56 protein-coding genes and 1 riboswitch (2 of these 57 running past the window's edge) are annotated in these 55,879 nt (G+C 63.2%); of the genes, 36 read left to right on the plus strand and 20 right to left on the minus strand.

Features of this window, described 5'->3' with window-relative positions; genetic code table 11:
• The 3 genes in view from AC3WQS_RS16900 to AC3WQS_RS16910 are tightly spaced (at most 59 nt apart) and all read left to right on the plus strand, a layout consistent with a single transcriptional unit that may run on beyond the window.
• On the plus strand, positions 1-791 hold the 3' portion of the coding sequence (locus tag AC3WQS_RS16900) for an alpha-E domain-containing protein (protein ID WP_019749046.1). 181 nt of this gene lie to the left of the window's left edge; the window shows 791 of its 972 coding nt (coding positions 182-972); its start codon lies beyond the left edge, outside the window; it ends in the stop codon at positions 789-791.
• A gap of 8 nt (positions 792-799) precedes the next feature.
• A complete protein-coding gene (locus AC3WQS_RS16905) occupies positions 800-1,630 on the plus strand; it encodes a transglutaminase family protein (protein WP_007731033.1) in 831 nt (276 codons plus the stop codon).
• Between the two features lie 59 nt (positions 1,631-1,689).
• Positions 1,690-2,463, plus strand: coding sequence for an aquaporin (locus AC3WQS_RS16910; RefSeq protein ID WP_019749045.1), 774 nt, complete (start codon positions 1,690-1,692; stop codon positions 2,461-2,463).
• Positions 2,464-2,493: 30 nt separating this feature from the next.
• Here AC3WQS_RS16910 and AC3WQS_RS16915 read toward each other — a convergent pair whose 3' ends face one another.
• Positions 2,494-3,027, minus strand: coding sequence for a type II toxin-antitoxin system PemK/MazF family toxin (locus AC3WQS_RS16915; RefSeq protein ID WP_020969977.1), 534 nt, complete (start codon positions 3,025-3,027; stop codon positions 2,494-2,496).
• A 72-nt stretch (positions 3,028-3,099) separates the two neighbouring features.
• Here AC3WQS_RS16915 and lepA point away from each other — a divergent pair, with 72 nt between their 5' ends.
• The 3 genes from lepA (at position 3,100) to AC3WQS_RS16930 (ending at position 6,989) form a co-directional block, all read left to right on the plus strand.
• Positions 3,100-4,992 carry a translation elongation factor 4 gene (lepA, locus tag AC3WQS_RS16920; protein WP_003944564.1) on the plus strand — a complete coding sequence of 631 codons (1,893 nt, stop codon included), beginning with the start codon at positions 3,100-3,102 and terminating at the stop codon, positions 4,990-4,992.
• Positions 4,993-4,998: 6 nt separating this feature from the next.
• Positions 4,999-5,928, plus strand: coding sequence for an NAD(P)H-dependent flavin oxidoreductase (locus AC3WQS_RS16925; protein ID WP_020969976.1), 930 nt, complete (start codon positions 4,999-5,001; stop codon positions 5,926-5,928).
• Between the two features lie 80 nt (positions 5,929-6,008).
• Complete coding sequence (locus tag AC3WQS_RS16930) at positions 6,009-6,989, plus strand: ABC transporter substrate-binding protein (RefSeq protein ID WP_492711542.1); 981 nt, start codon at positions 6,009-6,011, stop codon at positions 6,987-6,989.
• Positions 6,990-7,046: 57 nt separating this feature from the next.
• On the opposite strand, the gene AC3WQS_RS16935 is transcribed toward AC3WQS_RS16930, so the two are convergent.
• Positions 7,047-9,005 carry a glycoside hydrolase family 15 protein gene (locus tag AC3WQS_RS16935; RefSeq protein WP_003944557.1) on the minus strand — a complete coding sequence of 653 codons (1,959 nt, stop codon included), beginning with the start codon at positions 9,003-9,005 and terminating at the stop codon, positions 7,047-7,049.
• Between the two features lie 82 nt (positions 9,006-9,087).
• Between AC3WQS_RS16935 and AC3WQS_RS16940 the strand changes: the two genes are divergently transcribed.
• The 6 genes from AC3WQS_RS16940 to AC3WQS_RS16965 all read left to right on the plus strand — a co-directional run bounded on the left by AC3WQS_RS16940 (position 9,088) and on the right by AC3WQS_RS16965 (position 13,440).
• Positions 9,088-9,294, plus strand: coding sequence for a hypothetical protein (locus AC3WQS_RS16940; RefSeq protein WP_003944489.1), 207 nt, complete (start codon positions 9,088-9,090; stop codon positions 9,292-9,294).
• 123 nt (positions 9,295-9,417) lie between these two features.
• Positions 9,418-9,507 carry an Ms4533A family Cys-rich leader peptide gene (locus AC3WQS_RS16945; protein WP_309599318.1) on the plus strand — a complete coding sequence of 30 codons (90 nt, stop codon included), beginning with the start codon at positions 9,418-9,420 and terminating at the stop codon, positions 9,505-9,507.
• 196 nt (positions 9,508-9,703) lie between these two features.
• Positions 9,704-10,735 (plus strand): sulfate ABC transporter substrate-binding protein, encoded by a 1,032-nt coding sequence (locus tag AC3WQS_RS16950; RefSeq protein ID WP_003944569.1) that lies wholly within the window; start codon positions 9,704-9,706, stop codon positions 10,733-10,735.
• A gap of 7 nt (positions 10,736-10,742) precedes the next feature.
• Positions 10,743-11,591: a sulfate ABC transporter permease subunit CysT gene (gene cysT / locus AC3WQS_RS16955; protein ID WP_428690093.1), complete on the plus strand. Its 849-nt coding sequence runs from the start codon at positions 10,743-10,745 to the stop codon at positions 11,589-11,591.
• Entirely contained in the window at positions 11,588-12,394 is an 807-nt protein-coding gene (gene cysW / locus AC3WQS_RS16960) for a sulfate ABC transporter permease subunit CysW (protein ID WP_003944503.1), read from the plus strand. Before cysT ends, cysW begins: the two co-directional genes overlap by 4 nt.
• A complete protein-coding gene (locus AC3WQS_RS16965; RefSeq protein ID WP_047888429.1) occupies positions 12,391-13,440 on the plus strand; it encodes a sulfate/molybdate ABC transporter ATP-binding protein in 1,050 nt (349 codons plus the stop codon). The genes cysW and AC3WQS_RS16965 overlap by 4 nt, the downstream gene beginning before the upstream one ends.
• Positions 13,441-13,565: 125 nt before the next feature.
• On the opposite strand, the gene AC3WQS_RS16970 is transcribed toward AC3WQS_RS16965, so the two are convergent.
• The 7 genes from AC3WQS_RS16970 to AC3WQS_RS17000 form a co-directional block, all read right to left on the minus strand.
• On the minus strand, positions 13,566-14,462 hold the full coding sequence (locus AC3WQS_RS16970) for a universal stress protein (RefSeq protein WP_019749037.1): 897 nt from the start codon (positions 14,460-14,462) through the stop codon (positions 13,566-13,568).
• 55 nt (positions 14,463-14,517) lie between these two features.
• Positions 14,518-15,294: a DUF998 domain-containing protein gene (locus AC3WQS_RS16975; protein WP_020908202.1), complete on the minus strand. Its 777-nt coding sequence runs from the start codon at positions 15,292-15,294 to the stop codon at positions 14,518-14,520.
• A 94-nt stretch (positions 15,295-15,388) separates the two neighbouring features.
• A complete protein-coding gene (locus tag AC3WQS_RS16980) occupies positions 15,389-16,144 on the minus strand; it encodes a sirohydrochlorin chelatase (RefSeq protein WP_020969974.1) in 756 nt (251 codons plus the stop codon).
• Between the two features lie 4 nt (positions 16,145-16,148).
• On the minus strand, positions 16,149-17,435 hold the full coding sequence (locus AC3WQS_RS16985; RefSeq protein ID WP_492711504.1) for a sulfate adenylyltransferase subunit 1: 1,287 nt from the start codon (positions 17,433-17,435) through the stop codon (positions 16,149-16,151).
• Entirely contained in the window at positions 17,435-18,370 is a 936-nt protein-coding gene (gene cysD, locus AC3WQS_RS16990; RefSeq protein ID WP_020908199.1) for a sulfate adenylyltransferase subunit CysD, read from the minus strand. Before cysD ends, AC3WQS_RS16985 begins: the two co-directional genes overlap by 1 nt.
• Positions 18,367-19,110 carry a phosphoadenylyl-sulfate reductase gene (locus AC3WQS_RS16995; protein ID WP_042952234.1) on the minus strand — a complete coding sequence of 248 codons (744 nt, stop codon included), beginning with the start codon at positions 19,108-19,110 and terminating at the stop codon, positions 18,367-18,369. Before AC3WQS_RS16995 ends, cysD begins: the two co-directional genes overlap by 4 nt.
• Positions 19,107-20,837, minus strand: a complete 1,731-nt coding sequence (locus AC3WQS_RS17000) for a nitrite/sulfite reductase (RefSeq protein WP_020908197.1) — start codon at positions 20,835-20,837, stop codon at positions 19,107-19,109. The genes AC3WQS_RS16995 and AC3WQS_RS17000 overlap by 4 nt, the downstream gene beginning before the upstream one ends.
• A gap of 503 nt (positions 20,838-21,340) precedes the next feature.
• On the opposite strand from AC3WQS_RS17000, the gene hemW reads away from it, so the two are divergent.
• Positions 21,341-22,567: a radical SAM family heme chaperone HemW gene (hemW, locus tag AC3WQS_RS17005; protein WP_029255651.1), complete on the plus strand. Its 1,227-nt coding sequence runs from the start codon at positions 21,341-21,343 to the stop codon at positions 22,565-22,567.
• Positions 22,568-22,602: 35 nt separating this feature from the next.
• A complete protein-coding gene (locus AC3WQS_RS17010) occupies positions 22,603-23,223 on the plus strand; it encodes a CG0192-related protein (protein ID WP_283567529.1) in 621 nt (206 codons plus the stop codon).
• A gap of 26 nt (positions 23,224-23,249) precedes the next feature.
• Here AC3WQS_RS17010 and AC3WQS_RS17015 read toward each other — a convergent pair whose 3' ends face one another.
• Positions 23,250-23,573 (minus strand): type II toxin-antitoxin system VapB family antitoxin, encoded by a 324-nt coding sequence (locus AC3WQS_RS17015; protein WP_003944521.1) that lies wholly within the window; start codon positions 23,571-23,573, stop codon positions 23,250-23,252.
• A 157-nt stretch (positions 23,574-23,730) separates the two neighbouring features.
• Between AC3WQS_RS17015 and hrcA the strand changes: the two genes are divergently transcribed.
• The 5 genes from hrcA to AC3WQS_RS17040 all read left to right on the plus strand — a co-directional run bounded on the left by hrcA (position 23,731) and on the right by AC3WQS_RS17040 (position 28,984).
• Positions 23,731-24,774, plus strand: a complete 1,044-nt coding sequence (gene hrcA / locus AC3WQS_RS17020; RefSeq protein ID WP_019749027.1) for a heat-inducible transcriptional repressor HrcA — start codon at positions 23,731-23,733, stop codon at positions 24,772-24,774.
• An 81-nt stretch (positions 24,775-24,855) separates the two neighbouring features.
• A complete protein-coding gene (gene dnaJ / locus AC3WQS_RS17025; RefSeq protein WP_019749026.1) occupies positions 24,856-26,007 on the plus strand; it encodes a molecular chaperone DnaJ in 1,152 nt (383 codons plus the stop codon).
• Between the two features lie 2 nt (positions 26,008-26,009).
• Positions 26,010-26,771, plus strand: a complete 762-nt coding sequence (locus AC3WQS_RS17030) for a 16S rRNA (uracil(1498)-N(3))-methyltransferase (RefSeq protein ID WP_021333396.1) — start codon at positions 26,010-26,012, stop codon at positions 26,769-26,771.
• A gap of 183 nt (positions 26,772-26,954) precedes the next feature.
• The gene (locus tag AC3WQS_RS17035; protein ID WP_492711500.1) at positions 26,955-28,193 is read left to right on the plus strand and encodes a L,D-transpeptidase; all 1,239 of its coding nucleotides are present in this window, start codon (positions 26,955-26,957) and stop codon (positions 28,191-28,193) included.
• 14 nt (positions 28,194-28,207) lie between these two features.
• Positions 28,208-28,984 carry an alpha/beta hydrolase family protein gene (locus AC3WQS_RS17040; protein WP_021333395.1) on the plus strand — a complete coding sequence of 259 codons (777 nt, stop codon included), beginning with the start codon at positions 28,208-28,210 and terminating at the stop codon, positions 28,982-28,984.
• Here the strand turns inward: AC3WQS_RS17040 and AC3WQS_RS17045 are convergent.
• On the minus strand, positions 28,976-30,580 hold the full coding sequence (locus AC3WQS_RS17045; RefSeq protein ID WP_133727543.1) for an MFS transporter: 1,605 nt from the start codon (positions 30,578-30,580) through the stop codon (positions 28,976-28,978). The two genes, AC3WQS_RS17040 and AC3WQS_RS17045, sit on opposite strands and share 9 nt — an antisense overlap.
• A gap of 128 nt (positions 30,581-30,708) precedes the next feature.
• Here AC3WQS_RS17045 and AC3WQS_RS17050 point away from each other — a divergent pair, with 128 nt between their 5' ends.
• The 5 genes from AC3WQS_RS17050 (at position 30,709) to era (ending at position 35,464) form a co-directional block, all read left to right on the plus strand.
• Positions 30,709-31,404 carry a TetR/AcrR family transcriptional regulator gene (locus AC3WQS_RS17050; protein ID WP_019749021.1) on the plus strand — a complete coding sequence of 232 codons (696 nt, stop codon included), beginning with the start codon at positions 30,709-30,711 and terminating at the stop codon, positions 31,402-31,404.
• Positions 31,405-31,516: 112 nt separating this feature from the next.
• Positions 31,517-32,605 (plus strand): PhoH family protein, encoded by a 1,089-nt coding sequence (locus AC3WQS_RS17055; RefSeq protein WP_019749020.1) that lies wholly within the window; start codon positions 31,517-31,519, stop codon positions 32,603-32,605.
• Positions 32,606-32,653: 48 nt separating this feature from the next.
• On the plus strand, positions 32,654-33,196 hold the full coding sequence (gene ybeY, locus AC3WQS_RS17060; protein WP_003944525.1) for an rRNA maturation RNase YbeY: 543 nt from the start codon (positions 32,654-32,656) through the stop codon (positions 33,194-33,196).
• Between the two features lie 21 nt (positions 33,197-33,217).
• Positions 33,218-34,522: a hemolysin family protein gene (locus tag AC3WQS_RS17065; protein WP_069146810.1), complete on the plus strand. Its 1,305-nt coding sequence runs from the start codon at positions 33,218-33,220 to the stop codon at positions 34,520-34,522.
• 24 nt (positions 34,523-34,546) lie between these two features.
• Positions 34,547-35,464 carry a GTPase Era gene (era, locus tag AC3WQS_RS17070; RefSeq protein ID WP_019749018.1) on the plus strand — a complete coding sequence of 306 codons (918 nt, stop codon included), beginning with the start codon at positions 34,547-34,549 and terminating at the stop codon, positions 35,462-35,464.
• A 49-nt stretch (positions 35,465-35,513) separates the two neighbouring features.
• On the opposite strand, the gene AC3WQS_RS17075 is transcribed toward era, so the two are convergent.
• Complete coding sequence (locus AC3WQS_RS17075) at positions 35,514-36,068, minus strand: TetR/AcrR family transcriptional regulator (protein ID WP_019749017.1); 555 nt, start codon at positions 36,066-36,068, stop codon at positions 35,514-35,516.
• Positions 36,069-36,072: 4 nt separating this feature from the next.
• Positions 36,073-37,491, minus strand: a complete 1,419-nt coding sequence (locus tag AC3WQS_RS17080) for an amidase (RefSeq protein WP_416315471.1) — start codon at positions 37,489-37,491, stop codon at positions 36,073-36,075.
• Between the two features lie 329 nt (positions 37,492-37,820).
• On the opposite strand from AC3WQS_RS17080, the gene kdpF reads away from it, so the two are divergent.
• Genes kdpF through AC3WQS_RS17110 form a run of 6 tightly spaced genes read left to right on the plus strand, consistent with a single transcriptional unit; the run spans position 37,821 to position 45,588 of the window.
• A complete protein-coding gene (kdpF, locus tag AC3WQS_RS17085; RefSeq protein WP_007731078.1) occupies positions 37,821-37,919 on the plus strand; it encodes a K(+)-transporting ATPase subunit F in 99 nt (32 codons plus the stop codon).
• A complete protein-coding gene (kdpA, locus tag AC3WQS_RS17090) occupies positions 37,919-39,604 on the plus strand; it encodes a potassium-transporting ATPase subunit KdpA (protein ID WP_264613000.1) in 1,686 nt (561 codons plus the stop codon). Before kdpF ends, kdpA begins: the two co-directional genes overlap by 1 nt.
• The gene (gene kdpB, locus AC3WQS_RS17095; protein WP_020908185.1) at positions 39,601-41,706 is read left to right on the plus strand and encodes a potassium-transporting ATPase subunit KdpB; all 2,106 of its coding nucleotides are present in this window, start codon (positions 39,601-39,603) and stop codon (positions 41,704-41,706) included. Before kdpA ends, kdpB begins: the two co-directional genes overlap by 4 nt.
• A gap of 6 nt (positions 41,707-41,712) precedes the next feature.
• Positions 41,713-42,363 carry a potassium-transporting ATPase subunit C gene (locus AC3WQS_RS17100; RefSeq protein WP_069146813.1) on the plus strand — a complete coding sequence of 217 codons (651 nt, stop codon included), beginning with the start codon at positions 41,713-41,715 and terminating at the stop codon, positions 42,361-42,363.
• A gap of 7 nt (positions 42,364-42,370) precedes the next feature.
• A complete protein-coding gene (locus tag AC3WQS_RS17105) occupies positions 42,371-44,911 on the plus strand; it encodes a sensor histidine kinase (RefSeq protein ID WP_020908184.1) in 2,541 nt (846 codons plus the stop codon).
• Complete coding sequence (locus AC3WQS_RS17110; RefSeq protein ID WP_019749011.1) at positions 44,908-45,588, plus strand: response regulator; 681 nt, start codon at positions 44,908-44,910, stop codon at positions 45,586-45,588. The genes AC3WQS_RS17105 and AC3WQS_RS17110 overlap by 4 nt, the downstream gene beginning before the upstream one ends.
• A gap of 9 nt (positions 45,589-45,597) precedes the next feature.
• Here the strand turns inward: AC3WQS_RS17110 and AC3WQS_RS17115 are convergent, their stop codons facing one another.
• Together AC3WQS_RS17115 and AC3WQS_RS17120 are read right to left on the minus strand one after the other, a co-directional pair.
• Positions 45,598-46,578, minus strand: a complete 981-nt coding sequence (locus AC3WQS_RS17115) for a zinc-binding alcohol dehydrogenase family protein (protein ID WP_492711498.1) — start codon at positions 46,576-46,578, stop codon at positions 45,598-45,600.
• Positions 46,575-47,036: a MarR family winged helix-turn-helix transcriptional regulator gene (locus AC3WQS_RS17120; protein WP_047887960.1), complete on the minus strand. Its 462-nt coding sequence runs from the start codon at positions 47,034-47,036 to the stop codon at positions 46,575-46,577. The genes AC3WQS_RS17115 and AC3WQS_RS17120 overlap by 4 nt, the downstream gene beginning before the upstream one ends.
• Before the next feature lie 121 nt (positions 47,037-47,157).
• Between AC3WQS_RS17120 and dinB the strand changes: the two genes are divergently transcribed.
• Positions 47,158-48,456: a DNA polymerase IV gene (dinB, locus tag AC3WQS_RS17125; RefSeq protein WP_257237252.1), complete on the plus strand. Its 1,299-nt coding sequence runs from the start codon at positions 47,158-47,160 to the stop codon at positions 48,454-48,456.
• Here the strand turns inward: dinB and AC3WQS_RS17130 are convergent.
• Positions 48,453-49,733: an LLM class flavin-dependent oxidoreductase gene (locus AC3WQS_RS17130; RefSeq protein WP_492711497.1), complete on the minus strand. Its 1,281-nt coding sequence runs from the start codon at positions 49,731-49,733 to the stop codon at positions 48,453-48,455. The two genes, dinB and AC3WQS_RS17130, sit on opposite strands and share 4 nt — an antisense overlap.
• The gene (locus tag AC3WQS_RS17135) at positions 49,733-50,497 is read right to left on the minus strand and encodes a 3-oxoacyl-ACP reductase (protein ID WP_029538325.1); all 765 of its coding nucleotides are present in this window, start codon (positions 50,495-50,497) and stop codon (positions 49,733-49,735) included. Before AC3WQS_RS17135 ends, AC3WQS_RS17130 begins: the two co-directional genes overlap by 1 nt.
• Before the next feature lie 17 nt (positions 50,498-50,514).
• Positions 50,515-50,608, minus strand: a riboswitch (TPP riboswitch).
• Positions 50,609-50,746: 138 nt separating this feature from the next.
• Between AC3WQS_RS17135 and AC3WQS_RS17140 the strand changes: the two genes are divergently transcribed.
• Positions 50,747-51,187, plus strand: coding sequence for a DoxX family protein (locus AC3WQS_RS17140; RefSeq protein WP_020908179.1), 441 nt, complete (start codon positions 50,747-50,749; stop codon positions 51,185-51,187).
• Between the two features lie 104 nt (positions 51,188-51,291).
• Positions 51,292-52,281: an AurF N-oxygenase family protein gene (locus AC3WQS_RS17145; protein WP_019749004.1), complete on the plus strand. Its 990-nt coding sequence runs from the start codon at positions 51,292-51,294 to the stop codon at positions 52,279-52,281.
• Here the strand turns inward: AC3WQS_RS17145 and AC3WQS_RS17150 are convergent.
• Entirely contained in the window at positions 52,278-53,027 is a 750-nt protein-coding gene (locus AC3WQS_RS17150; RefSeq protein WP_007731095.1) for a TetR/AcrR family transcriptional regulator, read from the minus strand. The two genes, AC3WQS_RS17145 and AC3WQS_RS17150, sit on opposite strands and share 4 nt — an antisense overlap.
• Positions 53,028-53,123: 96 nt before the next feature.
• Between AC3WQS_RS17150 and recO the strand changes: the two genes are divergently transcribed.
• The 3 genes from recO to AC3WQS_RS17165 are packed head-to-tail and all read left to right on the plus strand — an operon-like array spanning position 53,124 to position 55,133.
• Positions 53,124-53,939 carry a DNA repair protein RecO gene (gene recO, locus AC3WQS_RS17155; protein WP_029255636.1) on the plus strand — a complete coding sequence of 272 codons (816 nt, stop codon included), beginning with the start codon at positions 53,124-53,126 and terminating at the stop codon, positions 53,937-53,939.
• Positions 53,896-54,714: an isoprenyl transferase gene (locus tag AC3WQS_RS17160; RefSeq protein WP_019749001.1), complete on the plus strand. Its 819-nt coding sequence runs from the start codon at positions 53,896-53,898 to the stop codon at positions 54,712-54,714. Before recO ends, AC3WQS_RS17160 begins: the two co-directional genes overlap by 44 nt.
• On the plus strand, positions 54,711-55,133 hold the full coding sequence (locus AC3WQS_RS17165) for a YbjN domain-containing protein (protein WP_019749000.1): 423 nt from the start codon (positions 54,711-54,713) through the stop codon (positions 55,131-55,133). Before AC3WQS_RS17160 ends, AC3WQS_RS17165 begins: the two co-directional genes overlap by 4 nt.
• Positions 55,134-55,138: 5 nt before the next feature.
• Here the strand turns inward: AC3WQS_RS17165 and AC3WQS_RS17170 are convergent, their stop codons facing one another.
• Together AC3WQS_RS17170 and AC3WQS_RS17175 are read right to left on the minus strand one after the other, a co-directional pair.
• Positions 55,139-55,570, minus strand: coding sequence for a Fur family transcriptional regulator (locus tag AC3WQS_RS17170; RefSeq protein WP_020908177.1), 432 nt, complete (start codon positions 55,568-55,570; stop codon positions 55,139-55,141).
• 11 nt (positions 55,571-55,581) lie between these two features.
• A protein-coding gene (locus AC3WQS_RS17175; RefSeq protein WP_003944457.1) for an ArsR/SmtB family transcription factor crosses the window boundary here: on the minus strand, positions 55,582-55,879 show its 3' portion. 86 nt of this gene lie beyond the right edge of the window; the window shows 298 of its 384 coding nt (coding positions 87-384); the start codon falls outside the window, past its right edge; the stop codon is at positions 55,582-55,584.

Consider the following 55,879-nt stretch of genomic DNA (forward strand, 5'->3'; position numbering starts at 1 on the left):
TCGACGTACGCTCGCTCACCGACCTGGTTGCGTTCAGCCGCAATCAGGTTGGATCGATCGTGGACTCGCTGGCAAGTGCCCGTGAGAATGCTCGCGGAGCACGTGAGGTCACGTCGAGTGAGATGTGGGAGTGCCTGAACACCACGTACAACGGACTGGCGGAGCGTGAACGCGCGTCACGCAGGCTGGGGCCACACGAGTTCTTCCGTTATGTGGAGGAACGCGCAGCGATGTTCGCGGGGCTGGCGGATTCCACGCTCAGCCGCGACGACGGTTACCGGTTCCTTCTGCTGGGCAGGTCGATCGAACGTGTCGACATGATTGTGCGGATGCTCCTGGCGCGCGCCGGTGACCGCCCGTCGTCGCCGGCGTGGGTCAGTGTTCTTCGCTCGGCAGGCGCACATGACACGTATCTGCGTACGTATCGCGGAGCGCTCGACGCCAACCGCGTCGTCGAGTTCATCTTGTTGGACAGACTCTTTCCGCGCTCGGTGTTCCATTCGATCAGGCAGGCCGAGAAGTGCCTGCAGGAACTCGACCCGCAGCCGGGCAGTCGCGTCGGAATCCGGGCGGAGGCGCCGCGGCTTCTCGGCCGCGCACGCAGCGAACTGGAGTTTCTGCCGCAGGGCGTGTTGCTCGAAGATCTGCAAGGACGGTTGCTCGGTTGGCAGGAGACCTGTCGCGAACTGGGTGAGGCGATTGCATTGCAGTACTTCCACGCTGCGCCGTGGGTCGCGTGGACGGATGCCGGCGCCGCGTATGCGGAGTCGACGGTGGAGGGAGAGCTGTGAGCTGGCGAATGAGGGTCGTGCACACCACGGGATATGCGTACGACGCCCCGGTGACGTCGTCGTACAACGAAGCGCGATTGACACCCCGCGGCGACACCAGGCAGACGGTGATCCTCACGCGCGTCGAAACCCAGCCGGCAACGCGTTCCTATCGGTACACCGATTACTGGGGCACCGCGGTGACCGCCTTCGACTTGCACGCCCCGCATACGGAGCTGGAAGTGACCGGACTGTCGGTGGTGGAGACGGAACCGTTTGTTCAACCCGAGGAAACCGTCGACTGGGATGAATTGTCGGGAAACGCGATTAAAGATCGATTCAACGAGCAACTGAGTTTCACGAGATATGTTCCGCGTGATCGTAAGCTGGCGACAATTGCCAAGGAATTGCGCAAAGATAAATCACCTGAAGATGCAGTAGTGGCTGCGTCGCAATGGGTTTACGGTGAAATGTCATATGTTCCGGGTACGACCGGAGTGCATACGTCGGCGGTCGAGGCCTGGTCGGCCAGGAAAGGCGTCTGCCAGGATTATGCGCATCTGACCTTGGTGTTGCTTCGAACGATGGGCATTCCCTGTCGGTACGTTTCCGGCTATCTCCACCCCAAACGTGATGCGGCAGTCGGGGACACGGTGGTCGGGGAATCGCACGCGTGGATCGAAGCGTGGACTGGCGCGTGGTGGGGATATGACCCGACCAATGCGATAGCTGTGAATGAACAGCATGTCTCGGTCGGAATAGGAAGGGACTATTCGGATGTGCCGCCTTTGAAGGGAATCTTTTCCGGTGGACGCTCCACAGATCTCGAAGTTGTTGTGGAGATCACCAGGCTTGCGTAAAGTCCGGCAAATCTAGGCGCGTGAGCATTACTACCGTTCGATGAGAAGAAGGTGGGAATATGTCTCCAACTGCACAGGAATTGACTGAGATCGAACCGATCTCGGATGTGAAGAAGTATGCGGCCGAAGCGGTGGGGACATTTGTGCTCGTGTTCTCCGCGGTCGGAACTGCCGTCTTCGCAGGTGCGAAAGTCGGCAATCTCGGAGTTGCCTTCGCATTCGGCTTGACCCTGCTGTTCCTCGTATATGCGATCGGACCGATTTCCGGTTGCCACGTCAACCCAGCCGTGACTCTCGGCCAATTCGTGATCGGGCGCATCTCGGCCGTCAATGCGGCGATTTACGTTGTCGCGCAAGTGATCGGCGGCTTGGTCGCCGGCGTCGTGATCTACACGGTGGCCAACAGTCTCCCGGCGTACAACCGGGCCGCAGACGGACTCGGCGCAAACGGTTGGGGCGCACACAGTCCGTCAGCCGAGAAGAATCTTCTCGGACAGGTGGTTTCCGACGGTTACGGCATCGGTGCCGCGATGATCATCGAGATTCTCCTGACCGCTCTGCTCGTGTTCGTCGTTCTCGCGTCGACCGACCAGATCTCCGACGTGCCGCTCGCCGGGGTGTCCATCGGCTTCACCCTGGCCGTCATTCACCTGATCTCGATCCCGATCGACAACACCTCCGTCAACCCCGCTCGAAGTCTCGCTGTCGCGCCGTTCCAGGACGGTGCACTCGGTCAGGTGTGGTTGTTCATCGTGTTCCCGCTGATCGGCGGTGCGCTCGGTGCACTCATCTATCGAGCACTCTTCGGACGGTTCAACCGTCTGGACAGCTGATCGATACTGTTTCCATCGTTCGGGTCGGCTTCAGCTCCAGCTGAAGTCGGCCCGAAGTTTTGCCGCGACGGCGTCGAACTTCTTGTGATCCATGACGGCGCCCTCGCGCCGAATCCCGCTCTCGGGAACGTCGAGCACCCGGTCGAGCCGGACCCAGCTGGGCCTTCCCTCGCCGTCCCACGGGCCCGAACCGATTGCGAGCCAATCACGCTCGCCTTCGCGTTTGCTCTGCGAGGACAGCATCAAACCGAGCAGCGTGTTGCCGTCACGGCCGACAACCAGCACCGGGCGGTCTTTGCCCTGGGTCGGATCCTCCTCGTAGGCAACCCAGGTCCAGACGATCTCGCCCGGATCGGCCTTGCCGTCGAGGTCGGGGGAGTACTCGACCTTGCGGGCGCGATGTGCGGTCGGAGACGTCCGCGCGGCGATCGGCCGGCCGGACGGACCCGGCTTCGAGGCAGACGACTGAGACGTGGACGACTGCAACTGGCGCAGCAACGCAGGGCCCTTCTCCACCGCGAGGGCGCCGAGGGTTCTGCCGATCTGCTTCCACATGCTTGCCATAGCGTTCGAGCATAATCACCCACCCGTGGGAACCCCTGGTACGGCGGCGCCGAGACTTGGATATCCTGAGGGTTGACAGTGGCCCGGATCCGGGCCGGTGCCGGTCCGACTAAGGGGTCTCCCATCAGCAGCTTCGCCGACAAGACGTTCACGGATCCTGCGCAGATCCGGAACTTCTGCATCATCGCGCACATCGACCACGGTAAGTCGACGCTGGCAGATCGCATGCTTCAGCTCACCGGCGTGGTCGAAGAGCGGGCGATGCGTGCGCAGTACCTGGACCGCATGGACATCGAGCGTGAACGCGGCATCACCATCAAGGCCCAGAACGTTCGTCTGCCCTGGACCGTCGACGGCGAAGAGTTCGTCCTCCACCTCATCGACACACCCGGCCACGTCGACTTCACGTACGAGGTCTCCCGCGCGCTCGAAGCATGTGAGGGTGCAATTCTGCTGGTCGACGCAGCTCAGGGCATCGAAGCTCAGACGCTGGCCAATCTGTACCTGGCGATGGAGAAGGATCTCAAGATCATTCCCGTCCTCAACAAGATCGACCTCCCGGCCGCGGATCCCGACCGCTATGCCGAAGAGATTGCGCACATCACCGGCTGCGAGCCAGGCGATGTCCTGCGCGTCTCGGGCAAGACCGGCATGGGCGTCAAGGAACTGCTCGACGAGGTGATCAAGCAGGTACCTGCACCCGTCGGCGATGCAGACGGCCCCGCCCGCGCGATGATCTTCGACTCCGTTTACGACGCGTACCGCGGCGTGGTCACCTACGTGCGTGTGGTCGACGGTCGGATCCGTCCCCGCGAGAAGATCACGATGATGTCCACGGGCACCACACACGAACTGCTCGAGGTCGGCATCATCTCGCCCGAGCCGAAGGCCAGTATCGGTCTGGGCGTCGGCGAGGTGGGCTACCTCATCACAGGTGTGAAGGACGTCCGCCAGTCGCGCGTCGGTGACACCGTCACCACAACCCGCAACGGCGCGACCGAACCGCTGGTCGGCTACCGCGATCCGAAGCCGATGGTCTATTCCGGTCTCTACCCGATGGACGGCTCGGACTACCCGGTGCTGCGCGACGCTCTCGACAAGCTCCGTCTCAACGACGCCGCCCTGGCGTACGAGCCGGAGACGTCGGTTGCCCTCGGATTCGGCTTCCGCTGCGGCTTCCTCGGCCTGCTGCACATGGAGATCACCCGCGACCGCCTCGAACGTGAGTTCGGCCTCGAACTGATTTCCACTGCGCCCAACGTCGTCTACCGCGTCGTGATGGAGGACGGGGCCGAGGTCATCGTCACCAACCCGTCGTACTGGCCGGAAGGCAAGGTGCGCGAGGTCTACGAGCCGGTCGCCAAGTGCACCGTCATCGCCCCGAGCGAGTACGTCGGCGCCATCATGGAGCTGTGCCAGTCCCGACGCGGTGAGCTCGGCGGCATGGACTACCTCTCCGAGACTCGCGTCGAACTGCGCTACGAACTGCCCATGGGCGAGATCATGTTCGACTTCTTCGACGCCCTCAAGTCCCGCACCAAGGGATACGCCAGCCTCGATTACGAGGAGGCCGGTGAGCAGCAGGCCGACCTGGTGAAGGTCGACATCCTTCTGCAGGGCGAGGCCGTCGACGCGTTCTCCTCGATCGTGCACCGCTCCAACGCCGGTGCTTACGGCGGACGCATGACGTCGAAGCTTCGTGAGCTGATTCCTCGCCAGCAGTTCGAGGTTCCGATTCAGGCCGCGATCGGCGCGAAGATCATCTCGCGCGAAAACATTCGCGCAATCCGCAAGGACGTTCTTGCCAAGTGCTACGGCGGCGACATCAGCCGTAAGCGCAAGCTGCTCGAGAAGCAGAAGGAAGGCAAGAAGCGCATGAAGACCATCGGTCGCGTCGAGGTGCCGCAGGAAGCATTCGTGGCGGCCCTGACGTCGGAATCGGTCGGCGAGAAGCCCAAGAAGTAGGAGCGCATGGTCACCACCTGGTTGTCCCGAGAGTTCGGAATCGAAATCCCGGTTCTCGGGGCGCCCATGGGTGGTCGCGCGGGCGGCGCGCTCGCCGGAGCTGTATCGGCGGCCGGTGGGTTGGGTCTGCTTGGCGCGGCTCGGTACAACACACCGGAGTGGATCGAGGCCGAAGCCGAAGTGGCCCGCTCGATCGGCGGAAAATTCGGCGTCGGCCTGATGACGTGGTCGCTGCCCGAGAACGAGTTGATGCTCGATGCCGCGATTGCCGTCGAGCCGACCATGGTCACCTTGTCGTTCGGTGATCCCGCCGCGTACGTCGGACGAATCCACGATGCGGGCATTCCCGTTGTGTCACAGATCAATACGCTCGAGGACCTTCGCATCGTCGAAGCCGCAGGTGTCGACGCTGTGATCGCACAAGGCGGTGAGGCAGGCGGCCACACGGGCCGAATCGGCACCTTGCCGCTGCTGCAGGAGATCCTCGAAGCGACATCACTTCCGGTGCTGGCAGCCGGCGGAATCGGAACCGGACGCGGTTTGGCCGCCGTCCTGGCAGCCGGTGGCGAAGGCGTGATGATCGGAACGGCGCTGCTCGCCAGCCCGGAGACGGTCGGGCCGGACTATGCCCGCGACCGCGTCGTCGAAGCCGGAAGTGCGGACACGATTTACACCTCGGTATTCGACCGAGCGCGCAGTCAACCGTGGCCGCAGCGGTGGGGTGGCCGCGCGGTGGCCAACGAGTTCACTGCCGCGTGGCACGGAGTTGACGCCGACGAGGAAACGCTGGCACAGGCGTACGACCCGTCGGATCCGCACAGCGGAGTCGTCTATGCCGGAGAAGCTGTCGGACTCGTGCACGGAACCCATCCGGCCGGCGATGTGGTTCGACGCATCGGCGCGGATGCGGAGCGTCTGCTCTCTCGTTTCGCCTGAAAGCAAGGTCGGACACAGCCGGGTCCCATATGAGAAGGTAAGCCTCTACTAACTAGTGGAGGAGTATTTTCGTGCGTGCGATGAAGTTCTCGGCGGTGGCTCTCTTGGGAGCACTGGTCGTAGGTATCAGTGGATGTTCGTCCTCGGACGCCGACGAGATCGCGGACGGTCGGGTCACCACGATCGATCACAAGTTCGGCGCCACCACGATCACCGGGACGCCGACGCGTATCGTCGCGGCCGACACCCAGTGGCTCGACGCTCTGCTCGAACTCGGAATCCAGCCGGTGGGGTACCTGGCTGCCGGCCCGATGGGCGACGAGCGTGGCCTGTTCCCGTGGGAGAGCGACGTGGACGCGTCGGCGAAGGAACTTGATCGCTCGGCGATCCAGCAGTTCGGTGTCCCGCTCAAAGCTGAAGAAATTGCAGCCTTGGATCCCGATCTGATTCTCGGTGGGTTCTCCGTCGCCGATCAGGACGATTTCGACCAGTTGAGCAAGATCGCTCCGACAATTGCCGGTCTGTCCGACGTCCAGGTCGATCCGTGGCAGGACCAGGTCGAGATTCTCGGTCGAGTTCTCGACAAGGAGTCGCGCGCCGACGAGATCGTCGAGGCGACAAGCGGGCAGATCGATGCGCTCGCGCAGCGGCTGCCAGGCCTGAAGGGCAAGACGGCGCTTCTGTCGCAGTACGTCTTCCCGACGTCGCAGTTGGTGATCGTCGCCGATCCCAAGGACGGCGCATCGGGATTGTTCACGAGCCTGGGAATGTCGTTGCCGCCCAAGCTGGTCGAAGAGGCGGGCGTTACCGGTGGCCGGCTGACGCTCAGCCCGGAACGGGTCGACGCTCTGAGCGCCGACGTCGTGGTGTTGCTGCCGAACGGCGGAACGCTGGAAGACATGATGAAGCTGCCGGGGTTCGCCGACCTACCCGCAGTCAAGAGTGGCGGTCTGGCGATCGTCGACTATCCGACAGTTGCCGGGTTGAACACTCCGTCGTCGCTGTCGCTGAAGTACTCGCTCGAATCGATCACGCCGCAGCTCGAAGCGGTGGCCGGCTAGCCCTGCTGTGCGCCTTTATTAACCGCGGGCGGTTAATAAAGGCGCACAGCAGGGGGTCTAGGTCGCGTTGTGCGCGGGCTGGAAAGCTCCGGCTTCGGCAGCTTCCTCGGCGCGGATCACGTGGACCACGGCGTTGATCAGCGCCAGGTGTGTGAACGCCTGCGGGAAGTTACCCAGATGGCGACCGGTGTGGGCGTCGATCTCTTCGGCGTACAGCTTGAGCGGGCTCGCGAACCCGAGCAGGCGCTCGCAGAGATGCTTTGCCCGATCCAGTTCGCCGATCTCGACGAGGGCGGAGACGAGCCAGAAGGAACAGATGGTGAACGTGCCCTCCTCGCCGCTCAATCCGTCGTCGGTGGTGTCGACGCGATAGCGCAGGACCAACCCCTCCTCGGTGAGCTCGTCGGCGATCGCCAGCACCGTTGCCCGGATCCGCGGATCGTCGGCCGGCAGGAAGCGCAGCAGCGGTGCCAACAAGAGCGACGCGTCGAGTGAATCGTGGCCGTACCGCTGCGTCAGAACTCCGCGTGAGTCGACACCGTGCGCGAGGATGTCGGCCTTGATCTCGTCCGCGATAGCCGTCCATTGCTGCGCAAAGCTCTTCTCGCCCTGCATCTCCGCCAGCTTGGCGCCGCGATCGAGTGCGACCCAGCACATGATCTTCGACGACGTGAAGTGCTGTGGTTCACCGCGCACCTCCCAGATCCCACGGTCGGGTTGGCGCCAGTGCTTGATCGCTTCCTCGACCTGCTTCTTGAGTAGCGGCCACAGCGCTTCGGGGACACGCTCGCGGGTGCGGATGTGGAGGTACACCGAGTCGAGCATGGTGCCCCAGATGTCGTGCTGCTGTTGATCGAATGCGCCGTTGCCGATGCGCACGGGACGGGCACCGTCGTATCCGGAGAGATGGTTGAGTTCGGATTCCTCGAGTGTGCGCTCGCCGCCGATGCCGTACATCACCTGCAAGGGATGTGGCTGACCGTTGTCCGAACTCGACACGTCGTAGATGAAGTTGAAGAAGTCGTTGGCCTCACGGTCCAACCCGAGCGTGTAGAGACCCCACAGTGCGAAGGTGGAATCGCGAACCCACGCGTAGCGGTAGTCCCAGTTACGTTCTCCGCCTGGTGTTTCCGGAAGCGAGGTCGTCGAAGCCGCGAGCAAGGCTCCGGTCGGTGCGTAGGTGAGCCCCTTGAGTGTGAGCGCACTGCGCTGCAGGTATCCGCGCCACGGGTGATCGGGGAACTTGCCGATCGTCACCCACTCGCGCCACGACTTGGACGTCTGCCACATCTTGTCGGCGGCCTCGTCGAACGTCTGCGGCGCGGGAAGATCCGACCACGAGAGCGCGACGTACACGTTGTCGCCTTCGACCAGTCGCGTCCGGGCCCGTGCCTCACGACCCTCCAGGCCCAGTCGTAGGTCGGTGGTCAAGCGCAGAGTTGGGTGGTCTCCGGGCTTGGCGGAGCGACACGTTGCCGTTGCTTCCTCGTAGACCTTTCCGGTGTACTCCCAATTCGCCGTGCCGCGGTGATAGTCGAACGCGGGCTCGCAACTCATCTCGAGTTCAACGGTGCCGCTGACGCATTTGACCGTACGGAGAAGGGTGTGTTCGGCATCCCAGTCTGTGGGTGTGCGCTTGTGGGTGTTCGATCGCTTGTCGACGTTGTGCCAAGGACCGAGGACCAAGGCGTCGCGTACGACGAGCCAGCCGGTCTCGGTCTGCCAGGTGGTCTCGAGAATGAGTCCACCCGGCAGATAGCGTCGGGCGGCCGGGACGTTCTGGCCGTACGGGCCGATGCGGAAATGGCCTGCGCTGCGGTCGAGGATGGCACCGAACACGCTGGGGGAGTCCGGTCGGGGAACGCACATCCACTCGACAGATCCGTTACGGGCAATCAGGCACGAGGTTTCGCAATCGGAAAGAAACGCGTAGTCGTCGATAGGGGGAAAGTTGCTTCGATGGTGACCCGTGGAGGCGGGAGGAATCGTCTGCACCACTTCGTCGTCAGCACTCATTCGGCCATCATCCGGCCAGAATCGACACACGTCCAATCCACACGCTGTCGGGACCGTATCGTCCGAAGGATAGGGTGTTGGCGTGGATCGGATAGCGGATTGGTGGGACAGCTTCGAGCTGTGGATGGCGGGGCTCCCGTTCATCCCGCAGGTCGCGTTGGTCCTGATCGTCGTCGTTCCGCTGTGCCGCCTGGTGGCCATCGGTCTGGATCGCGCGTTGGCCGCCGTTCTCGCTCTGCCGCTCTTCGGCTGGTTGCGTAGGAATTCTCGAGAAGTAGAGGAAAGCTGATGCCCCGCTCACGGGTCACTCTCGCCCTGATAGCCCTGATTCTCCTCGTGATCGTCGCGTGGCTTCTCACCCGTTAGTTCTCCCGATTAGAGCGGGCGCCGGTGCTCTGCTAAAGTCCACCGCGTGTCCGAAGCAACAGCTCCCGTAATCCGCCATCAGTTGGCGTTGATTGCTGTCGGCATGCTCGACGTCGCTGACGTCGCCTGTTGTTGATTTCCTGAGTTCGACCTCTCCGGTGGTACTGCGCACCCCACTCGAACTTCTCTGCGCGTAACTCGCGCCCCCGATTCAGGGCTCATTGCCCGTCGGCTCTCCATGTCTGAACATCCCGATGGAATCAGCCCCAGAGGTCTCGGACTTGTCGTTTGACCAACCCTCGTTTGTCAGTCCTTTCAGGAAGGTATCTGCAATGAAACGCCGTTCCCGCACACTTCTCACTGCTATCGCGACCATGGGGGCCGTGGTACTCACAGCGTGCAGTGGTGGCTCGAGCGACACCGTGGGTGGTGACAGCGCCGCCAGCGACGGTAGCGCCGGCACGATCAACCTGTTCGCCTACGCCGTGCCGAAGCCCGGCTTCGACAAGCTCACCGCAGCCTTCCAGGCGACAGACGAGGGCAAGAACGTCAACTTCAATCCTTCGTACGGCGCCTCGGGCGACCAGTCGCGCAAGGTGAAGGACGGCGCCGAGGCAGACTTCGTCAACTTCTCCGTCGAGCCCGACATCACCCGCCTGGTCGATGCCGGTCTGGTAGATCAGAACTGGAACCAGGACGCCTACAACGGAATTCCGTTCGGATCGGTAGTCACCATCGTGACGCGTCCGGGGAACCCGAAGGGCATCAAGGACTGGGACGACCTGCTTCAGCCCGGCCTCGAGGTCGTCACGCCGAACCCGTTCAGCTCCGGCTCGGCCAAGTGGAACCTCTTGGCGCCGTACGCCGCCAAGAGCGACGGTGGCAAGAACCCGCAGGCGGGTCTCGACTACGTCACCGCCTTGGTCAACGATCACGTCAAGATCCAGCCCAAGTCGGGACGCGAGGCTTCGGAAGCCTTCCTGCAGGGCAGCGGTGACGTTCTGATCAGCTACGAGAACGAGGCACTGTTCATCGAAGGCAACGGCGACCCGGTCGAGCACGTCACCCCGCCCACGACCTTCAAGATCGAGAACCCGGTTGCCGTGATCTCGAACAGCAAGGTCCTCGACAAGGCGACCGCGTTCAAGGACTACCTGTACACGACCGAGGGTCAGACGCTCTGGGCCGAAGCAGGATTCCGTCCCGTTGATCCCGCCGTCGCTGCCAAGTTCACCGACAAGTTCCCCGAGCCGACCAAGCTGTGGACCATCGCAGACCTCGGCGGCTGGAAGGCCGTGGACAGCGCTCTGTTCACCAAGGACACCGGTTCGATCGCAGTGATCTACGACAACGCGACCAAGTAAGACTGACGTGACTGACACTATTGACCCCACCCCCGTGGCTCGTCGGCGAAAACTCGCGCGGGTCACGGGGAGTGTGGGGCCGCTCGGAATCGGAGTGGCCACCCTGTGGCTCTCCGTGATCGTTCTGCTTCCGCTCGCCGCGTTGACCGCCACCGCGTTCGACGAGGGGATCTCCGGATTCTGGGACGCCGTCACCGCACCCGTCGCCTTGGCGTCGTTGCGCGTGACGTTGTTGGTCTCGGTGATCGTGGCATTGATCAACGTCGTGATGGGCACGATCATCGCGTGGGTGCTGGTCCGGGACGACTTCCCGGGCAAGCGCATCGTCAACTCGATGATCGATCTGCCGTTCGCACTACCGACCATCGTGGCGTCGATCGTGCTGCTGTCTCTCTACGGCCCGCAGTCACCGATCGACATCCACCTCAATGCAACCCAGCCCGGACTGATCGTGGCATTGGCCTTCGTGACCTTGCCGTTCGTGGTTCGCTCGGTGCAGCCGGTGCTGATGGAGGTCGACCGCGAAGTCGAGGAAGCCGCTGCATCGTTGGGGGCTTCCAACTGGACGATCTTTCGTTCCGTCGTTCTTCCGACGCTGGCGCCTGCCGTCATCTCCGGCGCGGGGCTCGCATTCGCCCGAGCGATCGGTGAATACGGCTCGGTCGTTCTGATCGGCGGCAACATTCCGCGCGTGACGCAGATGACGTCGCAGTTCATTCAGCAGCAGATCGAGATCGATCGGCCTACCAACGCCGCTGCTGTCTCAGTAGCGTTGCTGGCCATCGCATTCGTGACGCTGTTCGTCCTGCGAATCTTCGCTTCGCGGGGACAGCGACGTGAGGAGAGTTCCCGATGAACGTGTCCAGAGGATCGAAAATCGGTCTGCGGACCATCGCTCTCGTCTACCTGTTCGTGTTGTTGGTCGTGCCGATCGGCGTGATCCTGACGCGAACGTTCGAAAACGGAATCGGCCCGTTCCTCGAATCGATCACGACGCCGGCAGCGATCTCCGCGCTGAATCTTTCGCTGATCATCGTGGCGATCGTGGTCCCGATCAATGTCGTGTTCGGTGTGGTCACGGCTCTGGCGCTCGTGCGTGGGCGTTTCCCGGGGCGGGGCGTACTGCAGTCGGTGGTCGACCTGCCCTTCGCAGTCTCGCCCGTCGTCGTCGGTGTGTCGTTGATCCTTCTGTGGGGTGCCAACGGTTGGTTCGGCGGCATCGAATCGTTGGGGTTCAAGGTCATCTTCGGTTTGCCCGGCATGGTGATCGCGACGATTTTCGTGACGCTGCCCTTCGTCGTCCGGGAAGTCGAACCCGTACTTCACGAGATCGGCGACGAGCAGGAACAAGCTGCCGCGACGCTCGGTGCCTCGGGCTGGCAGACGTTCTGGCGGATCACCTTGCCCGCGATCCGCTGGGGCCTGACATACGGAATCGTGTTGACGGTGGCGCGTTCGCTCGGTGAATTCGGCGCAGTCATCATGGTCTCTTCCGGCTTCCCCGGGGTATCCCAGACACTGACATTGCTGGTGCATTCGCGATACATCGACGACCACAACACCTTTGGTGCGTATTCGGCGGCAACGCTGCTGATGGGCATCGCCATCATTGTCCTGTTGCTGATGACGCTGCTGGACCGTAAGAGGAGCACCACATGATCACAGTGACCGGGGCCCGCAAGAACTACGGTGATTTCGCGGCGCTCGACGACGTGACGGTCAACATTCCCTCGGGTTCGTTGACGGCATTGCTCGGGCCCAGTGGCTCGGGAAAGTCGACGTTGCTGCGTTCGATCGCAGGGCTCGAAGAACTCGATTCGGGAACCATCACCATCGCAGGCAAGGACGTCACCGGCGTCTCGCCGCAGAAGCGAGACATCGGTTTCGTGTTCCAGCACTACGCGGCGTTCAAGCACATGACGGTGCGGGACAACGTGGCGTTCGGGCTCAAGATCCGCAAGCGCCCGAAGCCGGAGATCGAGAAGAAGGTCAACGAACTACTGGGGATCGTCGGCCTCGACGGCTTTCAGCATCGGTACCCGGCGCAGCTGTCCGGTGGTCAGCGTCAGCGCATGGCGTTGGCGCGCGCTCTGGCTGTCGACCCGCAGGTGCTTCTGCTCGACGAGCCCTTCGGCGCGCTCGACGCGAAGGTTCGTGCCGACCTGCGCACCTGGTTGCGTCGTCTGCACGACGAGGTGCACGTCACCACCGTTCTGGTCACCCACGACCAGGAGGAGGCTCTCGACGTGGCAGACCGTATCGCGGTGCTGAACAAGGGTCGGATCGAGCAGATCGGCGAACCAGCCGACCTGTACGACCGCCCGTCGAACGACTTCGTGATGTCCTTCCTCGGATCCGTCGCGAAGCTCAACGGGCAGCTGGTTCGTCCGCACGACATCCGCCTCGGCCGCGATCCGAGCATGGCTCTCGCTCAGGAGTCCGGAACGGCCGAGTCCCTGGGCGTCACACGCGCCACCGTCGAGCGCGTCGTCTACCTCGGCTTCGAGGTTCGAGTCGACCTGCGCAACGAGGCAACCGGTGAGTTGTTCTCGGCTCAGGTCACCCGCGGTGACAGTGCAGCTCTGCACCTCGAGGCGGGGGAGACGGTCTACGCCCGGGCTACTCGGGTGCCGGATCTGCCGGAGACTCCGGTGGTGAGGCCGGAGCAGGAGCCGGTGACGGTGAGCGTCGTCGGCCAGGTATGAACCGCTAGCCCTGTTTGACCTGTTTCACCCCCACTCCTGTTTGAGCGAACGGCACTTTCGGTCTCCTGATGGCGCCGAAAGTGCCGTTCGCTCAGAGGTGGGGGCCGGGCAACAGCGAGACCAGTTCAGCCCTCTCGGCAGACGAGGACCGGGCATTGGGCGTGGTGGATGAGGCTCTGACTGGTCGATCCGACTATCGACGCCATGAACGGGCTGCGGCCGTGGCTACCGACGACTACGAGTTGCGCTTCCGCCGAGTGCTCGAGCAGTGCCTTCATCGGTCCGCTGCGCTGGACACTCCGGGTAACTTCGACATCGGGGTACTTCTCCGTCCAGCCGGCGAGGCACTCGGACAGCAAAGCATGCTCATGCTGTTCGTACGGTCCCCAGTCGACGAAGCGCCTGGCTTCGGAGTACCCGCCGAGCGAGGCGTGCTCGTTCCAGGTGTGAACCGCAACCAAGGGCGCGCCGAGGAACGCGGCAAACTCGAAAGCATGCGCGACGGCGAGTTCGCTGAGCTTGCTTCCGTCGACGCCGACGACGATGGGCCTGGTGTCGGCTACCGCGTGCTCGCCGGTACCGCGGAACACCGCCACGGGGCAGTGCGCCCGGTTGACCACCCGAATGGTGTCGGAACCGAGAAACACCGATTGCATTTCGCTGGTACCGGCCTGACCAAGTGCAACGATGCGAGCGGATTTCGAAAGTTCGACGAGTGTGGTTGCGGGAGTGCCGGTCACGAGGCCGCGTTCGACGGTGACGTCGGTGTGATCGTCGCGAATGGCGTCCTCGGCCTCGTCGAGTAACTTTGCACCCTCGACGCGAAGGTGGTGGTCGAACATCTCTTCGTCGGTGACGTTGGTACCGCCACCTGACTCGGGTTGTCCCGGCAGAACGTGGGTCAGTCGCAATGGTTCGTCGAATCTCTTTGCAGCCGATGCTGCCCACCTCGCGGCGTTGACCGCGCTTGCCGAGCCGTCGATGCCGGCCACGATTCCGTGTCGAACAGATGCACTGGTCATGGAAGTCTCCTCGCGTCGCCTCCCTACCAGTGTGTCCCTGGTCACCCCGGGTTCGCTACAAACTCGTCAGCTCCCGCGGTGCGAGAACGTCGGTAGGCACTGCTGCGCGAGTTCGACGCGGGCGCAACGACAACAGAGCGGTGATGAATCCGTTACCGGGCAGTGTCAATTCCACGTTCTTCAACACGGTTCGGCGCATCAACGCGAGCAGGGCTGCGACGCCGGTGACTGCCATCCACATCGGCAGCGGGTACAGCGTCAAGCGTTCACCCAAGCCGAAAGTGAGTGTTCGTCCGAGAAGCAGTACGGCGCCGACGATTCCGGTGGCCGCGCACAGTCCCGACCATACTGCGATCCATTTGCTGTGCTTCCAGAATTGAATTGCCATGAGTACGAGAACGGCATGACGGGCGACGAAGCCGGGAAGTACTGCGGTCCAGTGAACGAAGGTCCCGTCGTTGGCCGGGAAGAGGCCGGTAGCCGCGGTGCTCAGTGCAACGACGACGGCAAGGCCGAGAATCCACTTTTTCGCACGACCGTCCGGAATGTACTTGTGCAGCAAGGCTGCACCGAGGATGGTGAGCGCACCGAGGATCATGAAGGCCGCGTTCATGACGTCGTGCATCGGCGAACACGAATCCACGCTGCATGTCGTCACGCCCAGCGAACTGATGGAGTCACGCGCGAAGCTGTACGGCGTCTTCCAGGCACCGGCCGTGAAGATCTCGACAAGCAGGTAGAGCACCGACAGGACCCAGGCGGTGCCGGCTGTGCCGAGGCGAAGATTGTGAGTGATGGTGTTCCCTCTCGCGGCGCTCTGAGGGGATTGCACCCAAAGATCTGTTTCGCAGGCGAAGGATGAACCTTCGCAGGCTGGACAGATCCAACACTACGGTAACAATCTGATAACGGCCTGTGAAACCGGATCAGGCGGAGCGGACCAGACGGTCGGGTAGTGCATCAGCGACTTGTCGGTAACGGTCGATCATCGTTTCGATCAGTAGAGAGTGCCCACCGATCGTTTCGGCGAAACGCGCGCGCGGACATACCGTTGCTGCTGCAGCGCTGAGTCGGTCGGTCAGTAGGCCGGGAGCCAAGAACCAGGGTGCGACGACAACGCGTTCGGCGCCGTTCTGCTCGAGAGCGGAGATCGCCTGGGCAACTGTTGGTTCCGCGGATGTCGCGAAACAGATTCGAACGCCCGACCAGTTGGTTCCGCTCAGGAGAGTGGACGCCAGTTCTGCGGTCGCGGCGTTGGCACGCGCGTCGGACGAGCCGACTGCCGCAAGAGCGACACCGACCGACGGATCGTCCGGCCGGGCGCCCGCTTCGAGGATTCGCTCGCGCACTGCCTCGATAAGCCGAGCATCGCGACCTAGTACGTCTGCTTGGAACACGGTCAGTTGGGGGTGGCGTGTCGCGGCAGCGGCCAAGAGCCCGGGCAGATCTACCCGAGCGTGGAAGGCGTTGCCCAGCAGCATCGGAACAACAACGGCGTGAGTGTGGCCGTCGTGTGCAACTCCGTCCAGGACCTGATCGATGGACGGTGCATTGAGATCGAGAAACGCCAGCCGGACATCGAGGTCTGGCCGGGCTTCACGAAGAGCCGCCACGGCAGCCGCGATCACCCGAGCAGAACGGGGATCACGGCTGCCGTGCGCAACAGCAATGAGCGGAACCATCGACTTAGACGCGCTCGCCCAATTCGACAGCGGAAATGACGTCGCCGACCAAGCCGGCTGCGAGAGTGTTTCCACCAGCGGGATCGATCAACAGGAAGCTGCCGGTGTGGCGGTTCACTGCGTAGTCGTCGGCCACGATCGGCTCGGCCACGCGGATCGAGATCTTGCCGATCTCGTTGAGCTCGAGAGTATCCGGGCCCTGATCCGTGGTGAGATCCTGCTCGTTGAAGCGCTCCACCAAGCTGCCGACGATGGCCTGCGTCGTGCGCGTGCCGTGCTTGAGCAGCAGACGTGCGCCGGGGCGCAGCGACTTCTCGGCCAACCAGCAGACGGTGGCGTCGAATTCGCCGATCGGCTCGGGTGCGTCAGACGGCGAGGCGATGGTGTCGCCGCGAGAGACGTCGACGTCGTCGGCCAGGATCAGCGTGACGCTGCGCCCCGCGTGGGCGACGTCGAGTTCGCCGTCGGCCGTGTCGATACGAGTGACGGTGGTGCGCGTACCCGAGGGCAGGATCACCACTTCGTCGCCGGGTACGACGGAACCGGCGGCAACCTGGCCGGCGTATCCGCGGTAGTCGAGGAACTCGGCGGTACGCGGACGGATCACGTACTGCACCGGGAAACGCAGGCCGACGCGATGCGGCTCGGCGTCGACCGGAATCGACTCGAGGTGCTCGATCAGCGTGGGGCCGGTGTAGTACGGGGTCTTGTCGGAGCGGATGGCGACGTTGTCACCGTGCAGTGCCGATACCGGGATCTCGACGACGTCTTCGCTTGCCCAGCCCAGTGAGCTGGTGAGTTCGTTGAACTCGGCGGAGATCGAGGTGAATACCTCTTCGGGTTTCTCGACGAGGTCGATCTTGTTCACGGCGAGAACGAGCTTCGGGACACCGAGCAACGCAAGAACCGCTGCGTGCCTACGAGTCTGCGCGATGACGCCCTTGCGAGCATCGACCAGCAGGATCACGAGCTGAGCCGTCGAGGCGCCGGAGACCGTGTTGCGGGTGTACTGCACGTGGCCCGGTGTATCGGCAAGCACGAAGGTGCGCTTGGGGGTCGCGAAGTAGCGGTACGCCACGTCGATGGTGATGCCCTGCTCACGCTCGGCGCGCAGTCCGTCCACCAGGAGCGACAGGTCAGGGGTGTCGAGACCGCGGTCCACCGACGCACGGGTCACGGCGTCGATCTGGTCGGCGAGAACGGATTTCGTGTCGTACAACAGGCGGCCCACGAGTGTGGACTTTCCGTCGTCGACGCTGCCGGCAGTTGCCAGTCTGAGCAGATCGCTCATCAGAAGTAGCCCTCTCGCTTGCGGTCTTCCATGGCCGCTTCGGAAACTCGGTCGTCGCCACGGGTCGCGCCGCGCTCGGTCAAACGTGATGCCGCAACTTCGGCGAGAATCGCTTCGTTGTCAGCTGCATCGGAGAGAACAGCACCGGTGGTCGAACCGTCGCCGACGGTGCGGTAACGCACCGAAAGGGTCTGCAGCTCTTCGCCGTCAGCCGGACCACCCCAGACTCCGGGGGTCATCCACATGCCGTCGCGCTGGTACACCGGACGCTGGTGGGCGTAGTAGATGCTGGCGAGTTCGACGTTGTCGCGGGCGATGTAACGCCAGATGTCCAGCTCGGTGAAGTTGCTGAGCGGGAAGACGCGCACCTGCTCGCCGGGGGAGTGGCGACCGTTGTAGAGGTTCCACAGTTCCGGGCGCTGCTTCTTGGGATCCCACTGGCCGAAAGCGTTGCGCAGCGAGAAGATCCGCTCCTTGGCGCGGGCGCGCTCCTCGTCGCGGCGAGCGCCACCGAAGACGGCGTCGAAGCGGTTCTCGGAGATCGCGTCCAGCAACGGAACGGTCTGCAGCGGGTTGCGGATACCGTCGGGGCGCTCGGTGAGGCGACCGTCCGCGATGTACTCCTCGACGCTGGCCACGTGCAGGCGCAGGTTGTACTTGGCCACGACGTGATCGCGGAAGTCGAGAACTTCCTGCAGGTTGTGGCCGGTGTCGACGTGCAGCAGGGTGAACGGCAGCGGCGCAGGCCAGAAGGCCTTGATCGCCAGATGCAGCAGCACGGTGGAGTCCTTACCGCCCGAGAAGAGAATGACCGGGCGTTCGAACTCGCCGGCTACCTCTCGGAAGATGTGGATCGCTTCGGACTCGAGGGCGTCGAGAGTATCGAACTGTGTGCCGTCGAGCTGAGGACGTGAAAGTGTCAAGTCAACTGTCATGATGCGTGCAACCCGCATTCTGTCTTGGAGGCACCGGCCCAACGACCGCTACGCGGATCGCTGCCGGGGGCTGGCTTGCTGGTGCAGGGTGCGCAGCCGATGGACGGATAGCCCTCGTCGACAAGAGGATTGACGAGGATGGAATTGGTGTCGATGTAGTTCTGCATCTCCTCGTCAGACCACGGAGCGATCGGGTTGATCTTCACGAGGCCGAAGGCGTCGTCGAAGGAGATCAGGGGAGCGTTGGCGCGGGTGGGCGCTTCGACGCGGCGGATGCCGGTCACCCACGCGCTGTAGCCGGACAGTGTCTGCTTGAGGGGTGCGACCTTGCGCAATGCGCAGCAGCGGTTGGGATCACGGGCGAACAGATCCTTGCCCTCGGCGACATCCTGCTCGGCGACGCTTGCCAGCGCGCGTGCATTGATGACGTTGACGCCGTAGACCTGCTCGACCGCGTCACGCGTGCCGATGGTCTCGGGGAAGTGGTAGCCGGTGTCGAGGAAGAGTACGTCGACGCCCGGATGCACCTGTGCGGCAAGGTGAACCAGCACACCATCCTGCATGTTCGACGCAACAATGTAACCGCTACGATCCCCCGTCGCTGCGCTCGCCCCGTCACCGAACGTGTCCTCGGTCCACTGCAACAGTTCCTGTGCGCTGGCTCCGTCGAGTTCTACGGCACCGCGCTCGGCGATGGACCGAAGCTCGTCGGCGGTTGCTCGCGAAATGTCCACTGTCATCGCAAATCTCCTTCGTCTGCGCGCACTGCCCATTCGGCGAACCGTTCACCTTCGTTGCGGTTCTTGACGAACTGACGTACGACGCGGTCGATGTAGTCACCCATCTCGACGCTGGTGACCTTGTGCTGGCGCAGCTTGCGTCCGAAGGCGCTGTCGAATCCGAGGCTGCCTCCCAGGTGAACCTGGAAACCCTCGACTTGATTCCCCTCACCGTCGTCGACGAGCTGGCCCTTGAAGCCGATGTCGGCGATCTGCGAGCGAGCGCAGGAGTTGGGGCAACCGTTGATGTTGATGGTGATCGGCACGTCGAGCTGGCTGTTGATGTCGGCGAGACGCTGTTCGAGTTCGGGCACGAGCACCTGCGAACGCTTGCGTGTCTCGGCGAACGAGAGCTTGCAGAACTCGATGCCGGAGCAGGCCATCAGGTTCTTGCGCCAGTGCGACGGACGGGCGGGAAGGCCCAGCGCGTCGAGATCGGCGATGAGCGGCTCGAGCGTCTCGTCGGCGACGTCGAGGATGATCAGCTTCTGGTACGGCGTGAAGCGAATCCGGTCGCTGCCGGCTTTCTCCGCGGCGTCGGCGACCTGAGCCAGGATGTCTCCCGAGACGCGGCCGGCGATCGGAGCGAAGCCGACTGCGTTGTGGCCGTTGCGGGTCTTCTGGATGCCGACGTGGTCGATCGGGCGCTTGGGCTTCTCCGGCGCGGGGCCGTCGATGAGCGGGCGCTCGAGGTACTCCGTCTCGAGAACCTCGCGGAACTTTTCGATGCCCCAGTCCTTGATGAGGAACTTGAGCCTTGCCTTCGCGCGCAGACGGCGGTAGCCGTAGTCACGGAAGATCGAGACGACACCCTCCCAGACATCGGGGACCTCGTCGAGCGGAATCCAGGCGCCGACGCGCTGCGCCAGCATCGGGTTGGTGGACAGTCCGCCGCCGACCCAGAGGTCGAGGCCCGGGCCGTGCTCGGGGTGGTTCACGCCGATGAAGGCGATGTCGTTGATCTCGTGAACGACGTCCTGCTGACCGGAGATGGCGGTCTTGAACTTGCGCGGCAGGTTGGAGTACTTGGGGTCGCCGATGTAGCGGCGCACGATCTCGTCGATCGCCGGGGTGGGATCGAGGACCTCGTCGAGCGATTCGCCGGCCAGGGGAGAACCGAGGACGACGCGGGGGCAGTCACCGCACGCTTCGGTGGTCTTGAGTCCGACGGCTTCGAGGCGCTTCCAGATCTCCGGAACGTTCTCGACCTCGATCCAGTGGAACTGGACGTTTTCGCGGTCGGACAGGTCGGCGGTGTTCCGGCCGAATTCCTTCGAGATGCCGGCGATGGTGCGCAGCTGCTCGACGTTGAGAGCGCCGGCGTCGCAACGCACGCGCATCATGAAGTATTTGGCCTCGAGCAGGTCGATGTTCTCGTCGCCGGTGAAGGTGCCGTCGTAGCCTTCTTCGCGCTGGGTGTAGAGACCCCACCAGCGGAAGCGGCCGCGAAGGTCGCCCTTGTCGATGCTGTCGAAGCCCTGCTTGGAGTAGATGTTCTCGATGCGGGCCCGAACGTTGAGCGGGTTGTCGTCCTTCTTGGCCTGCTCGTTGGCGTTGAGCGGCTCGCGGTAACCGAGGGCCCACTGACCTTCGGCGCGACGCTTGGCGGGACGTGCAGCGCGTGCGGGCCGGGCTTCGGCAGGTGCTGCCGAATCGGCGGGTGTGGCGGCGTCGGTGGTCGACGTCATCGATGAACTCCTGGATCTGGGCGGTTGATCGGCACGCGGCACGCACTATCGACGAACTGTGGCGGTGTCTGATCGGGACGCACCGGTCCGTGTCGGAAATCGAGGGGGCTGTCCTCGGTCTCGGAAAGCTCGCGGCCGGCAGGTGTGCTCACGAAAACGAACAGCTGGAGAAGCTGTATCTCTGAAACGACGTGTCTCTGCAGAGAGTTGTTTCGGTGAAGCAGATGGAGATGAGCGGGAAAGGCTGGAAGATCAGTGAAAGATCAACAGCTACACAGGTGCAGACACGACGAGCTGCACACACGCTTGAAGTCGACATGGCGACGCGCCACAAGTCGCACTCCGAGTCCGGTCATGCGGACCATTGTGCCACGTCAACTCGATAATTCCGACTCGGGCGCATATTTCCACGAAAAACGGGGGAAATATCGAGTTCAGGTCACGCGCCGACCTGCATCGCAGGCTGAATAGGTGTGCGTTCCGGATGCTGGGACACTGGAGGCGTGAATGCCACCAGCACGACTCCCACTCGACAGAGCGAGGCGACCCCCTTCGCCTTGCCCGCGCGATCGCTCGAGGGTGTCGGGAAACGGCCGTTCGGGATCTACATCCACGTCCCGTTCTGTGCCACCAGGTGTGGGTACTGCGATTTCAACACCTACACGGCTGGTGAGCTCGGAACCTCGGCGTCGCCGCAGTCGTGGCTGGAGGGTCTGCGACGCGAACTCGATCTCGCGGCCGAGATGACGGGCGCCCCGGCGGCGGAGACGGTGTTCGTGGGCGGTGGAACGCCGTCGCTGCTCGGTGGCGACGGGCTGTCCGACGTGCTGTCGGCGGTTCGCAGCAGCTTCGGCTTGGCGTCCGGCGCCGAAGTGACCACGGAATCGAACCCCGAATCGACGTCGCCGGAATTCTTCGACGCTCTCCGCAGTGCGGGATTCACCCGCATTTCCCTCGGCATGCAGTCCGCGGCTCAGCACGTCCTGAAGATCCTCGACCGCACCCACACTCCCGGCCGCGCCGTCGCTGCCGCGAAAGAGGCTCGTGCAGCTGGTTTTTCGCACGTGAACTTGGATTTGATCTATGGAACGCCAGGGGAGCGAGACCAAGATCTGGACGCCTCACTCGATGCGGTTCTCTCCGCCGATGTCGACCACGTCTCGGCCTACGCGTTGATCGTCGAGGACGGCACCGCCATGGCTCGCAAGGTCAGGCGCGGCGAGCTGCCCGCGCCGGACGACGACGTGCTGGCCTCACGATACGAACGAATCGATTCACGCCTGTCCGAGGCCGGCTTGCACTGGTACGAGGTCTCCAACTGGGCAAAGGCGGAAACCGCGGACTCCGGTGACACCCGGTGCCGTCACAACCTCGGCTACTGGGACGGTGGTGACTGGTGGGGCGCCGGACCGGGCGCGCACAGTCACGTCGGCGGAGTGCGGTGGTGGAACGTCAAGCACCCGGCACGGTACGCGGAACAGTTGGCCCTCGGTGAACTTCCCGTCGGCGGCAGCGAAGAACTGACCGCCGAGGACGAACACATGGAGCGCGTCATGTTGACCGCGCGGTTGCGTACGGGACTTCCGTTGTCGGAACTGTCTGCATCCGAACGCCTTTCGGCCGACCAGGTGGTAGTCGACCGGTTGGCCGTGATCGAGAACGATCACGTGGTTCTCACCGACCGTGGTCGCCTGCTCGCTGATGCGGTGATTCGCACGATCCTGACCTGACGCGGCACCATCCTTTGCCGCGTAATGTGGCCGTGGTGGCCATCATTCATCGTGCGCAGCTGAATCCGTCCAAGAACGACCTGCTCCGAGCGTGGGTGCCCAAGCAGCCATGGATCGGGTCGGTCGACTGTTCGACGCTCGAACGCGTCGACGCCTATCGTTTCGACGACCCGGACGGCGAGGTCGGAGTCGAGACGCATCTGCTCCGCTCTGCCGACGGTCGAATTCTTCAGGTCCCGCTCACTTATCGTGGTGCTCCGCTGGACGGGGCGGAGACTGCGCTGATCGCGACCATGGATCATTCGGTACTGGGCGAGCGGTGGGTGTACGACGCTTGCTGCGATCCGGTCTACGTGAGCGCGGTGGCGACCGCGATTCTGACCGGTGGGGCCGGAGTCGATCTGGTTTTCGCGGACTCCGCCGATCACATCCCGGTGACGGCTCACGTAGTAGGCAGCGGTACGGCCGGCGCTTCCGTACCGGAAGTCGAATCGGTGACCTGCTCGACAGTCGGCACCGACACGATCATCAGCGCGGGAGAACTGGAATTGACCGTGGTGAGAGTGATCGACGCAGATCGAGTGTCAGGCTCGGCGACGCTCACCGGAACCTGGCCGGGGCAGCCGAATCCCGCACTGCTCGCGTTCGTCGGTTGAGTCTCGGCGCCTGAGTCGCGTGAGCGTCAGCGGACGCCCTCGATGACACCGGGCATCGCGTCGAAGTCGAAGACACGCGCGTGCAGCACGACGCGGTTTCGCAGGGCCGAACGAACCGCTCGGTGCAGGCCGTCCTCGAGGTAGAGAGTGCCGCGCCACTGCACTGCGTGAGGGAACAGATCGCCGTAGAAGGTCGAGTCCTCCGACAGCAGGCGATCGAGTTCGAGGACCTTCGTGGTGGTCACGATCTCGTCGAGTCGAACCTGACGTGGAGGGAACTTCGACCAGTCGCGTAGAGACAGTCCGTGATCGGGATACGGTTTGCCGTCCATCACGCCTTTGAAGATCATGTGCCGCCTTGTCCATGGTTGTGCGATCGACCCTTCGCCGATCTCGCTCCACAGTAAGGGCAACAGCCGTCTCTGGCGCTCGGGCGATTAGACTGCCAGTGGGAACCGATGTGTAAATGTCGGTGTTCGTTCTGTTCAGGAAACGGAGGTGGCAACGATGTCGAGTACCGACGACAGGCGTTTCGAGGTCTTACGTGCAATCGTGGCCGATTACGTCTCCACCCAGGACCCGGTGGGATCCAAGGCCCTGGTCGAGCGTCACAACCTCGGAGTGTCGAGCGCCACTGTGCGCAACGACATGGCATTCCTCGAGGCCGAGGGCTACATCGCCCAACCGCACACCAGTTCCGGCCGCGTCCCCACCGACAAGGGATACCGCGAGTTCGTCGATCGCATCGCCGACGTCAAGCCCATGTCCGGGCCCGAGCGACGAGCGATCCTCGAGTTCTTGGAGTCGGGTGTCGACCTCGACGACGTTCTGCGCCGCGGCGTGCGACTGCTCGCGCAACTGACCCGTCAGGTCGCGGTTGTCCAGTACCCGTCGCTGTCCGCGTCGTCGGTTCGCCACCTCGAGGTGGTCGCATTGACGCCGGCGCGCCTGCTTCTCGTTCTCATCACCGATTCCGGCCGCGTCGATCAGCGAATCGTCGAACTCGGGGACGTCCTCGAAGACGAAGACCTTTCCCGGTTGCGCGCGCTTCTCGGCGGGGCCCTGGAAGGCAAGCGCCTGGCCGCCGCGTCGATTGCCGTGGCGGAACTGGCCGACGAGTCTCCGGCCGACCTGCGCGACGCCGTGATCCGGTCGGCAACGGTTCTGGTCGAGACCCTGGTCGAACATCCGGAAGATCGCCTCGTTCTGGGCGGAACCTCCAACCTCACGCGCAACGCCGCCGATTTCTCCGGTCTGGCCGGCTTCCCCGGTTCGCTGCGCGCAGTGCTCGAAGCACTGGAAGAGCAGGTAGTGGTCCTCAAACTGCTCGCTGCGACTCAGAATTCCGGCACGGTCACCGTCCAGATCGGTGAAGAGACGCAGGTCGAACAGATGCGCGGAACCTCCGTGATTTCGACTGGCTACGGCGCGGCCGGTACCGTTTTCGGTGGTGTCGGTGTGCTCGGACCCACTCGGATGGACTATCCGGGAACAATTGCATCGGTTGCCGCCGTTGCCAGATACATCGGCGAAGTTCTCTCCGAGCGATGACGGACGTCGACATTTGGTCGGCACACCTCCTCGCGAGGACTGAGGAAAACCTAGAAGTAAGAGAAGGACGAGAGACTCAACGTGGCACGGGATTACTACGGATTGCTCGGCGTCGGCAAGAACGCGACAGACCAGGAGCTCAAGCGCGCTTACCGCAAGCTGGCACGCGAACTGCACCCGGACGTCAACCCTGACGAGGCGGCGCAGGCCAAGTTCAAGGAGATCTCGACGGCCTACGAGGTCCTGACCGACCCGGAGAAGCGTCGCATCGTCGATCTCGGCGGAGACCCGCTCGAGTCCGGTGGCGGCGGAGGTGGTGGCTTCGGCGGCGGATTCGGTGGCGGTGGCCTCGGCGACGTCTTCGAAGCCTTCTTCGGCGGCGGTGGCGGCGCAGGTCGTGGGCCGCGCGGTCGCGTTCAGCCCGGAGCCGACTCGTTGCTTCGCACCAAGCTGACCCTCGCAGAATGTGCGACGGGCGTCAGCAAGCACGTGACCGTCGAGACGGCCATTCTGTGCGACAGCTGCACCGGAGCCGGAACCAACGGCGACTCCAAGCCTGTCCGCTGTGAGACCTGCAACGGTGCCGGCGAAGTTCAGTCCATCCAGCGCTCGTTCCTCGGCCAGGTCATGACCTCGCGTCCCTGCCCGACGTGCCGCGGTGCCGGTGAGACCATCCCGGATCCCTGCCACAAGTGTGGCGGCGACGGCCGAGTGCGGGCCAAGCGCGACATCACGGTGAAGGTTCCGGCGGGCGTTGCCGGTGGCATGCGCATCCGTTTGACTGCGCAGGGTGAAGTCGGCCCAGGCGGCGGACACCCCGGCGACCTCTACGTCGAGATCGTCGAGCAGCAGCACGACGTCTTCGTTCGGGACGGTGAAGACCTGCACTGCACCATCCGTGTTCCCATGGTCGACGCAGCACTGGGTACCAGCGTCACCGTCGACACCATCATCGACGGCCCCAAGGAAATCACCATCGAGCCAGGCACCCAGCCCGGGCACGTTGCTGTTCTTCGCGGTCACGGTATGCCGAAACTGCGGTCGGGAGTGCGCGGCGACGTCCACGCTCACCTCGAGGTGGTCATCCCGAGCCGCCTCGATCACAAGCAGTCCAAGCTGCTCAAGGAATTCAAGCTGCTCCGCGATCGTGACGAGGCCGAGGTCGTTTCGACGACGTCGCAGAACAGCGGTGGTCTGTTCTCGCGTCTTCGCGAAGCATTCAGCGGCCGCTGACGGTGGCCGCAACGGTCTTCTTTCTCGACCCGGTTCCCGGCGTCGGTGAAATCGCAGTTCTGGACGGGCAGGAGGGTCGCCACGCGGCCACTGTCCGCCGGATCGGTGTCGGCGAGCGTTTGGTGTTGGCCGACGGCCGTGGCCGGGTAGCCGACGCCGAGGTGACGAGCGTCGGCAAGGATCGCCTCGAACTGTTGGTCAGCGACGTTCAGGTTCTCGAGCAGCCCAAGCCGTTGGTGACCCTGATTCAGGCACTGCCCAAGGCCGAGCGCTCCGAGTTGGCCGTCGAACTGGCCACCGAGGCTGGTATCGACGCCGTGATTCCGTGGCAGTCCCTGCGTTGTGTCGCCAAATGGGAAGGCCCGAAGCTCGCCAAGGGCGTCGCACGCTGGCGAAGTGCCGCAGTGTCTGCGGCGAAGCAGTCCAGACGCGCGTTCGTCCCGGAGATTTCGGATCTGCACAAGACGGCGGCGGTGATCGCGTTGGTTCGCGACGCCGTTGCCCGCGGCGCTGTGGTTGCGGTGCTTCACGAATCGGCGACGACGCCGTTGGCCGGCTTGCCGTTGGCGAGCGCGGACGAGGTATTTCTCGTTGTCGGTCCCGAAGGTGGGCTCGACGATTCGGAGATCAGTGCGTTGTCGGAGGCCGGGGCCACTCCGGTGCTTCTCGGGCCGACGGTCCTGCGCACGTCGACTGCCGGAGCCGTCGCTCTGGGCGCCATCGGAGTGCTGACCGATCGCTGGGGACCACGGCCACTGCACTGATCTTGTTGTGACTGCACTGATCTTGTTGTGACTGCACTGATCTTGTTGTGACTGCACTGACGTTGGTGTGATCCCGAGCTGAATCGGATCCGGCGCTCAGCGAAGTGTCAGATTTGCGCACTATCGTAAGGACGTCGGGGGTCGCCTTCGGCGTGAGTTGGTTCGGGGATTTCAGGAGGCCAGATGTTGTCACGTGCGCATATGCGAATTGCCGGAGCGGTGTGTGCCGCGGCGGCGATGATGCTGGTTGCGGGGTGCACTGTCTCCACCGGAGACAACCCGGGCTCTTCCGGTAATGCCGTCACCACCACACCGAACAGCGAGGCGCTCGTCACCGTCACTCCCGCCGACGGCGGAACCCCCGTGAGCCCCCTCGATCCCATCGAGGTCCAGGTCGCGAAGGGAACACTGACGACCGTCGCGCTGACCAATCCCGAAGGTAAGGAAGTCGCCGGTATCACGACGCCTGACAAGACGTCCTGGAAGCCGAGCGAACCACTCGGTTACGGCAAGACCTACAAGCTTGTCGTCGATGCCGTCGACGCGAATGGTGTTGCCACGACCAAGAACACGACGCTGACCACCGTCGCGCCGAGTAATCAGACTCGCGCGTACATCAACACCACCGGTGGCGCCTCGATTTCGGACGGTGGCACGTACGGCGTCGGCACGGTCGTCGCCGTTCATTTCGACGAGTTGATCGGTGACAAAGCCGCGGCCGAGAAGTCTCTGGTGGTCACCACCAATCCGCCCGTACAAGGATCGTGGTACTGGGTCGACGGTCAGAACGTTCACTGGCGTCCGCAGAATTACTACGCACCAGGCACGACGGTCTCGGTGAACGCGAACATCTACGGCAAGCAACTCGGCAACGGACTGTACGGCCAACAGGACGACACCGTGTCCTTCAAGATCGGCGACTCCCACGTCGCGGTCGCCGACGACAACACCAAGATGGTGACCGTCTACGAAAACGGTCAGGTGATCAAGGAAATGCCGACCTCGATGGGTATGGGCGGCACCGAAACGATCGGCGGCACGACGCTCTCGTTCTGGACCCAGCCCGGCACGTACACCGTGATGGACAAGGCCAATCCCGTCATCATGGATTCGTCGACCTACGGTCTGCCGATCAACTCGCGCCTGGGCTACAAGGAATCCATCAACTGGGCCACCCGCATCAGCACGGACGGTATCTATCTTCACGAGTTGGAGAGCACCGTCTGGGCGCAGGGAAACACCGACACCTCGCACGGTTGCCTCAATCTCAGTGCGGCCAATGCCAAATGGTTCTTCGATTTCTCGCAGCCAGGGGATGTCGTCGAGATCAAGAACACCGGCGGGGCTCCGCTGGAGGTGTGGCAGAACGGCGACTGGACCCTCTCGTGGGCAGACTGGGCCGCAGGCAGCGCCCTCGCCTGAGATAGATTTCCTCGGTGCCTCGATTCAAGATTCCGTACGGCCGACACGAGCAACAGTTCGGGCATCTCTACGTTCCCGACGAGGCGGTTGACGGCCCGATCCCGATCGTCATGCAGATCCACGGCGGCTTCTGGAGCGGGCAGTACGGATTGAATCTGGGCACCGCATTTGCCGTCGAACTCGCGCGGCACGGCGTCGCAGTGTGGAACATCGAATACCGCCGCCTCGGGGCGGGCGGTGGTTGGCCGGAAATGTCCGCCGACGTGAAAACGGCGTACGACGAAATCCCCGGACTGGTTGCCGCGAAGTCCTCGGCCGAATTCGATCTGAATCAGATTCGCCTGCTCGGGCATTCGGCCGGCGGACATCTTGCAGTGTGGCTGGCGGGGGAGAAGGACACGTTCACCCGGCCTGAACGGGTCATCGCGCAGGCTGCCGCACTCGATCTGGCGTCGGCAGGCGAGCGTGGACGACGGATCAGTTTCATCGAGGATCTGTTCGGCGTTCCGTTCGAAGCGGACCCGGATCTGTATCGCAATGCGTCGCCACAGCATCGACTGCCGATCGGCGTACCCGTTGTGTGCGTCACGGGTGCGGAGGATCTGCAGGTGCCGGCCAAGGTGAGCTCCCGGTATGCGAAGGCTGCCGAAGCGGCTGGTGATCCCGTGGCACTGCGCGTGATCGAGGGCGAAGGACACGACGCATTCCTCTCACCCTCGACCGAGTCCTGGCGGGTCTCCCGCGAGTTGGTTCTCGCCGAAGACCCGCTGGCTCCGAGCACGTCAGACTGACACGGGGCCTTCTTGTACAGGGGCCTTCTTGCCCGGCAGGATGAACGCCACGACAACTGCCCCCACGAACAGTGCAAGGCCGCCCGCCCAGCTGGCCGCCGAAATCGCGTCGGCGTAGGCACTGCCGGCGGCGTCGAGCAACGGCGCTGCCTGAGCTGCAGCCAAGGGGTTGCCTGCCATCTCTTCGGCGACCAACGAAGCGCCGCCGACGGATTCTCCCGACACCTCCATCGCGTACGCGGCCTGTTGCGCCAGCTCACCCGTCAACTGTGGAACCTGCATACCGCTGATGAATCCTGCGATCGAATCCTTGTAGCTCGCAGCGAGGATCGAGCCCAGGATCGCGATTCCCAGAGAGCCGCCGAGTTCGATGGCGGTGTCGTTGAGGCCACCAGCAGCGCCGAGATCGTCCTCGGAGAAGTTGTCCATGATGGCGTCGGTGGCCGGCGGTTCACTCAAGCCGATGCCCAGGCCGAGCAGGATCAGTGGGACAGCGAACATCCAGTAGCCCGAATCGCCGTCTACCTGCGTGAGAATCAGAACACCGACCGCGGCGACGACCATGCCGCCGACGATGGATGCCCGGACGCCGATCAGCGGAGTGATCCGGCCACTGACCACGGCGCCGATCGAAACGGCAATTGCCAAGGGCAGCAGACGAACACCGGTTTCGAGTGCGCCGTAGCCGAGGATGAACTGGAACTGCTGTGAGATGAAGTAGATGGCACCGAAGGCGGCCAGGAAGAGCAGAAGTACGGCGAGTGTCGCGCCGCCGACCATGCGCTGGCCGAGTTTGCGGACGTCGAGCAGTGGCTGCGGGTGACGCAGTTCCCAGACGACGAACGAGACGAGGCCGATCGCAGCGAGCACGGCGGCGCCGATGGGTCCGCCGGTCCACCCGAAGTGGAATCCGTTGATGATCGAGTACACGAGCGAGCCGATGGTGACCACCGAGAGTGCTCCGCCGATCCAGTCGATCCGGCCCAGGTGCTCGGCCTTGCTCGGCGGCACCAGGATTACGGCGGCGACGGCAGCGACTGCGGCGATCGGGACGTTGATCAGGAAAGTGACGCTCCAGGAATGGCTGTCGAGAATCCATCCGGCCAACAGCGGGCCGAGGGCAATCGCCAGACCCGACGTCGCCGCCCACGCCGCGATGGCGCGTGATCGCTCCGCCTTGGGAAAGGTCGCGACCAGAAGCGAAAGCGTCGCGGGCATGATGATCGCGGCGCCGACGCCCATGATCATTCGTGCCGCGATGACGGCGTTGGTGGTGTCCGCGATACTGCCGAAGACGGCGCCGCCGGCGAACACGGCGAGTCCGGCCAGAAGCGCTCCGCGGCGACTGTACTTGTCACCGATCACGCCGAACAGCAACATCAGCGCGGCGTAGGGGACTGTGTAGCCGTCGATGACCCATTGCAGTTGCGTGCTGGTGAGCCCGAGGTCTCTGGTCATGTCCGGCGCCGCGACGATCAGCGCGGTATTCGCCATCACGACGATCAGCAGACTCAGGCACAACACCCCGAGCGCGGCCCACCGCCGTGAGTACGGCTGGTCCATCTCCGAGACAGGTTTGCTCATGAGTGTCGTCATGACGCGACTCCGTTCCTGATGATCGAAGAGACTCCTCGATCTATTTGCACACTGATGTGTAAGTTAATAACTTGCACACCGATGTGCAACTATGATTGACCTAGATCACAGTTGGGCAGTCGAAAGAGGTGGAACGCGCGTTGACGCATTCGGGCACAGTCGTTTCGGGAACTGCCGAATCGGGCGGAAGGCAGCGTCGTAGTCAGGCCGCGGCGAATCGCAATCGCATCATCGAGGCGGCGATCACGGCGTTCGCTGCTGATCCGGATGCGAGCATGGACGACGTCGCAAAGGCTGCCGGTGTGGTCAGACGAACCGTGTACGCGCATTTCGACAGCCGTGAGGCGCTGATCAACGGCATCGTGGACGAGGCGTCGACCGATCTCGTTGCTGCGCTGAGCCAAGCCGGTGAGCCGCCCGAGCGCCCCGATCTGGCGACTGCCGTACTGGCATTGCTGTCATGGCCGGTCGGTGATCGATTCCGGATGCTGCTCAGTTTTGCTCGCAAAGAGTTGGGGGAGCAGCGGATTCTCGATTTAATGGAGCCCGCGCGCGCCGTGAGTATCAGCGTCGTCGAGCGAGGTCAGCGTGACGGCACCTTCTCGACATACCTGCCGGCCGAGACTCTGGTAGCGATGACCGAGGCGATCACGATCACGTTGTTCGATCAGGCCAACAGTGGGCTCATCACCGACTCTGGCGAATCCTTTGCCGCCGTATGCCTGGTCATCGCGGGTATCAGTCCGGACAGAAGCGCCGAGATCGTCGCTGAAGCGTCGGAATGGATCCGAGAATCGCTGCCGTCCGGTCGCCGCGAGGATTAGGCCGGGACGATTAACAAGTGGGCCGTGTCCGACTCTGGCGCTAGACTTCGAAGTATCGAGGCTCACGAGTCGAGTGGGCTGATCGGACCAGAAAGCAGGCCATATTCACCACGTGAGTGAACACAGTGAACTCGACGGGAACCGTGTAACCACCATCACCGATCGCGCTCTGCCCGCAGAGCGCACCGTCCGTTCGAGTATGGATCTGGCGCCGGAGACCGTGCGCCAAATCCTGGGGGCGACGGACGAGAATCTCACCGCGATCGAACGTGAGCTTCGTGCCGACATTCACGTACGTGGCGGAACTGTCTCATTGTCGGGGACGGCTGCAGACGTTGCGCTGGCAGAACGTGTGTTCAGTGAATTGGCGTCGCTGGCCGGTCGGGGGCAACCCATCGCACCGGATGCTGTTCGACGAACCATCGGCATGCTCACCAACGAGGTCGGCGAGTCTCCGGCCGAGGTGCTCTCCCTCGACATTCTTTCGCGTCGGGGCAAGACGATTCGGCCCAAGACCCTCAACCAGAAACGCTACGTCGACGCCATCGACGAGAACACCATCGTGTTCGGAGTCGGCCCGGCCGGCACCGGCAAGACCTACCTCGCCATGGCCAAGGCCGTTCAGGCGTTGCAGGCCAAGCAGGTCTCTCGGATCATCTTGACCAGGCCGGCAGTCGAGGCAGGCGAGCGACTGGGCTTTCTGCCCGGCACGCTGCACGAGAAGATCGATCCGTATCTGCGCCCGCTGCACGACGCATTGCACGACATGATGGATCCCGAGGCGATTCCGAAGTTGATGCAGGCCGGAGTCATCGAGGTCGCTCCGCTCGCTTACATGCGCGGCCGGACGCTCAACGATGCCTTCATCATCTTGGACGAAGCGCAGAACACCACGGCCGAGCAGATGAAGATGTTCCTGACCCGTCTCGGGTTCGGTTCCAAGATCGTGGTCACCGGAGACGTGACCCAGGTCGATCTACCTGGTGGGGCCCGTTCGGGTCTGCGTGCGGCATCCGAAATCCTCACCGGGATCGACGATATTCATTTCGCCACCCTCGACAGCAGTGACGTCGTACGTCATCGGCTGGTCTCCCACATCGTCGACGCTTACGAGCGTCACGAATCGGATCGGTCCGGCGAGTTGGCCGTCGGAAACCGGGCGCAGCGCCGCGCTGCACATGCTCATTCACCGCGACGGTAGGCTGATCGACGCATCAACCCCTACTTTTCCCAGGAAAGAGCGTCGCACATGAGCATCGAGGTCTCGAACGAATCGGGCATGGACATCTCCGAACCGGAGTTGATCAGCGTTGCCCGTTTCGTGATCGCTCGGATGGATGTCCATCCGGCGGCCGAGCTGTCGATGGTTCTCGTCGACTCCGCGACGATGGCGGATCTGCACGTTCGCTGGATGGACCTGCCGGGCCCGACCGACGTCATGTCGTTCCCGATGGACGAACTCGAGCCGGGTGGCCGTCCTGATTCCCCGGAGCCGGGACCGTCGATGCTCGGCGACATCGTGTTGTGTCCGTCTTTTGCCGCGGATCAGGCTGACAAGGCCGGGCATTCACTGGCCCACGAACTTGCCCTCCTGACCGTCCACGGTGTGTTGCACCTCCTCGGCTACGACCACGCGGAGCCGGAAGAGGAGAAGGAGATGTTCGGCTTGCAGAACAGCCTCCTCGAAGAGTGGTACGAAGACCTTCGCCGTATCGACCGCGAAGCAGCACTGGCCGAACGCGATCAGAAGCTGCTCGGTAAGACCGGTTTCGTCGACGGAGTGGACCGATAACAGTTATCCGGGGGTTCTGTAGTGAGTAGCGCCATAGCGCTCTTTGTTCTGGCGATTGCTCTTGTCCCGGTCGGTGGTGTCTTCGCGGCCGTCGACTCGGCGCTCAACACCATTTCGTCGGCGCGCATCGACGAGATGGCAAAGGAAGAGCGAGCCGGCGCCGCGCGCGTGCAGCGCATTCTGACCGATCGTCCGCGATACGTGAATCTGATGGTCCTGCTTCGCATTTTGTGCGAGATCACGGCCACCGTCGTACTAGTTGGCGGTCTGATCGAGATCCTCTCGTTGGGCTGGGCGCTGACCGTCACCGCGGTGATCATGGTTCTCGTCTCGTACGTGGTCATCGGTGTCGGACCGAGAACGCTTGGGCGCCAACATGCGTACTCCATCGCGATGGCCGCGTCGTTGCCACTGCTGTGGATCGGTGTTCTGCTCGGGCCGATCAGTCGCGTCCTGATCCTCGTGGGTAACGCCTTGACCCCGGGTAAGGGCTTCCGCAACGGTCCGTTCGCTTCGGAAATCGAGTTGCGTGAACTCGTGGACATGGCGCAGGAACGCGGTGTCGTCGCCGACGAAGAACGCCGAATGATCCAGTCCGTCTTCGAACTCGGAGACACGTCGGCACGCGAGGTGATGGTGCCTCGCACCGACATGGTGTGGATCGAAAATGACAAGAATGCCGGACAGGCGACGTCGTTGGCCGTGCGCAGTGGTCACTCGCGCTTGCCGGTCATCGGGGAGAACGTCGACGACGTGCTCGGTGTCGTCTACCTCAAGGATCTGGTCAAGCAGACCTACCACCTGCCCGACGGCGGCCGGAACGTCAACGTCTGCGACGTCATGCGGCCGGCGGTCTTCGTTCCCGATTCGAAGCCACTCGACAGCTTGCTGGCCGAGATGCAGCGCGACCGCAATCACATGGCGATCCTCGTCGACGAGTACGGCGGAATCGCCGGGCTGGTCACGATCGAGGACGTCATCGAAGAGATCGTCGGTGAGATCGCCGACGAGTACGACGAGGACGAGACGCCGCCCATCGAGGATCTCGGTGACGGAATGTTCCGCGTATCCGCGAGACTTCCCATCGAAGACCTCGGCGAATTGTTCGATCTCGAACTCGAACTCGACGAGGTGGAGACCGTCGGCGGGCTGATCGGATACGTACTCGGCCGAGTTCCGCTTCCTGGTTCCGAGGTGGAATACGACGGTTTGATCCTGCGCGGTGAGGGAACCAACACGGGCCGAGGCCGGGTACGCATCAGCACGGTGTTCGTGCAGCGCATCCCGCGGTCCGAAGACGAAGAGACAGAAGACACCGATGACTGAGCGAGTGTTCAGCGAGGAGCAGTTATGAGCAAGAACGAATTCCGGTCAGGCTTCGTGTGTTTCGTGGGTCGACCCAATACGGGTAAGTCCACGCTGACCAATGCGTTGGTCGGCAGCAAGATCGCGATCACGTCCTCGCGCCCGCAGACGACGCGCCACACGATTCGTGGCATCGTTCACCGCGAGCATGCGCAGCTGATCCTGGTTGACACCCCTGGACTGCACAAGCCGCGCACATTGCTCGGGCAGCGCCTCAACGACCTGGTTCGTGACACGTACTCCGAGGTCGACGTCATCTGCCTGTGCATCCCGGCCGACGAGGCCATCGGGCCCGGAGACCGCTGGATCGTGCAGCAGATCCGTCAGATGGCGCCCAAGACCAAGCTGGTCGGCATCGTCACCAAGATCGACAAGGTCAGCCGCGACGCCGTCGGAAAGCAGTTGCTCGCGCTGTCCACCCTGCTCGGCCCCGAATCCGAGGTCGTTCCGGTGTCCGCGAAGTCGGGCGAACAGGTCGAGATCCTGGTCGACGTCCTCGCCGGTCTGATGGACGAGGGCCCGGCCTTCTACCCGGACGGGGAATTGACGGACGAGCCCGAAGAGGTGCTCATGGCCGAACTCATCCGTGAGGCTGCGCTCGAGGGTCTCGGCGAAGAATTGCCGCACTCCCTGGCCGTGGTGATCGAGGAGGTCATCCCGCGCGAAGGACGCACCGAGAAGCAGGGCGAGATGCTGGACGTCCACGCGTTGCTCTACGTCGAGCGGCCCAGCCAGAAGGGCATCGTCATCGGTAAGGGCGGAGCGCGTCTGCGGGAAGTCGGTACCAGTGCGCGCCTGCAGATCGAGAAGCTGCTCGGTGTGCGGATCTTCCTGGAGTTGCACGTCAAGGTTGCCAAGGACTGGCAGCGCGACCCGAAGCAGCTCGGCCGGCTGGGCTTCTAGGGCCTCCGGCCCCGTGAGCGGTTAAGGAGTCCAGGGACTGCCTAACCACTCACAGGGGCCGGAGGACCCTGAGGATCGCCGCGCCGATGTCCTGCTCGTCGACGCCGGTGGCCAGGCGTCGGAGTTGGAGTCCAGTGATGACGGCAACGAGCGTCGATGCAATCGATTCGGGATCCGGTACGCCGAGTGCCGTCAGAATCGTGACGGTCAAATCGTCGTAGGCGGCAAAGCATTCGACCGCCACTTCATGGAGTTCGTGGTCGCGGCCGGCGGCGATGTACATCTCGAACGGAGCGATTCGCTCGGCCGAGAACGAAAGATCTCGCGTCACCTTCTCAGCTATTGCCGCGGCATCCTCGACGCTGAGACCTTTGTCGCGGTACTCCTCGGCCAAGGCGCGCAGGCGCGTCGTCTCGTCTGTCACGAATCGAGACAGAGCAGCGCGGAGCATGTCCGACTGGCTCGCGAAGTGATACGTGATCGATCCGAGTGAGACGCCGGCCTGCGCGGCGATGCGCCGGTTGCTCACACCCGGGATGCCGTCGGTACCGACGACGTGCAGAACGGCATCGAGTATTCGCTCGCGAACGTCCCGGTTACTCATCGGGTCACCACCACGGCTCGGGGCGGATCTGATCCCAACGCAGGACCGATTCCAATTGTGAAGCGAGGGAGACCAACAGAGGTTCGGTGTTCTCGTTGCCCATCAACTGCGCACCGATGGGCAGGCCGGCCTTGCTGAATCCGGCCGGCACGTTGACCGAGGGCCAGCCGAGGACGTTCCACGGCCACGCGTACGGGCAGGCGCCGGTCATGACCTTGTCGGTGTCCCAACCACCGATGCCGTCGATCGCGGTCGCCATGATCGGTGGAGTTGCCGTCGTGGGTGCCAGGACGACGTCGTAGGTGTCGAAGATCGCTCCGATCCGCTTTCGCATCCGCGGTTCGGCCGCGCGGGCCGCGCGCAGTGGTGCACCACGAAGTAGCTTGCCGTTCTGTGCATTTCCGCGTGTTCTGGCATCGACCAGTGTCGGGTCGGGAACGCGTCCGAGCCAGTCGTGGACCCCGACGAGTGAGCGGGGCAGAAAGTTCAGGCCGAAGATCAGGCCGTATGCGGGATCGTCGACGACGACGTGGTGTCCGAGTTCCCGCAGCGTGTCGGCGATCGAATGCACGGCCAGGCGCACTTCCGGGTCCAGCTTCACAGGAGTGGCGGTGAACGGATTACGAAGGGAAAGAGCGATTTTCAGCTTTCCGGGGTCGCGTCCCACCGCGTCGCTGACGGTGACCGGTGTCGGCTTGTGGAGATCGCCGTCGTGGTTGCCGGCAGCGACGTCGAGCAGCAGTGCCGCGTCGGCGACGGTGCGAGCGAGCGGGCCGTTGACCGTCAGGCCGTAGAAGGCTTCGGCGTCGGGCCAGGTGGAGATGCGCCCGCGCTGCGGTTTGATTCCGACGAGGTTGGTCCAGGCCGCGGGGATTCGGATGGAACCGGCTCCGTCGGAACCGATTCCGGCGCTGACCAATCCGGCAGCGACGGCCGCGGCGGTGCCGCCCGACGATCCGCCTGGAGTGTGGTGACGCGACCACGGATTGCGCGTGTAACCGAAGGCTGAACCGCTCGTGAGCGGCCACTGGCCCAGTTCCGGGCTGTTGGTCTTGCCTACGATCACTGCGCCGGCGTCGCGGAGGCGTCGAATCATCTCCGAGTCCTCGGTCTTGGCCGGGAAATCGCCAGGGCAACCGAAGGCGGTGGGTTCGCCGGTGATGTCGACGTCGTCCTTTACTGCGATCGGCACGCCGAGAAGAGGTAGGCGCTCGCCGAGTGCGAGACGCCTGTCGGACTCGGCAGCTTCTTCGAGTGCCTTCTCGCGCCGCACGATCTTGAACGCATTGAGGTGAGGCTGAGTGGCCTCGATCCGGCTCAGCGTTGCCTCCGTGGCCGCGACGGACGAGGTAGCACCCGAAGCCAGACTCGCAACCTGGTCGACAAGGCCGGGGGCGAGATCGTGGTCGGTTCGAGAAGTCATCAGGTTCCCTTCGCAAAACTGTTCGTTCGAACGAACAGTAACTTGTTTCAGTATTAGCGAACTTGGGTTCCGCGTCAAGATCGCGTCAAGACGCCAGGTCAGTGCGTAAGTGGATCGTCAGAGACACGGAATCGGCCTCTCTGGAGGTCGAAGCTGAGAGAGCGCATCCGGTCGAGGGCGACCGAGCGTCATGGCTGCGATGCACAGCAGCACGGCAAAAGATTTCGAAGAGGGAAGCTCATGGCCGATCTGGCCTACGTTGCTCTGATTCTCGGCGGTTTTCTCGTGTGCGCGCTGGTGCTGCGCGCCCTACAGGCGAGCGCTCCCAAATGACGGTTGCCGGTGTGGTCAGCGTGGTTCTGATCGCCGTCGCCGCGGCATTGGTCATTTATCTGCTCGTTGCACTCGTAGATCCTGAGAGGTTCTGATGTCGCCCGCTCTTGCAGCCGGCCTGCAGATCGCTTTTGTCCTCGCCGTTCTGGCAATCGCCTACGTTCCGGTGGGCGACTACATGGCACGCGTTTACTCGTCGACGCGGCATCTGCGGGTCGAGAGTGTGATCTACCGCGTCGGCCGGATCGACTCGCGGGCCGAGCAGACGTGGTACGGCTACGCCGCAAGCGTTCTCGGATTCTCGTTGGCGAGCGCATTGTTCTTGTACTTTCTCCAACGGATTCAGGGTGTACTACCGCTGAGTGACGGACTGTCCGGCGTCAGCCCTGCCGTTGCCTTCAACACCGCGATTTCCTTTGTGGCGAACACGAACTGGCAGTCGTACACGCCGGAAACGACGATGAGCAACTTCGTTCAGCCCGTCGGCCTGGCGGTGCAGAACTTCGTCTCTGCCGCAGTCGGGATGGCGGTGGCCATCGCATTGGTTCGTGGCTTCATTCGGGTTGCCCGGGGCGGCGAGATCGGCAACTTCTGGGTCGATCTGACGCGTGGTTCTCTGCGCATCCTCCTCCCGTTCTCCTTCGTGATCGCCCTGATCCTGTTGAGCCAGGGAGTGATCCAGTCGTTCCACAGCGGTTTCGCCTCCACCGGCCTCGACGGCAATGCGGTGACCAATGCACTAGCTCCCGTCGCGTCCCAGGAAGCGATCAAGGAACTCGGCACCAACGGCGGCGGGATCTTGGCTGCCAACTCGGCGCACCCGTTCGAGAACCCCACCCCGCTGAGCAATATCGTCGAGATTCTGGCGATCCTGTTGATTCCGGTCTGCCTCACACGAACATTCGGAACTCTCGTCGGTGATCGTAGGCAAGGCCTCACCCTGCTCGCAGTGATGGGAATCCTGTGGAGCGGACTGCTCGCGGTGACGCTCGCTGCCGAATCCGGCGCACGCGGTGTTGCCGCCACAGCAGCTGGTTCGATGATGGAGGGCAAGGAAGTTCGCTTCGGAATCCCCGGATCGGCATTGTTTGCGGTGGCGACCACGGGAACGTCGACGGGCGCGGTGAACTCGGCCCACGACAGCATGTCGCCCCTCGGCGGCGGCGCGGTCCTGCTCAACATGTTGCTCGGCGAAATCGCGCCGGGCGGGGTTGGAACCGGCCTCTACGGGATTCTCGTGCTGGCGCTGATCGCAGTGTTCGTCGGCGGACTGTTGGTCGGTCGCACGCCCGAATACCTCGGCAAGAAGTTGGGTCGACGCGAGATAACCCTTGCGGCGCTGTCGATCCTGGTCATGCCCGCACTGGTCCTGATCGGTACCGCCATCACCGTGATCCTCGGTTCGACCACCGGTTATCAAGGCAACGGGGGAGATCCGGGCACGCCGGGATCGATCCACGGGTTCAGCGAGGTGCTCTACGCTTTCGCTTCCGCCTCGAACAACAACGGCAGCGCGTTCGGCGGTCTGACCGTCACCAGCGACTGGTTCCAGTCGTCTCTCGGAATCTGCATGCTCCTAGGCCGATTCCTGCCGATCATCTTCGTTCTCGCTCTGGCCGGTGCGCTGGCCTCTCAGAAGAAGGTGGCGCCGACGGCCGGCACCCTCCCCACATCCGGTCCGATGTTCACCGGCCTGTTGACCGGAACCGTCGTTCTTGTTGCTGCACTTACATTCTTCCCGGCCCTCGCGCTGGGCCCGCTAGCGGAGGCTCTTCAATGACCGTGCGTATCAGTGAGAAACCCGTGGTAGCGCAAGACGCTGCCGACAAGGTTGATCCAGGGCAGTCCCGTCAAGTACACGCAGGCGTATTCAACCCGCGGCAGATGATCACCGCGTTGCCGGGGGCCGTACGCAAACTCGATCCACGCCACTTGGCGCGTAACCCGGTCATGTTCGTGGTGTTCGTCGGTTCCGTCATCACCACCGTCATGGCGATCGCCGATCCCTCGGTGTTCTCCTGGGTGATCACCCTGTGGCTCTGGTTCACGGTGATCTTCGCGAACCTCGCCGAATCCGTGGCCGAAGGGCGAGGCAAGGCTCAGGCGGCCAGCCTGCGCAAGGTCAAGCAGGACACCACAGCACATCGGATCACGATGAGCGGCGCGATCGAATCGGTTTCCGGCACCGAACTGGTGGTCGGCGACCGGGTGATCGTGGTTGCCGGCGAGGTCATCCCCGGCGACGGCGACGTGGTCGAAGGTATTGCCTCCGTGGATGAATCGGCGATCACCGGTGAATCCGCCCCGGTAGTCCGTGAATCCGGTGGCGACCGCTGCGCCGTCACCGGTGGTACGACGGTTCTCTCCGACCGGATCGTCGTGGAAATCACCGCAGCACCGGGCAGTTCGTTCGTGGACCGGATGATCGCGCTCGTCGAAGGCGCCTCGCGTCAGAAGACACCCAACGAGATTGCGCTCAACATCCTGCTCGCGTCGTTGACGGTCATCTTCCTCCTCGCCGTCGTAGCCATCGGCCCGATGGGCTTGTACGCGGGGCACGAGCAGGATCCGATCAAGCTGATCGCACTCCTCGTCTGCCTGATCCCGACGACCATCGGAGCGCTGCTCTCGGCAATCGGTATCGCGGGCATGGACCGCCTCGTCCAGCGCAACGTTCTCGCGATGTCGGGGCGTGCCGTGGAAGCTGCGGGCGACATCGACACCCTGTTGATGGACAAGACCGGAACCATCACCTTCGGCAACCGCCGGGCGACCGCGCTCCACCCGGCACCCGGCGTATCCGCCGACGATCTTGCTGCGGCAGCGCGCTTGTCGAGCCTGGCTGACGGAACTCCCGAGGGACGGAGCATCGTCGAGTTGTGCGCAGCAGAGTTCTCTCTCGCGGCCGAACCGACGCTCGACGAGGAACGCGCCGAGTTCGTTCCCTTCACGGCACAAACGCGGATGAGCGGACTCGACCACTCCGGACGCCAAATCCGAAAGGGTGCAGCAGATGCGGTGATGCACTGGGTCGTCAGTGGCGGTGGACATGCAGAGACCGCGGTGACCGATACCGTGAACGACATCGCCCAAGCCGGCGGAACACCACTGGTAGTTGCCGTCAAGCACGGTGAGAGCACCTCGATCCTCGGCGTGATCGCGTTGTCCGACGTCGTCAAGCCGGGAATGGCTGACAGGTTCGCCGAACTCCGGGCGATGGGTATTCGCACGATCATGATCACCGGCGACAATCCGTTGACTGCGAAGGCGATTGCCGATGAGGCGGGCGTCGACGACTTCATGGCGGAGGCCACCCCGGAAGACAAACTGGCCCTGATCCGGAAGGAGCAGGAAGGCGGACGTCTCGTCGCGATGACCGGTGACGGGACCAATGATGCGCCCGCCCTTGCCCAGGCGGATGTCGGGGTCGCGATGAACACGGGAACCTCGGCAGCCAAAGAGGCCGGGAACATGGTCGATCTCGATTCCGATCCCACCAAGTTGATCGAGGTAGTGGAAATCGGCAAGCAATTGCTGATCACCCGCGGCGCCTTGACCACATTCTCGTTGGCGAACGACCTGGCGAAGTACTTCGCAATCCTGCCGGCATTGTTCAGCGGCATCTACCCGCAGCTGGACGCGTTGAACATCATGCGGCTCGCCACCCCCGAATCGGCGATCGTCTCGGCCGTGATCTTCAACGCCTTGGTGATCATCGGGTTGATTCCGTTGGCACTCAAGGGTGTTCGATACCGACCGTCGACAGCATCGCAGTTGCTCGGACGTAACCTGCTCGTCTACGGTCTCGGCGGTGTGATCACACCGTTCGTCGGTATCTGGTTGATCGATCTCGTCGTGCGTTTGATTCCTGGAATTGGGTGACCTGACATGCGTTTCACTATCGGTTTTGCCAAACAGGTGTGGGCGGGTTTGCTCGTATTACTTGCACTCACGGTCGTTCTCGGTGTGATCTATCCTGCCGCGGTGTGGGGGGTCAGCCGGATCAGCTCCGGATCTGCCGAAGGCTCACCGGTCACTGATGCCGCCGGTTGCGTGGTCGGCAGTGCCTGGGTGGGTGTTGATCCGCAGGTTGCCGAAGGGCAGCAGGACCCGTTCTTCCACAACCGCGTTGTCGGATCCGTTTCGGACGAGGATCCTTTTGCCCCCGGTGATCCCGCTGCGGCACTGCCGTCCAACCAGGGGCCGAGCAGCGAGATTCTGGCCGGATTCATCATCGAGCGCCGGGCGGCCATCGCGGCACGTGAGGGCGTCGACCCGGCATCGGTTCCCGTCGACGCAGTCACCGGTTCGGGCTCGGGTATCGATCCCCACATCAGTCCGGCGTACGCCGAGCTGCAGGTCGCGAGGGTGGCGGCGAACAACGGCATCTCGGAAGACCAGGTGCGGGACTTGGTGGCTGAGCACACCGACGGTCGGCAACTCGGATTTCTCGGAGCCGAGCGAGTCAACGTCCTGGAATTGAACCTGGCACTCGGATTGACGGCACCTACGTGTGCTGCGCCGACGACTGGTGGATGATTGTCACGTGAGTTCTTCGGAGAAGGTCGGTCAATCTTTCGGTAGGGCACGCAAACGTGGTGAATTGCGTATCTACCTCGGCGCTGCCCCCGGCGTCGGAAAGACCTTCGCGATGCTCGGTGAGGCTCATCGACGTCGAGATCGTGGCTGTGACGTGGTCGCGGCCGTTGTGGAGACACACGGCCGCGCCCGCACGGCGGCGCAGATCGGTGACCTCGAGATCATTCCGCCGAAGCTGGTGGACTATCGCGGAACACGGATGCCGGAACTGGACGTCGAGGCCGTGTTGGCTCGGCGGCCGGCCCTTGTCCTCGTGGACGAGTTGGCACACACCAACACGCCGGGGAGTAAGAATCACAAGCGCTGGCAGGACGTGCAGGAACTGCTCGAAGCCGGGATCGACGTCCTGTCCACGGTCAACGTGCAACACCTCGAAAGCCTCAACGACGTTGTCGCGCACATCACCGGCGTGGTTCAGCAGGAGACGGTTCCGGACGCGATAGTGCGTAGTGCGGCGCAGGTCGAGCTGGTCGACATCACTCCGGAGGCGCTGCGCCGCAGACTTTCTCACGGCAACGTGTATTCGCCGGAGCGTGTCGATGCGGCATTGGGTAACTACTTCAGACGCGGAAACCTCACGGCGCTACGCGAACTGGCTCTGCTGTGGGTGGCCGATCAGGTGGACGCCGCCCTGGCGAAGTACCGGGCCGAGAACAAGATCACCGATACCTGGGAGGCGCGCGAGCGTGTCGTCGTTGCCGTGACCGGGGGACCGGAGTCGGAAACGCTGGTACGACGCGCATCCCGTATCGCGTCGAAATCGAGTGCCGAGCTGATGGTGGTCCACGTCGTGCGCGGTGACGGACTCACCGGCGTCTCGGCTCCGGAGATGGGCAAGGTGCGCGCGTTGGCCGTCGGGGTCGGCGCCACGCTTCACACCGTTGTCGGTGACGACGTACCGTCGACGCTTCTCGAATTCGCCCGCGAGGAGAACGCCACACAGTTGGTTCTGGGAACGTCTCGACGTTCTCGGCTGGCGCGCATCCTCGACGAGGGGATCGGCGCCGCGGTGGTTCAGCAGTCCGGCGGCATCGACGTTCACATGGTCACCCATGAGGAAACGACCGTCCGTCGGCGGATCTCGTTGTTCGGCCGATCCGAGTACCGCTTGCTGTCGTGGATTGCGGCAGTGGTGGTTCCGACGGCCGCAGCCGGACTCATGGGTCTGATCGACCGGATCTCCGGCGTGCAGGGCGAAAATGCGTTGTTCTTCGTGGTGGTGGTTCTGGTCGCGCTGCTCGGTGGTGTCGGGCCGGCAATGCTGTCTGCTCTGTTATCGGGACTGCTGCTCAATTACTTCTTCACCGACCCCAGGTACAGCTTCACGATCGCCGAACCCGACAACTTCATCACGACGGTGGTGCTGCTGATAGTGGCTGTGGCAGTGGCCGTTCTGGTGGACGCTGCCGCCAAAAAAGCTCGAGAAGCGAAGCGCGCTTCGGAGGAAGCGGAACTTCTGACACTGTTTGCGGGGTCGGTTCTCCGCGGTGCTGACCTGTCCACGCTGCTCGAGAAAGCTCGCGAAATCTACCGTCAACGGGGGGTTTCAGTGGTGCATCATGAGGATGGCGTAGTCGCGGCCGTGGGTGCAGAACCGCCGGCACGTGAAGCTGACGCGGATTCCGTATGCGAGGTGAACGACGGCGAATACGCACTGATGCTGTCGGGGCCGGAGTTGAGTGCGCGTGATCGTCGGGTGTTGACCGTTGTCGCGCACCAGGCGGTCGGCATGATCCGTCAGGACAAGCTCACGGTCGAAGCGAGCAAGGCGGCTGCATTGACCGAGGCTGATCAACTGCGCCGAGCATTGCTTTCGGCTGTGAGCCATGACCTTCGGACACCGCTCGCCGGCGTGAAGGCTGCTGTGTCGAGCTTGCGCAGCGACGACATCGAGTTCTCACCTGAGGACACGGCAGAACTACTGGCCACCATCGAGGAGTCTGCGGATCAGTTGACCGCGCTGGTCGGCAACCTTCTTGATTCGTCCAGACTGGCTGCGGGAGTGGTCAAGCCGACGTTGCGGGCGGTGTACCTCGACGAAGTTGTTCACCGGGCGTTGCTTGGATTAGGCATCGGCGGCCGGTCGGACTCCCGGTCCCACAGTGTGATCGTCGACGTGGGTACTGTTGCCGTGCAGGCCGATCAGGGTTTGCTCGAGAGAGTGATCGCCAACCTCGTCGACAACGCATTGCGGTACGGCGGCACAACACCGGTGCGAGTGGGAGCAGCACGCGTCGGAGACCGCACCGTCATCACCGTCGCAGATACCGGCCCCGGTGTACCCCGTGGTGAAGCCGAATCGATGTTCGAGCCGTTTCAGCGAATGGGGGATCGCGACAACACGGGCGGAGTGGGCCTCGGGCTGTCCGTGGTGCGCGGATTTGTCGACGCGATGGGCGGAACGGTCAGTGCCACCGACACTCCGGGCGGTGGGTTGACGATGATGGTCGAACTGGCCGGTGCAGGAACGAATGGAAGCGAGTCATGAGCCGGATACTGGTTGTCGACGACGAACCGCAGATCTTGCGGGCACTACGCATCAACCTCACTGTGCGTGGATATGACGTGGTGACGGCGTCCACCGGAGCAGGGGCCTTGCGCGCTGCAGCGGAACGGCCGCCGGACGTGGTGATTCTCGATCTCGGACTGCCGGACATGGACGGCACCGAAGTACTTGCAGGCCTGCGTGGCTGGTGCACGGCGCCGGTCATCGTGCTGTCGGCGCGCACTGACTCCGCGGACAAGGTCGAGGCCCTCGATGCCGGTGCCGACGATTACGTCACCAAGCCCTTCGGGATGGACGAGTTTCTGGCCCGCGTGCGCGCAGCGGCGAGGCGTGGAACCTCGGCGGCCGATACCTCGGAACCGTCGGTCGAGACCGCGTCGTTCACGGTGGACTTGGCTGCCAAAACGGTGAGTCGGCGCGGTGAACAGGTGCACCTGACTCCGACCGAGTGGGGCATGCTCGAGATGCTTGTGCGCAACCGCGGAAAGCTGGTCGGGCAGAAGGAATTGCTTCGGGAGGTGTGGGGACCGGCCTACGACACCGAGACTCACTATCTGCGTGTCTACCTGGCTCAACTTCGTCGCAAGCTCGAGGACGACCCGGCCAACCCCAAGCATCTGATCACCGAGGCGGGGATGGGTTATCGATTCGTGGTGTGAGAAACCAGGTCAGATCATCACCACCAATTTGCCACGAGCCGTACCGGCTTCCATCTTGGCATGTGCTTGCGCGATGTCCTCGAACGCGAACACCTCGTCGATCGGTACCACCGCCTCGCCTGACGCGACAGCGGAGAGGAAGTCTTGCAGTACGTCGGCAGGCAGGTCGGACGCGTCCCCGCCGTACGAGGTCAATCGCACTCCGCGTGGAATGTAGTCGATCGGATAGAAGTCCTTGACTGTCCACTCGTTGGACAACATGCCCGTGAAACACACGGTCCCGTGAACGCGAGTGGCGCGCAACGTGTCGGGAAGTGTTGGTGTTCCGACTAATTCGAGAGCCAGATCAACACCGTCCGGGAAAATGTCTCGCACCTGGCCTGCCACGGTACCGTCGTCGAGGACAACGTGGTCGACCCCGATCGCGGTCAACGATGACGTCTTGCTCGCATCGCGGGTGGTCGCAAGGACCGTGAGCCCCCACCGCTTCGCCAGGACTGCGGTTGCCATGCCGACCGAGGAGGTTCCGCCTCGAATCAGTAGGGACTGACCGGATTTCGCATCCAGTCCCACCGTCAGAGAGCCGTACGACGTCTGCAGCATCTCGGGAACAGCTCCCACTGTCGACCAGTCCAGGTTGCTGGAGAAGGGAACGACCTGGCTGACGGGAACGCACGTGTACTCGGCATATCCGCCGTCGAAGACCCGACCCATCCCGCCCATCATGGCGGCGACCTGCTGCCCTTCGGTCAACTCCCCGCCGGGGCAGTTCACCACTTCGCCGACGGCCTCGATGCCCAGCACCCTCGGGAACGTCACGCCTTCGGCGAGGCCGAGCCTGGTGTGCAGTTCGGATCGATTGAGGCCGAAGGCCTTCACACGGACCAGTACCCAGCCGGTGGTAGGCGCCGGTATGGGAATCTCCTTGATCGTCAATGCTTCTGGCGGGCCGGGGGCGTCGAGCACGATTGCGCGCATTGTGTCGGTCATGCTTTCTCCTTGGTGATGAGTGTCAGTCGGCGGTTGGCTTCGCGCAGCGTGGCCAGTGTGGCGCCGAACCGATCGAGAGCCTCGGGCGTCAGCACGGAACCGAGACGGCGTGCCAGTTCGTCGTCGAACGTGGCCTTCGCCCCCTGCAACAGGCCAATGCCGTCGGGGGTCAACGCGATGAGTGAGGATCGTTTGTCGGCGGGATTGGATTGTCGACGGCAGTGCCCCGAGGACTCGATCCGATCCACCAATTTGCTCGTGCCACCGACGGTGATCGCGAGGGCTTCGGCAATGTCGAAGACCCGACAGGAACCTAGCCTGTCGATGATCTGCATCGGCTCGAATCGACTCAGTGGCAGGTCGTGCTCGATTCGGAGTCGCTGGTCGACGGCCGTCCACAGTTCGGTTTCGAAGCGGACGAGGTTGTCGAAGTGACCGCTCAGGTCCGACCCCGTCATGAGCAGACCCCGAACCGATATGCATTCCGTGGAATCATTCTTTCACCGTACGCCCGATTCGTGATCAATTCCATGGAATCTATTTGCGGCCTTTCGTTGTGTCGGTGGCGCATGGGAACATATGTTCGTGTCGCATGAACCGTTGGATCGAGAAACGCCAGGTAATCACCCTGGCGGTGCTCGTTCTGGCGGTAATCATCCTGGGGGTGGTCGACCTACGGGTGACGCAACGATCCTCCATGCGGACCTCGATTCGTTCTACGCATCGGTCGAGCAACGTGACGACCCGACTCTGGCGGGCAGACCGGTCATCGTCGGCGGTGGCGTGGTCCTGGCGGCAAGCTACGAGGCCAAGGCATTCGGGGTTCGAACTGCGATGAGTGGTGGTCAGGCTCGATCACTGTGTCCCCAGGCGATCGTCGTTCCCCCGCGAATGTCGGCGTACTCGCAGGCGAGCAAAGACGTGTTCGACGTCTTTCACGACACGTCGCCGCTGGTCGAAGGAATCTCCATAGACGAGGCCTTTCTCGAGGTCGGCGGGCTCGCCAAAATCGTGGGAAACCCGCTGCAGATCGGGGCCAACCTCAGACGCGACGTGGCTGAGCAGGTCGGACTACCGATCACGGTCGGGATCGCACGCACCAAGTTCCTGGCCAAGGTCGCGAGTGCATTCGCGAAACCCGACGGATTGCTGCGAGTGCCGCCGGAGGGCGAGACCGAATTCCTGCATCCGTTGCCGGTCGAGAAGCTGTGGGGCGTCGGCAAGATCACGGCCCAGAAGTTGCGAAACTTCGACATCGTGACGGTGGGTGACATCGCTCGGCACGACGAATCCTCGATCGTCTCGATTCTCGGGGGCGGCGCCGGTCGCCATCTCTACGCGCTCTCGCACAATCGAGATCCGCGCCCCGTCCGCGCCTATCGTGGCCGCAGTTCGATGGGTGCTCAGCATGCGCTTGGTCGCGGATCCCATTCCCGCGCAGAACTCGATGCGTCGTTGATGTCCCTTGTCGACCGTGTCAGTCGACGCATGCGTTCGGCGCAGCGGACGGGGCGCACGGTCACGCTCCGGCTTCGCTTCGCGGATTTCACGCGGGCAACTCGATCTCACACACTGCGCCGGTCCACCGCCGACACAGCGGAATTGCTGAACGCCTCGATGGTGCTGCTGGACGAAGCGATACCGATGATCGCGGACAAGGGCATCACGTTGATCGGTGTCGCTGTCTCCAACCTGGATCGGGACGGCGCTGAACAACTCGAATTGCCCTTCGACGGTCCAGGATTCGCGGGTCCGGACACTGCCGCCCTCGACTCGGCGATGGACAGCGTCCGGAAGAAGTTCGGCTCGGCGGCTCTCACGAGGGGAGTGCTCCTGGGACGCGATCCGGACCTGTCGGTGCCGCTACTGCCGGACTAGGTGAGGTTTTCTCTCAGAGTCGCTCCCTCGTATTCGCGTCGGAACAACCCACGCGCCTGCAGCACTGGAATCACGTGATCGACAAAATCTTCCAGGCCCTGCGGATAGGTCGGCGGCATCAGATTGAAACCGTCGGCACCGCGGCCGTTCAACCAGGATTCCATCTCGTCGGCAATCGACTCCGGTGTGCCGATCATCGTTGCGTGGCCACCACCCGCAGCGAGCGCCCCGAGGAGTTCCCGCACAGTCGGTGCGTCCTTCTCGACGATCCGCAGAATAGTTGCGTAGCGTCCTTGCGGCCCGCTGAATGCTTCGAGTGGCGGCAACGGGGGTACGGGCCCGTCGAGATCCCAGTCCTCGCAATCCTGTCCGGTGAACAACGAGAGTTGGCGTATCGACTGTTCGGTGGGCAGCAGGCGATCAAGTTCGGCCTTCTTGGCCCGCGCCTCGGCGACAGTACTTCCGACGTAGGTGACCAGCCCCGGCATGACGGCGACCGAGTTCGAATCCCGGCCGGCGCGCTCGATTCTCGACTTCACGTCCGCGTAGTAGCTCTGCGCGCTGGGTAGGTCGTAGGCAACCGAATAGATCGCCTCGGCGCGCTGCGCAGCCAGATCGCGACCCTGCTCGGACGCCCCGGCCTGAAACAAAACCGGTCTGCCCTGCGGGGATCGAGGAACCGTCAACGGGCCGTCGACACGAAAATGCTTGCCGTCGTGATCGATGCGAGAAATCTTGCCTGCGTCGACAAAACGTCCCGCCCGGTCGAGGATCAGCGCGTCTTCCGACCACGAATCCCACAATGCGAGGGCCACTTCGACAAATTCGTCGGCTCGTTCATATCGGGATGCGTGATCGGGCATCGCCTCGAGTCCGTGGTTGCGCGCCTCCTGGTCGAACATCGAGGTCACGACGTTCCATCCGGCCCGTCCGCCGCTGATGTGGTCGAGCGATGCCAAAAGTCGTGCCGCGTGGAATGGCGTGTAAAGGGTCGTGGAGATGGTGGTGACCAGGCCGACGTTCGCCGTCGCTCGTGCCATGGCAGTCAACGCGGTGATCGGTTCGAGAAACCACGACGCACCAGACTCGGGTTCTCGAACACTGTGACCGTCAGCGAAGAAAACGGCGTCCAGCTTGCCGCGTTCGGCGATCTGGGCGAGCGACTCGTAATACGTGATGTCACCGAGACTTTCGACCGGTGAGTCGCGGTGTCGCCACGCCGCACTGTGATGCCCGCAACCGAGCAGGAACGCACCTATCCGTAGCTGTGCGCCCATCAGTTCTTGACGAGTCCGCCGTCGACAACCAGATTCTGGCCGGTCACGGCCCGCGACCATGGGGAGGCGAAAAAGAGTGCAGCGTCGGCAAATTCGTCCGGCGTCGTGACTCGGCGCAGGGGAGTGCTTGCCGCGATCATGTCGAACACTGCTTCCGGTGTCGCGGCACTCGCATCGGTGGTGCGGAGCAAGCCGCCGGAGACCATGTTGACTGTGATCCCGTCCGGACCGAGGTCGGCGGACAGCGTCCGTGTCAGTGCCAACAGTGCGGCCTTGGCAGCGGTGTAGTCGTGGTACGGAACTACCGGATTCTGGACCAGATTGGTTCCGACAGTGATGATTCGGCCGAAGCCGAGTTCGCGCATGCCTGGTAGTCCTGCCTGGGTGGTATTGAGTGTTCCGGCAACAGCTCCGCGTAGTTGAGAGTCGAAGTCGGCCCAGGTGATCGTGTCCGCGTTCGGCCGGGCATCGCCGTTGAACGAGAAGTCGACCAGTGCATTGTCGACCACGGTCGAGATCGGTGCGTCGAATCTCTCGCGTGCAGCGGAGAACAACTGGTCGACGGAACTGCGGTCCGTCACGTCCGCCTGGACTGCGAAGGTGCGATCCTCACCCAGTTCGGCGACCAGGGCCTCGGCGGCATCGCGGCTCTTGTTGTAGTTCACGATTACGCGGGCGCCCGAGCGGAAGAATGCTCGGCTCAGTGCGGCGCCGAGCCCGCGGGCGCCACCGGTGATCAGAACGATCTGCTCGTCGAGGTTCAATGCGCGCTGAAATTGCTGTTCGGTCATGTCGACATCCCTCCGCCAGTGCTAACTGGTCAGGTTCATCGGGTCTGATCTCAGCCGACTTTTTCGGCACCCCGTGTCACCGTCCATCAGACCACGTGAGGTGAATCGTCCTGAACGCCGGGTGTGTAGTAACGGTCGGCGCGATGAGTTTTCGATCGCTCGGGAGTCGTAATTGCAAGCGAAGTGGCAACAGGCCGCTCGCCTTCGCCCCAGGAGAATCCGATGACCACCCAGCCCGTCCACAACGAAACTGTTTCCGGTAACGCCACGACGACGACACCTTCGGCCACGGCTCGCAAGGTCGGATACGTCCTGAGTGGGCTGTTCGTCGTTTTCATGCTCTTCGACGGCATCATTCACATTCTCAACCTTCAGACCGTCAAGGACGCCTCCGCCGAACTTGGGTTGCCGGACTCGCTGGCATTGACGGCCGGGGTGGTGCAACTGATCTGCCTTGCGCTGTACGTGATTCCGCGAACGTCGATACTCGGCGCGATTCTGCTCACCGGTTACCTGGGCGGAGCCGTGTTGACCAACCTTCGAGCGGAACAGCCTCTGCTGAGCACGACACTGTTTGCCGTCTATACCGGAATCGTCATGTGGGCGGGTCTGTATCTCCGAGACGAGAAGGTTCGCGAGATCATCCCGGTGCGGCGGGCCTGAAATCAGGCCCCTGAAGGGGTTGCGTGGGACGCGGTGTCCCATTATGTTTGACCTCATTCAAGTCCGTCGACTCCAATCGACGGACTGGCCGTGAGGAGACACCGATGGCTCGGTCAGCGTCGATCGAAGTGGAAAAGCCGTACCGCCAGGTACTGCAGACTTTGTCCGAGGGCTCAGTTGCCCGCAGTTTCGATCCCTATCTCGACATCGACTGGGATTCACCAGAGTTCGCGATCGATCCGCATGATCCGAGGTGGGTGCTCTCATCCGTGTCGGATCCGCTCGGAGCGACGCAGTGGTACCAGGATCAGTCGTTGGAGCGTCGAATCGCCATGGGAATGTGGCGTCAGGCGAATGTGACCAAGGTGGGTTCGGCATTCGAGAGCATCTTGATCCGGGGAATGCTGCAATACATCATGGCGCTACCCAACCAGTCGCCTGAGTTCCGGTACTGCCTGCACGAGATGACCGAAGAGTGCAATCACATCCAGATGTTCCAAGAACTCGTCAATCGTATGGACATCGACGTACCGGGTATGCGTCCGATGTTCCGGCGGCTGTCGCCGATCATCGGAGTGCTGGGAGCAAAGTTCCCGGTCATCTTCTTCATCGGCATTCTGGCTGGTGAAGAACCGATCGACCACTTCCAGAAGGATCTCATCCGCGAGGGTAAGGACACGCCGCCGGCGATGCTCCGCACCATGGAGATTCACATCGCCGAAGAAGCGAGACACATCTCGTTTGCTCACGAGTTCCTGCGCAATCACGTCCCCAGACTCAGTCGTACGAGTCGAGCCATCACATCGGTCGCCTTCCCCGGCACGATGCGTTGGCTTGCGGGCGAAATCATGTCACCGCCAAAGGAATTCGCCGAAGAATTCGGAATCCCGGACGAGGTGATGAAGAGCGCCTTCTGGGGGAGCCCACATTCACGCCGCATCCTGGGTAACTACTTCGGTGAAATGCGAGCCCTGGCAGACGAACTCGGATTGATGAATCCGGTGTCGAAGCGTGCGTGGCGAAAGCTGCGCATCGACGGCGACTACGCCCGCTACCGCGGCGAGCCGAAGCGTTCCGACAAGACCCGGATCTAGTCCGGCCGCGAAGTTCCTCCGTCGGAGGACACCAGTTCGGCTATGAGCGTGGACAATTCGACATGGGGATCGATCTGTAGCCCGCTCGAGCGTGCAACGCCGTCGAACATGTACCAGGTGTATTTCGCGAGGTCGGCGACGATCTCTTCGCGGCTCGGTTTCGGATCGGTGCTTCGGACCCAGTGGGTGAGCGTGCCCTCGACCATTGTCACCACTGCGAACGGTAGTGAATCGAAGGGTGAGGAGTCGATCCCCACGGATCGACCGACTTCGGTGATAGTGGTGCGGGCCGAGTCGGCGATTGTCGCCTTCAAGCTGCTGATCGCGTCGATGCTCTCGTCGTCGTAGTCGGTGGGGCCGGTACCCATGAACTCGTGAATCCGCGGATGCTCGGTGATCCACTCGGCGACGGCGCTGATGGTTCGGGTCAGGATCTGGTCGAGAGTGCCTACCGAAATGCTCATCGACGCATCCAGGGCCGCCGCAAATTGGCCGAGCACAAACGCTCGGACTCGTCGATCGAGGTCGTCTCGGCCGCTGAATTGTCGGTACACCACCGACTTGGCGAGGCCGGCACGGTCGGCGATCTGCTGGACGGACACCTCGGCACCTGCCGCGCGCTCTTCGATCAGTTCGACAGCCGAGGTGAGTATCCGTTTCTGACGCTCGGAGTTGTGTCGCTCCCACCGCGCTTCGCGACCGGTCAACTCTGCAGTGACAGGTTGCGCAATTGCGTCGCTCGGCATCGGGCCAGTCTATCCGGACGGACCCGCCGTATTTCCGACTTGTCATCGGGCGCGGCATCGGGATCGGTCGTCGGTACAACGTGGGACACTGGTCGAGTGAGGTTGTATCGAGACACGGCGGTGGTGCTGCGCCTGCACAAACTGGGCGAAGCCGACCACATCGTCACGTTGCTCACCCGTCAGTTCGGGTTGGTACGTGCCGTGGCCAAAGGTGTCCGCCGGACCACCTCCAAATTCGGTGCCAGACTCGAACCGTTTGCTCACATCGACGTGCAACTACTTCCGGGCAAGAATCTCGACATCATCACTCAGGTGCAGACGGTCGATGCATTCGCCACTGACATCGTCGACGACTACAGCCGGTACACCACGGCCTGCGCCGTACTCGAAACTGCCGAGCGGTTGGCCGGCGAGGAACGCGCGCCGGCCCCGCAGCTCCAGCGATTGACGGTGGGAGCACTGCGTGCGATCGCCGAGCAGGCGCGGCCGGTCGAGTTCGTGCTCGACGCGTTCTTGTTGCGAGCCATGGGGTACGCGGGTTGGGCGCCTGCCCTCGAAGAGTGCGCCCGCTGCAGCGCTCCGGGACCGCACCGTGCATTTCATGTCGCCGCAGGCGGAGCCGTCTGTACCTACTGCCGCCCGGCGGGTGCTGCGACGCCGTCGCCCGGAGTGCTCGACTTGATGGAAGCCCTGCTCCGAGGGGAGTGGGAGGGCACCGATTCGGCGCCCGCGACGCTGCGGACGCAAGCCAGCGGACTGGTCGCGGCACACCTGCAGTGGCATCTCGAGCGTCAATTGCGGACGTTGCCGCTGATCGAGCGTTCGAGGCCGCATGCAGCCGTCGAGGTCGACTTGCCCGTGAGGCAGGATGGAACCCGTGATTCGACGACGCGAACCGCGAACTCCGCTTGATCCTGCTGCTGAACGGGTGATCCGGCCACCGGACCCACATCCGTCCGGGGCGACCCCGCCGATCCTGCAAACCGAACTCATCCCGCGCCACGTCGCGTTGGTGATGGACGGCAACGGACGGTGGGCGCAGGAGCGCGGTCTGCCGCGAACCGCCGGGCACGAACGCGGTGAAGCTGTCCTGATGGACACCGTGTGCGGGTGCATCGAGATGGGTGTCGAGTGGCTCTCCGCCTACGCATTCTCCACCGAGAACTGGAAGCGCAGTCCCGACGAGGTTCGATTCCTGATGGGCTTCAACCGTGACGTCATCCGCCGCCGACGCGACGAGATGAACGAAATGGGTGTGCGTGTTCGCTGGGCCGGTCGTAAGCCGCGCCTGTGGGCCAGTGTGATCAAGGAACTCGAGATCGCCGAAGAACTGACCAAGAACAACACAGTCATGAACTTGACCATGTGTGTGAATTACGGCGGGCGGGCCGAAATTGCCGATGCGGTAAAGGAAATCGCGAAGCGTGTCGCGGCCGGTGAGATCAATCCGGACAAGATCACCGAGGCGACGGTTGCCAAGTACCTCGACGAGCCCGACATGCCCGACGTCGATCTCTTCCTGCGTCCGTCGGGGGAACAGCGGACGTCCAATTTCTTGATCTGGCAATCCGCCTACGCCGAAATGGTGTACCAGGAGAAGCTGTTTCCCGATTTCGACCGCCGCGATCTCTGGGCCGCCTGCGTCGAATACGCCTCACGCGACCGTAGATTCGGTGGCGTCAAATGACAGGGGAGAACATGACCGACACCACCGACGAAGCAGCCCGCCTACAAGAACGCGCGGCCGCCTCGCTGGCGCATTTCGTGACGGTCGATGTGGCTGCGGACGGCTCGCTTGGTTTCCAGTACTCCGGCGCGCTGTGCTCGATCCAGGCGATGAATTTGTCCGAGGGTCTGGACGTGCTGTCCATGACGTGTGTCCTCGCGTGGGACCGACCGGTCAGCGCGGCACTGCATCGCAAGGTGGCCGAGCGGAACCGGACCATTCAATTCGGTTCGATCGCGGTATTCGGCCACGGCAGTCTGGCGGACGTGATCCTGCGATACACGTTCCCGGCGGCCGGACTGGACGACGAAGCACTGACCACGATGTTGCTACTCGCGCTGACCGGCGCCGATACCGCGCGTCAGGGTTTGATTCCCTGACGCTGTCAGCTGGCGGCGCAGTCGCGGCAGGTGCCGAAGATCTCGACGGTGTGACTCACTTCGGTGAAACCGTTGTCCTCGGCGATGGTCTGTGACCACTGCTCGACCGTCGGGCCCTCGACCTCGACGGTGAATCCGCAGTTGCGGCACACCAGGTGATGGTGGTGTCCGGAGGAGCAGCGTCGGTAGACGGACTCACCTGTGTCGGTGCGCAGGACGTCGATGGTTCCGGCGTCGGACAGTGCCTGCAGCGTGCGGTAGACGGTGGTCAGGCCGATCCCTTCACCGCGCTTGCGCAGTTCGTCGTGCAGTTCCTGTGCCGACTTGAATTCGTCGATGTCGTCGAGCAGGGCGGAGATGGCGCTGCGCTGTTTCGTGGAACGAACGCCGACGGTGGCCGGTCCACGTTTCGAGGTCGTACTGCCCGGGGTGTTCATGCGGTGGAATCTCATCCTTCTTCGGCGTGGGCGACAGCGTCGACGACGATGTGTGCGAGGTGATCGTCGACGAGTCGATAGAGAACTTCTCGTCCGTTGCGTTCGCCGCGGACGACGCCCGCTGCTTTGAGAACGCGCAAATGCTGGCTGATGAGTGGCTGAGTGACGCCGAGAGCGCCGACGAGTTCGTGAACGCAACGCTCCGACTCGTGGAGTTGAAGCACGATCGCGATGCGAACGGGTGCAGCCAGCGCCCGCAGAATTTCGCCGGCGGCCGCCAAAGTTTCCTTGGGCGGCACGGGCGCGGGC

This window comes from Rhodococcus sp. FW305-130, assembly GCF_058788335.1.

Excerpts from the sequence above, each read along its gene's own strand:
- AC3WQS_RS16905 (WP_007731033.1), top strand. The coding sequence starts at position 800 with ATGAGGGTCGTGCACACCACGGGATATGCGTACGACGCCCCGGTGACG.
- AC3WQS_RS16910 (WP_019749045.1), top strand. The coding sequence starts at position 1,690 with ATGTCTCCAACTGCACAGGAATTGACTGAGATCGAACCGATCTCGGAT.
- AC3WQS_RS16915 (WP_020969977.1), bottom strand. The coding sequence starts at position 3,027 with ATGGCAAGCATGTGGAAGCAGATCGGCAGAACCCTCGGCGCCCTCGCG.
- AC3WQS_RS16925 (WP_020969976.1), top strand. The coding sequence starts at position 4,999 with ATGGTCACCACCTGGTTGTCCCGAGAGTTCGGAATCGAAATCCCGGTT.
- AC3WQS_RS16930 (WP_492711542.1), top strand. The coding sequence starts at position 6,009 with ATGAAGTTCTCGGCGGTGGCTCTCTTGGGAGCACTGGTCGTAGGTATC.
- AC3WQS_RS16935 (WP_003944557.1), bottom strand. The coding sequence starts at position 9,005 with ATGAGTGCTGACGACGAAGTGGTGCAGACGATTCCTCCCGCCTCCACG.
- AC3WQS_RS16950 (WP_003944569.1), top strand. The coding sequence starts at position 9,704 with ATGAAACGCCGTTCCCGCACACTTCTCACTGCTATCGCGACCATGGGG.
- cysW (WP_003944503.1), top strand. The coding sequence starts at position 11,588 with ATGAACGTGTCCAGAGGATCGAAAATCGGTCTGCGGACCATCGCTCTC.
- AC3WQS_RS16965 (WP_047888429.1), top strand. The coding sequence starts at position 12,391 with ATGATCACAGTGACCGGGGCCCGCAAGAACTACGGTGATTTCGCGGCG.
- AC3WQS_RS16970 (WP_019749037.1), bottom strand. The coding sequence starts at position 14,462 with ATGACCAGTGCATCTGTTCGACACGGAATCGTGGCCGGCATCGACGGC.
- AC3WQS_RS16980 (WP_020969974.1), bottom strand. The coding sequence starts at position 16,144 with ATGGTTCCGCTCATTGCTGTTGCGCACGGCAGCCGTGATCCCCGTTCT.
- AC3WQS_RS16985 (WP_492711504.1), bottom strand. The coding sequence starts at position 17,435 with ATGAGCGATCTGCTCAGACTGGCAACTGCCGGCAGCGTCGACGACGGA.
- cysD (WP_020908199.1), bottom strand. The coding sequence starts at position 18,370 with ATGACAGTTGACTTGACACTTTCACGTCCTCAGCTCGACGGCACACAG.
- AC3WQS_RS16995 (WP_042952234.1), bottom strand. The coding sequence starts at position 19,110 with ATGACAGTGGACATTTCGCGAGCAACCGCCGACGAGCTTCGGTCCATC.
- AC3WQS_RS17000 (WP_020908197.1), bottom strand. The coding sequence starts at position 20,837 with ATGACGTCGACCACCGACGCCGCCACACCCGCCGATTCGGCAGCACCT.
- AC3WQS_RS17015 (WP_003944521.1), bottom strand. The coding sequence starts at position 23,573 with ATGATCTTCAAAGGCGTGATGGACGGCAAACCGTATCCCGATCACGGA.
- hrcA (WP_019749027.1), top strand. The coding sequence starts at position 23,731 with ATGTCGAGTACCGACGACAGGCGTTTCGAGGTCTTACGTGCAATCGTG.
- AC3WQS_RS17035 (WP_492711500.1), top strand. The coding sequence starts at position 26,955 with ATGTTGTCACGTGCGCATATGCGAATTGCCGGAGCGGTGTGTGCCGCG.
- AC3WQS_RS17045 (WP_133727543.1), bottom strand. The coding sequence starts at position 30,580 with ATGACGACACTCATGAGCAAACCTGTCTCGGAGATGGACCAGCCGTAC.
- ybeY (WP_003944525.1), top strand. The coding sequence starts at position 32,654 with ATGAGCATCGAGGTCTCGAACGAATCGGGCATGGACATCTCCGAACCG.
- era (WP_019749018.1), top strand. The coding sequence starts at position 34,547 with ATGAGCAAGAACGAATTCCGGTCAGGCTTCGTGTGTTTCGTGGGTCGA.
- AC3WQS_RS17075 (WP_019749017.1), bottom strand. The coding sequence starts at position 36,068 with ATGAGTAACCGGGACGTTCGCGAGCGAATACTCGATGCCGTTCTGCAC.
- AC3WQS_RS17080 (WP_416315471.1), bottom strand. The coding sequence starts at position 37,491 with ATGACTTCTCGAACCGACCACGATCTCGCCCCCGGCCTTGTCGACCAG.
- kdpF (WP_007731078.1), top strand. The coding sequence starts at position 37,821 with ATGACGGTTGCCGGTGTGGTCAGCGTGGTTCTGATCGCCGTCGCCGCG.
- kdpA (WP_264613000.1), top strand. The coding sequence starts at position 37,919 with ATGTCGCCCGCTCTTGCAGCCGGCCTGCAGATCGCTTTTGTCCTCGCC.
- kdpB (WP_020908185.1), top strand. The coding sequence starts at position 39,601 with ATGACCGTGCGTATCAGTGAGAAACCCGTGGTAGCGCAAGACGCTGCC.
- AC3WQS_RS17100 (WP_069146813.1), top strand. The coding sequence starts at position 41,713 with ATGCGTTTCACTATCGGTTTTGCCAAACAGGTGTGGGCGGGTTTGCTC.
- AC3WQS_RS17110 (WP_019749011.1), top strand. The coding sequence starts at position 44,908 with ATGAGCCGGATACTGGTTGTCGACGACGAACCGCAGATCTTGCGGGCA.
- AC3WQS_RS17115 (WP_492711498.1), bottom strand. The coding sequence starts at position 46,578 with ATGACCGACACAATGCGCGCAATCGTGCTCGACGCCCCCGGCCCGCCA.
- AC3WQS_RS17120 (WP_047887960.1), bottom strand. The coding sequence starts at position 47,036 with ATGACGGGGTCGGACCTGAGCGGTCACTTCGACAACCTCGTCCGCTTC.
- dinB (WP_257237252.1), top strand. The coding sequence starts at position 47,158 with ATGTTCGTGTCGCATGAACCGTTGGATCGAGAAACGCCAGGTAATCAC.
- AC3WQS_RS17130 (WP_492711497.1), bottom strand. The coding sequence starts at position 49,733 with ATGGGCGCACAGCTACGGATAGGTGCGTTCCTGCTCGGTTGCGGGCAT.
- AC3WQS_RS17140 (WP_020908179.1), top strand. The coding sequence starts at position 50,747 with ATGACCACCCAGCCCGTCCACAACGAAACTGTTTCCGGTAACGCCACG.
- AC3WQS_RS17145 (WP_019749004.1), top strand. The coding sequence starts at position 51,292 with ATGGCTCGGTCAGCGTCGATCGAAGTGGAAAAGCCGTACCGCCAGGTA.
- AC3WQS_RS17150 (WP_007731095.1), bottom strand. The coding sequence starts at position 53,027 with ATGCCGAGCGACGCAATTGCGCAACCTGTCACTGCAGAGTTGACCGGT.
- AC3WQS_RS17160 (WP_019749001.1), top strand. The coding sequence starts at position 53,896 with ATGGAACCCGTGATTCGACGACGCGAACCGCGAACTCCGCTTGATCCT.
- AC3WQS_RS17165 (WP_019749000.1), top strand. The coding sequence starts at position 54,711 with ATGACAGGGGAGAACATGACCGACACCACCGACGAAGCAGCCCGCCTA.
- AC3WQS_RS17170 (WP_020908177.1), bottom strand. The coding sequence starts at position 55,570 with ATGAACACCCCGGGCAGTACGACCTCGAAACGTGGACCGGCCACCGTC.